53 protein-coding genes (2 of these 53 only partly in view) are annotated in these 57,671 nt (G+C 48.2%); 30 read left to right on the top strand and 23 right to left on the bottom strand.

All coding sequences use genetic code 11. The features are described from left to right. Positions 1-219, bottom strand: partial view of a ComEA family DNA-binding protein gene (locus OIK42_RS06305; protein ID WP_273639167.1) — the 5' portion only. The gene continues 102 nt to the left of window position 1, outside the view; only the first 219 of its 321 coding nucleotides appear in the window; its start codon is at positions 217-219; its stop codon lies off the left edge, out of view. Between the two features lie 394 nt (positions 220-613). On the opposite strand from OIK42_RS06305, the gene OIK42_RS06310 reads away from it, so the two are divergent. Continuing rightward, on the top strand, positions 614-2,278 hold the full coding sequence (locus OIK42_RS06310) for an ATP-binding protein (RefSeq protein WP_273639169.1): 1,665 nt from the start codon (positions 614-616) through the stop codon (positions 2,276-2,278). An 8-nt stretch (positions 2,279-2,286) separates the two neighbouring features. Continuing rightward, entirely contained in the window at positions 2,287-3,831 is a 1,545-nt protein-coding gene (locus OIK42_RS06315) for a DUF3369 domain-containing protein (RefSeq protein ID WP_273639172.1), read from the top strand. Positions 3,832-4,067: 236 nt separating this feature from the next. Here the strand turns inward: OIK42_RS06315 and OIK42_RS06320 are convergent, their stop codons facing one another. From OIK42_RS06320 to queF, 8 genes are all read right to left on the bottom strand, one after another. Beyond that, positions 4,068-4,490 (bottom strand): Dabb family protein, encoded by a 423-nt coding sequence (locus OIK42_RS06320; protein ID WP_273639174.1) that lies wholly within the window; start codon positions 4,488-4,490, stop codon positions 4,068-4,070. A 107-nt stretch (positions 4,491-4,597) separates the two neighbouring features. Beyond that, a complete protein-coding gene (locus OIK42_RS06325) occupies positions 4,598-4,804 on the bottom strand; it encodes a hypothetical protein (RefSeq protein ID WP_273639175.1) in 207 nt (68 codons plus the stop codon). A gap of 212 nt (positions 4,805-5,016) precedes the next feature. Beyond that, positions 5,017-6,024: an isocitrate dehydrogenase gene (locus OIK42_RS06330; protein ID WP_273639177.1), complete on the bottom strand. Its 1,008-nt coding sequence runs from the start codon at positions 6,022-6,024 to the stop codon at positions 5,017-5,019. 227 nt (positions 6,025-6,251) lie between these two features. Next, positions 6,252-7,868, bottom strand: a complete 1,617-nt coding sequence (locus OIK42_RS06335; RefSeq protein ID WP_273639178.1) for a hypothetical protein — start codon at positions 7,866-7,868, stop codon at positions 6,252-6,254. Between the two features lie 5 nt (positions 7,869-7,873). Continuing rightward, positions 7,874-8,248, bottom strand: coding sequence for a DUF3192 domain-containing protein (locus tag OIK42_RS06340; protein ID WP_273639180.1), 375 nt, complete (start codon positions 8,246-8,248; stop codon positions 7,874-7,876). Between the two features lie 126 nt (positions 8,249-8,374). Beyond that, positions 8,375-9,736 carry a nucleotide 5'-monophosphate nucleosidase PpnN gene (gene ppnN, locus OIK42_RS06345; protein WP_273639182.1) on the bottom strand — a complete coding sequence of 454 codons (1,362 nt, stop codon included), beginning with the start codon at positions 9,734-9,736 and terminating at the stop codon, positions 8,375-8,377. Beyond that, positions 9,733-11,244 carry a GGDEF domain-containing protein gene (locus OIK42_RS06350; protein WP_273639184.1) on the bottom strand — a complete coding sequence of 504 codons (1,512 nt, stop codon included), beginning with the start codon at positions 11,242-11,244 and terminating at the stop codon, positions 9,733-9,735. Before OIK42_RS06350 ends, ppnN begins: the two co-directional genes overlap by 4 nt. Positions 11,245-11,289: 45 nt before the next feature. Continuing rightward, positions 11,290-12,132: an NADPH-dependent 7-cyano-7-deazaguanine reductase QueF gene (queF, locus tag OIK42_RS06355; protein WP_273639186.1), complete on the bottom strand. Its 843-nt coding sequence runs from the start codon at positions 12,130-12,132 to the stop codon at positions 11,290-11,292. 126 nt (positions 12,133-12,258) lie between these two features. On the opposite strand from queF, the gene syd reads away from it, so the two are divergent. Beyond that, complete coding sequence (syd, locus tag OIK42_RS06360; protein WP_273639188.1) at positions 12,259-12,816, top strand: SecY-interacting protein; 558 nt, start codon at positions 12,259-12,261, stop codon at positions 12,814-12,816. Here syd and OIK42_RS06365 read toward each other — a convergent pair. Then, entirely contained in the window at positions 12,813-13,097 is a 285-nt protein-coding gene (locus OIK42_RS06365) for a Rossmann-fold NAD(P)-binding domain-containing protein (RefSeq protein ID WP_273639189.1), read from the bottom strand. The genes syd and OIK42_RS06365 overlap by 4 nt on opposite strands. Before the next feature lie 196 nt (positions 13,098-13,293). On the opposite strand from OIK42_RS06365, the gene OIK42_RS06370 reads away from it, so the two are divergent. After that, positions 13,294-13,656, top strand: a complete 363-nt coding sequence (locus OIK42_RS06370) for a DUF3192 domain-containing protein (protein ID WP_273639191.1) — start codon at positions 13,294-13,296, stop codon at positions 13,654-13,656. Positions 13,657-14,154: 498 nt separating this feature from the next. Further along, the gene (locus tag OIK42_RS06375; RefSeq protein ID WP_273639193.1) at positions 14,155-14,793 is read left to right on the top strand and encodes a GNAT family N-acetyltransferase; all 639 of its coding nucleotides are present in this window, start codon (positions 14,155-14,157) and stop codon (positions 14,791-14,793) included. 47 nt (positions 14,794-14,840) lie between these two features. Here OIK42_RS06375 and OIK42_RS06380 read toward each other — a convergent pair whose 3' ends face one another. From OIK42_RS06380 to OIK42_RS06400, 5 genes are all read right to left on the bottom strand, one after another. Then, positions 14,841-15,221, bottom strand: a complete 381-nt coding sequence (locus tag OIK42_RS06380) for a hypothetical protein (protein ID WP_273639194.1) — start codon at positions 15,219-15,221, stop codon at positions 14,841-14,843. A 1,033-nt stretch (positions 15,222-16,254) separates the two neighbouring features. Then, complete coding sequence (locus tag OIK42_RS06385; RefSeq protein WP_273639195.1) at positions 16,255-17,253, bottom strand: LLM class flavin-dependent oxidoreductase; 999 nt, start codon at positions 17,251-17,253, stop codon at positions 16,255-16,257. Positions 17,254-17,454: 201 nt separating this feature from the next. Next, positions 17,455-18,165, bottom strand: coding sequence for a metallophosphoesterase (locus OIK42_RS06390; protein ID WP_273639197.1), 711 nt, complete (start codon positions 18,163-18,165; stop codon positions 17,455-17,457). Positions 18,166-18,965: 800 nt separating this feature from the next. Further along, positions 18,966-19,280: a DUF3301 domain-containing protein gene (locus OIK42_RS06395; RefSeq protein WP_273639199.1), complete on the bottom strand. Its 315-nt coding sequence runs from the start codon at positions 19,278-19,280 to the stop codon at positions 18,966-18,968. Then, the gene (locus tag OIK42_RS06400) at positions 19,277-20,332 is read right to left on the bottom strand and encodes a DUF3549 family protein (protein WP_273639201.1); all 1,056 of its coding nucleotides are present in this window, start codon (positions 20,330-20,332) and stop codon (positions 19,277-19,279) included. The genes OIK42_RS06395 and OIK42_RS06400 overlap by 4 nt, the downstream gene beginning before the upstream one ends. Positions 20,333-20,392: 60 nt before the next feature. Between OIK42_RS06400 and OIK42_RS06405 the strand changes: the two genes are divergently transcribed. Genes OIK42_RS06405 through OIK42_RS06415 form a run of 3 tightly spaced genes read left to right on the top strand, consistent with a single transcriptional unit; the run spans position 20,393 to position 21,918 of the window. Continuing rightward, positions 20,393-20,725, top strand: coding sequence for a YqcC family protein (locus tag OIK42_RS06405; protein WP_273639203.1), 333 nt, complete (start codon positions 20,393-20,395; stop codon positions 20,723-20,725). Further along, entirely contained in the window at positions 20,715-21,458 is a 744-nt protein-coding gene (locus OIK42_RS06410) for a pseudouridine synthase (RefSeq protein WP_273639205.1), read from the top strand. The genes OIK42_RS06405 and OIK42_RS06410 overlap by 11 nt, the downstream gene beginning before the upstream one ends. A gap of 10 nt (positions 21,459-21,468) precedes the next feature. Beyond that, a complete protein-coding gene (locus tag OIK42_RS06415) occupies positions 21,469-21,918 on the top strand; it encodes a flavodoxin domain-containing protein (RefSeq protein ID WP_273639208.1) in 450 nt (149 codons plus the stop codon). Here the strand turns inward: OIK42_RS06415 and OIK42_RS06420 are convergent. Further along, on the bottom strand, positions 21,907-22,101 hold the full coding sequence (locus OIK42_RS06420) for a hypothetical protein (protein WP_273639211.1): 195 nt from the start codon (positions 22,099-22,101) through the stop codon (positions 21,907-21,909). The genes OIK42_RS06415 and OIK42_RS06420 overlap by 12 nt on opposite strands. Before the next feature lie 20 nt (positions 22,102-22,121). On the opposite strand from OIK42_RS06420, the gene OIK42_RS06425 reads away from it, so the two are divergent. Continuing rightward, positions 22,122-22,724, top strand: a complete 603-nt coding sequence (locus OIK42_RS06425; protein ID WP_273639213.1) for a mechanosensitive ion channel domain-containing protein — start codon at positions 22,122-22,124, stop codon at positions 22,722-22,724. Between the two features lie 251 nt (positions 22,725-22,975). On the opposite strand, the gene dapD is transcribed toward OIK42_RS06425, so the two are convergent. From dapD to map, 3 genes are all read right to left on the bottom strand, one after another. Next, positions 22,976-23,800, bottom strand: coding sequence for a 2,3,4,5-tetrahydropyridine-2,6-dicarboxylate N-succinyltransferase (gene dapD / locus OIK42_RS06430; protein WP_273639215.1), 825 nt, complete (start codon positions 23,798-23,800; stop codon positions 22,976-22,978). After that, a complete protein-coding gene (glnD, locus tag OIK42_RS06435; protein ID WP_273639217.1) occupies positions 23,797-26,439 on the bottom strand; it encodes a [protein-PII] uridylyltransferase in 2,643 nt (880 codons plus the stop codon). The genes dapD and glnD overlap by 4 nt, the downstream gene beginning before the upstream one ends. A 149-nt stretch (positions 26,440-26,588) precedes the next feature. Beyond that, positions 26,589-27,383 (bottom strand): type I methionyl aminopeptidase, encoded by a 795-nt coding sequence (gene map, locus OIK42_RS06440; RefSeq protein WP_273639218.1) that lies wholly within the window; start codon positions 27,381-27,383, stop codon positions 26,589-26,591. 470 nt (positions 27,384-27,853) lie between these two features. Between map and rpsB the strand changes: the two genes are divergently transcribed. The 17 genes from rpsB to tilS all read left to right on the top strand — a co-directional run bounded on the left by rpsB (position 27,854) and on the right by tilS (position 47,543). Beyond that, complete coding sequence (gene rpsB, locus OIK42_RS06445) at positions 27,854-28,582, top strand: 30S ribosomal protein S2 (RefSeq protein ID WP_273639220.1); 729 nt, start codon at positions 27,854-27,856, stop codon at positions 28,580-28,582. Positions 28,583-28,718: 136 nt separating this feature from the next. Beyond that, on the top strand, positions 28,719-29,591 hold the full coding sequence (tsf, locus tag OIK42_RS06450) for a translation elongation factor Ts (RefSeq protein WP_273639222.1): 873 nt from the start codon (positions 28,719-28,721) through the stop codon (positions 29,589-29,591). A 169-nt stretch (positions 29,592-29,760) separates the two neighbouring features. Next, positions 29,761-30,504, top strand: a complete 744-nt coding sequence (gene pyrH, locus OIK42_RS06455) for a UMP kinase (RefSeq protein ID WP_273639224.1) — start codon at positions 29,761-29,763, stop codon at positions 30,502-30,504. 18 nt (positions 30,505-30,522) lie between these two features. After that, entirely contained in the window at positions 30,523-31,080 is a 558-nt protein-coding gene (gene frr, locus OIK42_RS06460; RefSeq protein ID WP_273639226.1) for a ribosome recycling factor, read from the top strand. Between the two features lie 68 nt (positions 31,081-31,148). Next, positions 31,149-31,874, top strand: a complete 726-nt coding sequence (gene uppS / locus OIK42_RS06465) for a polyprenyl diphosphate synthase (RefSeq protein ID WP_374211863.1) — start codon at positions 31,149-31,151, stop codon at positions 31,872-31,874. Positions 31,875-31,920: 46 nt separating this feature from the next. Continuing rightward, a complete protein-coding gene (locus OIK42_RS06470; protein ID WP_273639230.1) occupies positions 31,921-32,784 on the top strand; it encodes a phosphatidate cytidylyltransferase in 864 nt (287 codons plus the stop codon). Continuing rightward, complete coding sequence (gene ispC, locus OIK42_RS06475; protein WP_273639232.1) at positions 32,784-33,962, top strand: 1-deoxy-D-xylulose-5-phosphate reductoisomerase; 1,179 nt, start codon at positions 32,784-32,786, stop codon at positions 33,960-33,962. The genes OIK42_RS06470 and ispC overlap by 1 nt, the downstream gene beginning before the upstream one ends. Before the next feature lie 3 nt (positions 33,963-33,965). Continuing rightward, positions 33,966-35,318 (top strand): sigma E protease regulator RseP, encoded by a 1,353-nt coding sequence (gene rseP, locus OIK42_RS06480; protein ID WP_273639233.1) that lies wholly within the window; start codon positions 33,966-33,968, stop codon positions 35,316-35,318. A gap of 54 nt (positions 35,319-35,372) precedes the next feature. Then, positions 35,373-37,850: an outer membrane protein assembly factor BamA gene (gene bamA / locus OIK42_RS06485; protein ID WP_273639235.1), complete on the top strand. Its 2,478-nt coding sequence runs from the start codon at positions 35,373-35,375 to the stop codon at positions 37,848-37,850. Between the two features lie 39 nt (positions 37,851-37,889). Next, a complete protein-coding gene (locus OIK42_RS06490; RefSeq protein ID WP_273639237.1) occupies positions 37,890-38,405 on the top strand; it encodes an OmpH family outer membrane protein in 516 nt (171 codons plus the stop codon). A 224-nt stretch (positions 38,406-38,629) separates the two neighbouring features. Continuing rightward, positions 38,630-39,079: a 3-hydroxyacyl-ACP dehydratase FabZ gene (fabZ, locus tag OIK42_RS06495; RefSeq protein ID WP_273639238.1), complete on the top strand. Its 450-nt coding sequence runs from the start codon at positions 38,630-38,632 to the stop codon at positions 39,077-39,079. A gap of 1 nt (position 39,080) precedes the next feature. Beyond that, entirely contained in the window at positions 39,081-39,851 is a 771-nt protein-coding gene (gene lpxA / locus OIK42_RS06500) for an acyl-ACP--UDP-N-acetylglucosamine O-acyltransferase (RefSeq protein WP_273639240.1), read from the top strand. Between the two features lie 3 nt (positions 39,852-39,854). Then, on the top strand, positions 39,855-41,009 hold the full coding sequence (lpxB, locus tag OIK42_RS06505; protein ID WP_273639242.1) for a lipid-A-disaccharide synthase: 1,155 nt from the start codon (positions 39,855-39,857) through the stop codon (positions 41,007-41,009). After that, complete coding sequence (gene rnhB / locus OIK42_RS06510; RefSeq protein ID WP_273639244.1) at positions 41,002-41,598, top strand: ribonuclease HII; 597 nt, start codon at positions 41,002-41,004, stop codon at positions 41,596-41,598. The genes lpxB and rnhB overlap by 8 nt, the downstream gene beginning before the upstream one ends. Before the next feature lie 8 nt (positions 41,599-41,606). Continuing rightward, complete coding sequence (gene dnaE / locus OIK42_RS06515; protein ID WP_273639246.1) at positions 41,607-45,071, top strand: DNA polymerase III subunit alpha; 3,465 nt, start codon at positions 41,607-41,609, stop codon at positions 45,069-45,071. 29 nt (positions 45,072-45,100) lie between these two features. Further along, complete coding sequence (accA, locus tag OIK42_RS06520; protein WP_273639248.1) at positions 45,101-46,057, top strand: acetyl-CoA carboxylase carboxyl transferase subunit alpha; 957 nt, start codon at positions 45,101-45,103, stop codon at positions 46,055-46,057. 85 nt (positions 46,058-46,142) lie between these two features. Beyond that, the gene (gene tilS / locus OIK42_RS06525; RefSeq protein WP_273639250.1) at positions 46,143-47,543 is read left to right on the top strand and encodes a tRNA lysidine(34) synthetase TilS; all 1,401 of its coding nucleotides are present in this window, start codon (positions 46,143-46,145) and stop codon (positions 47,541-47,543) included. 20 nt (positions 47,544-47,563) lie between these two features. Here the strand turns inward: tilS and OIK42_RS06530 are convergent, their stop codons facing one another. After that, on the bottom strand, positions 47,564-48,463 hold the full coding sequence (locus tag OIK42_RS06530) for a GGDEF domain-containing protein (protein ID WP_273639253.1): 900 nt from the start codon (positions 48,461-48,463) through the stop codon (positions 47,564-47,566). 177 nt (positions 48,464-48,640) lie between these two features. Here OIK42_RS06530 and OIK42_RS06535 point away from each other — a divergent pair, with 177 nt between their 5' ends. Further along, the gene (locus OIK42_RS06535; RefSeq protein ID WP_273641420.1) at positions 48,641-50,596 is read left to right on the top strand and encodes a cation:proton antiporter domain-containing protein; all 1,956 of its coding nucleotides are present in this window, start codon (positions 48,641-48,643) and stop codon (positions 50,594-50,596) included. Between the two features lie 73 nt (positions 50,597-50,669). Here OIK42_RS06535 and OIK42_RS06540 read toward each other — a convergent pair whose 3' ends face one another. Continuing rightward, a complete protein-coding gene (locus tag OIK42_RS06540; protein ID WP_273639255.1) occupies positions 50,670-50,906 on the bottom strand; it encodes a hypothetical protein in 237 nt (78 codons plus the stop codon). Positions 50,907-51,130: 224 nt separating this feature from the next. Here OIK42_RS06540 and tadA point away from each other — a divergent pair, with 224 nt between their 5' ends. Beyond that, the gene (gene tadA, locus OIK42_RS06545) at positions 51,131-51,625 is read left to right on the top strand and encodes a tRNA adenosine(34) deaminase TadA (protein ID WP_273639257.1); all 495 of its coding nucleotides are present in this window, start codon (positions 51,131-51,133) and stop codon (positions 51,623-51,625) included. A 229-nt stretch (positions 51,626-51,854) separates the two neighbouring features. Here the strand turns inward: tadA and OIK42_RS06550 are convergent, their stop codons facing one another. Then, positions 51,855-53,192, bottom strand: coding sequence for a transglycosylase SLT domain-containing protein (locus OIK42_RS06550; RefSeq protein ID WP_273639259.1), 1,338 nt, complete (start codon positions 53,190-53,192; stop codon positions 51,855-51,857). 222 nt (positions 53,193-53,414) lie between these two features. On the opposite strand from OIK42_RS06550, the gene purL reads away from it, so the two are divergent. Both purL and OIK42_RS06560 read left to right on the top strand, forming a co-directional pair. Next, positions 53,415-57,305, top strand: a complete 3,891-nt coding sequence (gene purL, locus OIK42_RS06555) for a phosphoribosylformylglycinamidine synthase (protein WP_273639261.1) — start codon at positions 53,415-53,417, stop codon at positions 57,303-57,305. 177 nt (positions 57,306-57,482) lie between these two features. After that, positions 57,483-57,620, top strand: coding sequence for a hypothetical protein (locus OIK42_RS06560; RefSeq protein ID WP_273639262.1), 138 nt, complete (start codon positions 57,483-57,485; stop codon positions 57,618-57,620). 47 nt (positions 57,621-57,667) lie between these two features. Here the strand turns inward: OIK42_RS06560 and smrA are convergent, their stop codons facing one another. Then, on the bottom strand, positions 57,668-57,671 hold the 3' portion of the coding sequence (smrA, locus tag OIK42_RS06565) for a DNA endonuclease SmrA (protein ID WP_273639264.1). 593 nt of this gene lie beyond the right edge of the window; 4 of the gene's 597 nt are visible here — the last part of the coding sequence; the start codon falls outside the window, past its right edge — the gene reads right to left on this strand; it ends in the stop codon at positions 57,668-57,670.

The raw sequence follows: 57,671 nt of genomic DNA on the forward strand, positions 1-57,671 counted from the left end.
ACGGTGACTAATAATCGCTGCGGCTTTGCTTTCACCAATACCTGGCAGGGTCATTAGCTGCTCAAGCGTTGCCGTATTAACGTTGATTCGCGATTCAGCGGTGGCAATCTGAGCGGTTTTATCAGCGGTTTTAACGACTGCTGCGCTAACGGATACAGCATTGAAACTGGCAATCCATGCCAGTGCTATTAAACATATTTTTACGATTAAGAATTTCATGGTAGTGCTCCTGGTAGTGTCGAATTATGAAATACATCAATTACACTTTAGCGACGATTTGTGGTGTGTGGCAGTACTGAAAATGGCCAGTTTTTGAATGTCGCCGGGCATTACTACAGATTTCTATGTAGTAGGAAGGTGGTTAGGCGTGGATAACAAAGTGCTGAATAACGCAGAACAGTGGCGGCCAGGGCGGCATTTGTATGCAAAAATGCCAGTTTACAAGCTCATTTAAAACCGTGACTCCCCCCTTACAACGAACAAATGCAATGAACCTCAATGTATTCGAGTAAACGGAGCGCTTGACGTCATTATTTTACGTAAAAATGCGTAACAGAATTGCTCTGAACGGCATTCTTCAACTATAGTTGATATAAAATCCAGGAAATTGTTGATGCCCGGTCAAATAGTGATGTACTTGTTGGGAGGCATTTTTGTTATCGCGATAACAATTCTGGGTACTTTGGTCAGTGAAAAGTTAATCAGGCAAGATCAGGTAGTCAGTTTTGAAGCCCCCATGAATGAGTTTATTCAGATATTGAGCCGGGAGCTTGAATACAATGCTTATGCGCTTCGTTCTTTGGCGCAGCTTTTCCGGTCCTCAGAGTCAGTTGAAGAGCATGAATTTGAAAGTTTTGCGGCTTTGTTGCTCAAACAATATGGCAATATATCGGCGCTGGCGTTTTTACCCGCACCAGTAAAACAAGACGCTATAAACGGCCCGGCGATAAATGCGCCAGTATACTGGAGAACCCGTAACAGTTATATCGGCAATAGCCCCACTGCCTTCTTGCCTCAAAAAACAGTCCGGCAGTTAATTGATCAGGCTATGAACAGCGAAAAAGCTGTCGCATCACCCATTGTAAAGGCCCCAGAAGGGGGGAGTTATTACGCCGTTGTGCTGCAAAAAGTCGCAGCCAATACAGGAATGGTTATGATGGTTATTGATGTATCGTTCACACTCGAACGTATATTCGATAATCAGGTGACCCAGGGCTATGCGCTTTTTGAAAGGGAAGCCAATCAATACCGACTGGCAGTAAGCACGGTTGCTGAGCAACCGCGGGATAGCCTGAATACCACAAGCGGCGACCACCAGGCGTCGGTAGTGTTTTTTGAGCGGAACTGGCAACTAGTGACGTTTCAAAACAGGGAGGTTAAGTATCAGTGGTTGTATATCGGCATACCGTTAGCTGCATTCGTACTGAGTATCCTGATTGTCTATTTGATTGCTTTTTCGGCACGGTTACGGGTTGCCAACAGAGAAAAAGAAAGGAATCTATCTGATCTACAGTTTGCCCAAAAAAAACTGGTGGAAGCCGAAAAAATTGCCGCAATGGGCGGAGTTGTCGCCGGGGTCGCCCACGAAGTAAATACCCCTTTGGGGATCGGCATTACCTGTATGTCTCACCTGCAGGAGAGCGTGCTGGAAATCAAGCGTGACTTTGATAACGGCAAATTAGACGCCACCGCGTTTGAAGCCTTTATGATATCGGCAGATGAGTTAGTCAGTCTGAGTATGAAGAATATGCGTAGGGCCGCATCGCTGCTGACAAAATTTAAAAAAGTGGATGTTATCGGCAGTGACTCTGAGACAGAATTAGAATTGGTAGTCATTGCTGATCTGATTGATAGCTTTGTAGTACGTTTTTATAACGATTACCCGGATAGCACTATAAAACTCACCACTCACATTGACCAGAGTATTACGCTGTATACTTATCCGGCGGTAATATTAGATATACTATCGTACCTTACCTCCAACGCCATGGTGCACGCATTTACCGCCGATCAGCAAGATTGCGAGATCAGTATTACATTTCCGCACGGCAGGAAGGGAACTACACTGTTATTTAAAGACAATGGAGCAGGTGTTGAAAAGTCGTTGCTAAAACGCATCGTAGACCCCTTTTTTACCACCCGTCGCGGTTCGGGCTTTGCAGGGCTTGGCTTAAGCGTGGTATATAATTTAGTAAGTAGTAAGCTAAACAGCGAATTAACCATTGAGGTTGATAACGGTTTGGCTTTGTCGTTCGATATAAAAGATTTGCACAAGTGAGGTAAAATGTGACGCTCAACCCCTTATTTGCATCACAAACGAATGCGGCTCCGTCAAACGATTCGCCCGAAACGGAGGAGGAGTACGGCTATAAAGTGCTTATTGTGGATGATGAAGTTGAAGTTCATAAGGTTACTGAGCTAATACTTAAGCGTTTTCGGTTCGATGGTAAACGTATTCAATACTTGCACGCTTATTCTGCTGAGGAAGCGCTGCAATGTTTTGAGGAAAATAAAGACATTGCGCTGGCGCTGGTTGACGTGGTGATGGAAACAGAGCACGCGGGGTTGGATTTAGTACACAAGGTACGTAACGATCTCAACAATCACCTGGTCAGGTTAGTGTTACGTACCGGGCAACCCGGTCAGGCGCCTGAGCATCAGGTTATCGAACGTTACGATATTAATGATTACAAAGAAAAAACCGAACTGACCAGCCAAAAGTTGAAAACGCTGATGTACAGTGGTTTGCGTTCTTACCGGGACATTCAAACGATTGATATGCACCGCAAGGGCCTGCGTCAGGTTATAGAAAGTACCAGCAAAGTGTTAAAGCCTGGTTCAATGAGTGAATTTGCCACGGCGGTGCTCAAAGAGATATTAAATTTGCTGCAAATCGGTTCAAGCGCGCTGTACTGTACTGCTTTTTCAGAAGCCGGAGGACCGGTTCAAAAGCAAGTACTCGCGGCGACAGGCTCACTGGCAAACGTGATTGCCGAAGCTGAATTAAACGGCTTACCGGCGGCTGTACGAGAGGCTTTTGACCACGCCATGCAAACCCGTAGTTCATTTTACTTTGAAAATGGTTACGTGTTTTATGCAGAGACCGACAGCGGTTATCAAAACCTCTTGTACGTCGATACCAATGGTGAGCTAACCAGCGGTCAGCGTGAGTTGTTGGACATTTATTGTTTCAATGTGGCGCTTACTTACGTTAATTTGCTCAGGGGGCAAGAAATCCTCGATACGCAGCGAGAGTTAGTCTATTTGTTGGGTGATGCGGTTGAAATGCGCAGTAAAGAGACTGGCGCTCATGTTAAGCGTGTATCGCTGGTTAGCTACCGTCTGGCGCAACTGTATGGTTTACCTGAAGCCACGTGTCTGCTCATAAAGCAAGCGTCGCCTCTCCATGATTTTGGCAAGGTCGCTATTCCGGACCAAATTTTACATAAACCGGGCAAACTTGATGAAGAAGAATGGGAGATAATGAAAACCCATGCGTCGGTGGGCTACGATATTCTCAGAAAGTCCAATAAACCGATTTTACAGGTTGCCGCGACGATTTGTTTAACCCATCACGAGCGTTGGAATGGCCAGGGCTATCCCACCGGAGCCAAGGAGCAAAGTATTCCCATTGCCGGGCGTATTACCGCACTCGCCGATGTCTTTGATGCGCTGGGCTCCAAACGCTGTTACAAAGAGCCTTGGGGCAGAGACAATGTCCAGCAAGAAATTAGTGCTCAGCGTGGTGAGCATTTTGATCCCGTATTAGTTGATTTATTGCTCGCTCATTTCGACGAGTTCTGGCAAATCCGTGAACGCTACCCCGATTAACATGTGTTGAATTTGTGACGGTCGATTACCAACCCAAACCGGAAAAGGGGCGTGCAGATGCAAGTAATTCGAGCCCCGAGGGCGCTATGCAGTGCCTCGGCAAGGTAGCCAGATGGCCCTTGCCAGATACCACGCATTCCTCATGTCCGGGGAATATGAAGCTATGCCCTGAGTTAACCACGGCATATCGATTCAGGTTTTAAGGGCGGGCACTTTCCTGCATAACCGCTTCTTAATTAAACCGCAAGCGAGTCGTACACCACGACTTTACGCCACAGGTGAGAGCAGTCAGCAACGAACTGTTGATGAATAGGATGAACCTGATATTGGTTTTGACCTTCGACATCATCAAATAAAAGCATTTCAGATACCTGAAAGCTGTTGTCGACCACATCACGCTTTTCAGTCGATGCCGGTACGCCAATTTGAATACCTTTAACACTGTCAATACGGGCCAGTGTCTTCAAACCTGCAATTAAGGCGGCAATGTCAGCTTCTGAGTCGGGGTTTTTAAGCCAGAAAAACACGCTGTGTCTGAGTTGCGGTAAGACGGGATGGTTGTTTTCGTCGCTCGGTTTTGCTTCGGCAGTAAGTGATACGGCGCCTGCGGCGGCAGCGCCAAGCAAAAATTGTCTTCGTGGTAAGGGTTGATTGTTCATAAGGCCAGTTCCGATAGAAGCTAATTTCTTATCATGGCATAAAAAACCTCTCGTTGGCTAGAAGGTATGGATTCACCCGGGGCTGTTGTGCTACTAACGCACAGTAATTATGGTTTTTCCGGGGCGTCTGAGATGATGTCTTGCACTTCGGTATTGCCACTTAACTTCGCCAGGTCGAACAAATAGTCTTTTTGCAGAGTACCGAGTTGCTGGTCTCCCAGTAACGCCTTGAGTTCGGTGGCATCGTTATTAGCAATAGCAGTTTGGATCCCTGCCATGTTGGCGATACTGCCTGGATCATTTGAGTGAGTCATAATGAACTCCTTTTGTCTGGTGAGTGTATGCTTACTAATGGTTTGTTCGTGTGAGGTCGCAATAAAGTTCATTACAGCTTAAAAAAGCCTGGTGATGAATTCAGGTGAATCGGCTGATGGTGCTTTTTTCAGGCATAAAAAAAGCAAGCGCTCAGGCTTGCTTTAGGTAACGAAAGGGCGTTTCAGACAACGCCCTTGTCAGTTTCGCATGTTTACAAGCGTTCCAGCATGGCCTGAGTAAACTCTGTTGTACCGTGCTGACCACCCAGATCGCGGGTAGTTCGGTCGCCACTCTCGATAACGTCTTTTAACGCTGAACGGATGGCTTCTGCTTTATCCGCCATATTCAGGTATTCAAGCATTTGCACAGAGGCCAGGATAACACTGGTAGGGTTCGCCAGGTTTTTGCCTGCGATGTCGGGGGCCGAACCATGAACGGCTTCGAAGATAGCACAATCGCCGCCAATATTAGCACCTGGTGCCATGCCTAAGCCACCGACTAAACCGGCACACAGATCTGACAAAATATCACCAAACAGGTTTGTGGTAACAATCACGTCAAACTGATGCGGATTCATGACTAACTGCATGCAAGCGTTATCCACGATCATTTCGGTGGACTCGATATCAGGGTATCTTTCAGCCACTTCACGGGCAACTTTAAGAAACAGCCCCGATGTAGATTTCAGAATATTCGCTTTGTGGACCGCAGTAACCTTTTTTCGTCCTTCGCGGCGGGCAAGTTCATAGGCGAACGTGACGATCTTCTCTGCGCCGTCGCGAGTAATTTTACTGCGAGCTTCTGCTTCGTTACCGTCTTCTGAAACGACCTGCCCGAGCCCGGAATACATACCCTGGGTATTTTCCCGCACAGTGATAATATCAATGTCTTCGTAACGAGCTTTGGTGCCTTTAAAAGACAATACCGGGCGAATATTGGCATACAGTTTAAAATGCTTGCGTAAACTTACGTTGATTGACGTAAAGCCCTCACCCACAGGCGTTGTCAGTGGGCCTTTCAAGGTGACCTTGTTTTTGGCGATAAGGTCGAGCGTGTCCTGCGGCAGGAGTTCACCGTGATTTTCCAGTGCCATTAAACCGGCATCGGCGTAATCATAGGCAAAATTACAGCCTGCTTTATCGAGAATTTGAATGGCAGCATCAATAATATCGGGACCGATACCATCTCCGCGGATGACAGTAATACGTTGTTGAGTCATCAAAAATCCTTAGTCACTTTTACTGATTCGTTAGGTCAATGGGTTTGGTAAAACTGCAGCGTAGTTGATTGTGCCTAAAGGCATGCTATCAGGCTGTCTTGTTATTTATGTGTAGGATATTACCTGTCATTTAACCGGCGTATATAACAGCGTAAGTGTATACGATTTACCACAAAATGAGTAGCTCGTTGGGTCATAGTGCGCATAAACGCTGTTTATGTTGGTGGTTAGATTAACGGGCAAATTAACAAATGTGCGACCTGCTGATAGAGCGACTCTTTGTGCGCTAACAACCCTGGGTAAGCCTTGTCAGTCTGACGCATAAAAAGTTGAGTTTGAGGACAAGGTTGTTGAGCTAACAGCCATTGCCGCGCCCAAATAATGCTTATACCAGTAATGCAATGGGTTAAACGAAGGCGCCCTGGTACATCGTCGGGCAACTTACCGCCGCAGGCGATTAACTGGCCCTGGGCTTTGTCTTGTTGCCAGGCGTTAGCGAGTGCCAGCAAGCGTTGACGGGTGGCACTGCTCAATGCGTCTGAGGTGTTTACCAGGGTAGAAACATCAAACAGTTTCGCTGAATCGGCTGCAATGTGCACAGCACTTTTCAGTTCATTGACAGTAAACAGTGGCGACAATGCAACGGTGGTGATGAGACCGGCGCTTTGTGGTGTAACGGCCCGGGTGGTGGCAGCCAGCTCACTGCTCAGTAACGTGGCTATCTGAGTAAGTTTGCTAAACCACAACAACAGCGGAAACCGATGCTGGGTAAGACGTTGATAGAGTGCGTACTGCACTAACATATTGCCGACGCGCTCAAGGCCGTAGGTAAGAATACTCTGTTTAAGATCGTTAACGGCCAGTTGCATACGGTTATCTTTAGATGCGGCGTCAGTTAAAAAGTGCGCAAACATCGGCTCTGCCGCCACTAAATCAACCACTTTCTGAATTGCCACGTCAGGATCGTTGAGCGCCTGCAGCAGCCGCCGTAACGAAGCTGGTGGCGACGATACCGGAAAACTCGCCGGTATAGCCCAATGCTGCGTGCTACTTGCCGTGAGTTGTTCCTGGTGTGGTGACGCTAAGAGTTGCCCGACACGTGCCAACCATTTCGTTACCGAACCGGTTTGTGACAGAGTCTGAGTCAGCCTGGCTTTGTCTACCTGTTCAAGTTGCGCCTCGTGAGGGAAATATACCATTGAGGTATCGGCCCGTTGGTGAATGACCATGCCGGTTTGCAACTGGTATTTTATTTGGCTCCCTTCTGGATTCAGGCCAGGATATGTCAGCAGCGGCGTGAGTTGCTCCAACCCTGCATTGGGTAAAGACAGAGCGAGCTTGTGAAGGATGGCAGACAACGGCATATCAGGTGTGTGGTCAATCCAGCGCTGCCACTGCCAGGCGATTTCAAAACAATCTTCAAAACGACACCGTTTTGCGTGTTTAGGCATAATGCACTGTGACCAATAGTGTTGGCCCTGCTGTTTTAATTGGCGGATAACCCTGCTGTAATGTTTTTTATCGGCGCCGGTAGCCTGCAACTGATAAAAGCTGAGTAACCCTGCTATGCCATGTTGCAACGTGTGGTGGTTAACCCGGTTACGTAAGCCGAGCAACACATATATACTGATGTGACGGGCCCACCGGTGTTGGCTTGGCTGGTCGCTGGTATATACATGACAGGCCATCACGGTCAACAGTGGCAGCTGTGATTCAGCAAAGTTTATCCATTGTCCGGCGGCCTGCAGATATTGGGATAGCTGAGACGTTCGGGTAGCGGGCAGGGCTGGCAGCGCTAAGCTGTCGCGGATAATCGCGTTTAACGCTGTGGTTAGCTCTGTCACACTATTTAGCTACTCAGATAGGTTTGATAAGCGCCATCACCCCAGGCAATCAGGGCTTCGTTTTCAAATAGTAATGGAGTGCACTCATCCTGTGTGGTCAGGCCATCCGCCCGGATGTGTTGAGTGCGGTAAAACATGACCTGGATTTCGCGGCTATCTTGCATTTTGGCTTCGGTAATGTCCGGCGCACCCAGTAAGGCCATGACTTCTGCCCGGGTAATGCCGAGTTTAAGCTTGGAAATTTGTACTTTGTTGTACTCTTCCCGATCCTGCCAGTCCATATTCTCCGGTTTGTCCGGATAAAAGGCAATTAACAAAAACGCCAGCACTGCATAAGACGCAACGCCAATCAATATGAGCCGTATCGCTTTACTATTCATTTATCTACGTGTTGTTCCATTAAACTATAATGATTGTGGCCGTATTATGACCGCGCTGTGAATATTTTTAACGGTTAGTCTATCCAAATAATCGGCCACTGTCAGCACTGAGAATGTTACTGAGTATTAATTGCGATTAATACTGTAACAGGGTTGGTACTCCGTCCCCGGCAGTTTCATGCGTTGTTGTGAGACGAATGATTTGAGCAGTGTGTCAATGCGTGCCATCAGATCTGCTTCGCCAGACAGGTTGAACGGGCCACAATCACGGATTTGTTTGATACCTTCGGCTTTAACATTGCCGGTGACAATGCCTGAAAAGGCCTTGCGTAAATTATTAGCCAGATCTGACAGTGGCTGATCGCGGTGTAAATTTAATGCAGCCATCGATTTGTGAGTGGGGATAAACGGCTGTTGAAAATCGTCTTCTATTTTTAACGACCAGTTAAAGTTAAAGGCATCCCCCATCGCAAGTCTGAATTGCTCGACTTTTTTAACGCCCTGACGCAGTACGAGCGCAACTTCGACGGGATCATCAATAATAATCTGGTAGCGATTTTGCGCGACGCTGCCCAACGTGGCACCAATGAATTCGTGAATGGCCTCAAAATAGCCTTCGCTACCTGCCGGACCGGTTAATACAACCGGGAATGGCTGTTGGGCGTTACGCTCGTGAATGAGGATACCCAGCAGATACAAGAGTTCTTCGGCAGTGCCGACCCCGCCCGGAAAAATAACAATACCGTGCCCAATACGCACAAATGCCTCAAGCCGCTTCTCGATATCAGGCATGATAACCAGTTCGTTTACAATTGCATTCGGCGGCTCGGCAGCAATAATGCTGGGCTCTGAAATACCAATATAACGACCCTGACGATAACGTTGCTTAGCGTGACCAATAGCGGCACCTTTCATGGGCCCTTTCATGGCGCCCGGACCGCAGCCCGTGCAGATATTCATTTCGCGCAAACCAAGTTGATAGCCAACTTCTTTGGTGTACTTATACTCTTTTAAACCAATCGAATGGCCCCCCCAGCACACTACTGTATTGAGATCGTTATTGCGTTCAATTAATTGTGCGTGGCGCAGCATATCGAACACCATGTCGGTAATAGTGCTGCCATCTTGCAAGGTGGTTTTATTGACCAGCGCGTATTTGTTACCCATGTAAAGCAGGTCGCGCAATACGGAAAATAAGTGCTCGTGAATACCTTTAACCAAGTGGTCATCAACAAAACCCACTTCCGGCGGGTTGATAAGTTCCAGTTTGACACCGCGCTCGCGCCTGACGAGCTTGATGTCGAATGACTCGTAGGGGGCAAAGAGCATTTCAGAGTCGTCTTCGTCAACACCACTGTTTAATACAGCAAGACAACAATTACGAAAAAGCCGGTAAAGATCGCTGTTGGTCGTATCTTCGAGTTTAGCCACTTCGAGCTGCGAAAGTTGGCTCATCCAGCCAACCGGGTTTAACTGCACTTTTTTCATATTTGGTCCTGTAAAACAATTTTATTCCGACCATCTGATTTAGCCTGGTACAAGCATTTATCTGCGCGTTCAAACGCACTGGCTAATGACTCGCCATGTTGGCAAAAAGCAACGCCTATCGATACGGTGACCGACAGTCGTTGGTGCTTAAATTTGAAGGGTAGTTCAGACAGTCCTTTTCGCAAATTGTCCAGCCGATTTTTGAGCTCGGGTGCATTAGCATGACTGTACCCGGGTAATAACATTACAAATTCCTCGCCTCCCCAACGGGCGAGGAGCTCGCTACTGGAAACCTGGCTTTTTAAATGCCGGGCGATGGCCTGTAAGGATTTATCACCAGCAGCGTGACCATATTGATCGTTGATACGTTTAAAGTGATCAACATCGAGGATCGCAATACATAACGGCACATCAGCACGTTGACAGCGTTGCCATTCTTTTTCGGCCTTTTCATTGTAAGCCATACGGTTAGGAATTTTGGTCAACGGATCGGTATACATATTTACCCGTTGTTCGATCAGCTTTTTTCGGTAAGAATCGGTCTGCCTTTGCAGTACTTTAAGCTGTTGTTGCATCGAAACCAGGGTGTTAACTAAACATTCCTGCTCGGTACGGTCTGCTTGCTCCCCGGCATTGAGCGAAGCAGCTAACTGGTCGAGATAGAGCTGTGTCTGCTGCTTGAGTTGGTCAACATCGCAATTGTTTGCAACGGCATCTTCCATTTTTGTAATAACAGCCTGTAACGTCAAATGCCGGTTCTGACGCGCATCAAAACTGTCGGTACTTTTAGCTATGCTGTTTTGAGCGTCGTCACTCACGTTATGAAGCGCATTACAGAGACGTTGAATGACGCGGCTGGCATTATTCGCCTCGGCAATGGTTTCGTGGGCCATAACTCGGATCAGGATCAGGCAACTACTGAGTAACTCCTCTTCGCTCAACCCTTTTCCCAGCCTTTCATGTAAAGAGGCCAGGTAATCGTCCTGTGGATTAATCAGCACATAGGTTTGCACCAGTTGTTCAAGTTCCTGCACCAGGTTTTGCTTTAACTGCAGTGCCTGAGAATCGTTGGCGGCGGGCCTTATGGCCGCGTCAGTGCTGGATAGGCCAACTTTATAACATTGCAGTACTTTCTCATACAGAGGCAAAATAGTCGTAATGGTAGCTGACGGCTGTTCGAGCGCTGCAGCAGTTTTGACAGCAAGTTCTCGTGCCGACTGATCAGTCACCAGGCGTTGAAACGTGTGAATGTCTTCGGTGAGTTGGCGTAACCAGTTTTGGGTAAGGGTTTTCACCGTTACCGGCTCCAGCATCAGTAGCTGGTTGAGTTTATTAATACTGATACTGGCGAGGGTATAGTCGGCTTTGGCACTTAAGTGATGACGTAATACACCCAGTTCCTTATCAATATCAACGGATATTCCTTCGTAATAGGTTGATAACCTGATTATAAATGCCGCCAGTTGTTCGCTGTGTGAACGCAGTGTCTGGATTTGTCTGGTATCCATTAGCCGGCATCTTCCTTGGTTGGTATCGGGGCTGCCATGTTGTTATTACTGTCTGGCCATCCGCTCGTTTACCACGTCTACCGCATAATTACTGCGCAGGGGGTTAATGTCGAGACCTCCCCGGCGGGTGTAACGGGCGTAAACGGCCAGTTTTTGCGGTTTACATCGCGCCATCAGGTCACAATAAATTCGTTCGATACATTGTTCATGAAACTCATTATGCTGGCGAAATGAGATGAGATAAGCCAGCAGTCCTTTGTGATCTATCTTCGCACCTTCATAGCGTATCTGGATGCTAGCCCAATCGGGTTGGCTGGTAATCAAACAATTTGACTTGAGTAAGTGACTTACCAGGTTTTCACTTACTGTCTCTTCAGATTCGCAAGTGAGTAACTCAGGTGTTGGCTGGTAATGCTTAACTTCAATATCGAGATCATCAATCACTACTCCTTCCAAGTCGTTAATATGAAGCGCTGAAAAGGCTTGTGGCGTTACCAGTTTAGCGTCGACGGCGGCGCCCGCACAGGCAGAAAGGTCGGCGGTAATATGCTCAAGCACGTCATCGGCAGAGCGAAAATGGCTTTGGTTGAAGCTATTCAGATACAGCTTAAAAGACTTGGATTCAATGAGGTTAGGTGACGAAATGGGCACATAACACTGCAATATGGCCACCTGTGGTTTCCCTTTCGGGTTGAGCCATGACAATTCATAACCGTTCCATATATCAATACCCTGAAAGGGTAAGGGGAAACTGACACCAATTTGTGAGCGGCTCAGCGCTCGCGGAACGGCTTGCAACAAAGACGGCGTATACTGTTCAATGTAATCTACCTTCTGACCTAAAGTGAGATCGGTAGGTAATGTTGAGGGAGACTGGTTGTTTGTCATGTGGCCTTATTGAGTTATTTTTTTAATATATTCAACGTGGAACACAGAATACACTGGTGGCTATGGTATTCTCTGTATTTCCATTTCTTTATTATAGTTCAATAGTATAACCAATATGGAAACGCAATGGAGAATATAGTACAAAAATCATTGCACAAGCTGATGCTTGAGCTTCAACAGGCGGCCGCTACGCAGCCTCAGTTAATGACGACTGAGTTTGATCCTGAATTGAATTCACCTTGTTATACAACTCATGTTGAAGCCGGTCAACCGTGTCAGTGGCAGCCCGTTCTGATGACAATAGAACAGAGCTTTGCCAATATTGAAAACGCCCTAGACATCACTCTCAACGAACAATTCTGCAAGTTTTTTACGACCTACTGGAGTTTTAATCTGCAGGTACGCGCTGAGCAGGGCGATTGTGAGTTATTGCAGGTCTGCAGTGAAGACGACTTTGCCCGGTTACAAGAAAACCTGATAGGGCACTTGTTAATGAAGCAGCGACTCAAGCAGCCGCCGACGCTGTTTTTTGGGCTGACTGACGAGGATGACTTTATTTTATCCGTCGACAACGCCTCCGGTGAAGTGGTTGTTGAGCAAGTAGGCAAAATCCCGCAACGATGCCTGGCGCCAGATTTAGCCAGCTTTCTGGACGGCCTCACACCACCTGTGCTGGTGTGTTAGGCTCCCCATTTAGCTAGCCGGCTCTCCATAACCACCAACGCATCTTCTAATTGCTTGACGCGTTTTTCCAACTGGCTGATTTTTTCTTTGTCGCTGATATCCGCAGGGGAAGGGGCGGCCTGATATTGTTGGTTAAAAGTTTTTATGGCTTCAATTGCATCCAGAACCGTCACTTTAAACGGGGCTTTGCTACGTAGCAGACCAACACCGGGTGTTTGCCCCTGAGCCGCGAGCGTGTGGCATAAGGTAACAAGTGTGGCTTGCTTTTCTGTTGCAGACATTATGGCGTCCTTAATAAAAGACCAGTTATCTTATGCTGGTCAAAAATACCAATACTTCGTTGAATATACCCATAATTAGTTGATGTGCCAAGTTTAAAATTCTCGTGTGTCTTTAAAATCAATAGCTTATAATTGGCCTCATTCTTGATTAACTCTTTATATAAATAATGAATAAACTTTGTTTCAAGGAAATATTATGAAAAAACTCATGCTTTGTACTGCACTGGTAGCCCCGCTTTTACTGTCCGGTTGTGTGATTTCTGTTGGTGGTGATGAGCGCGAGCAGTATCAGTCAGATTGGGAGCAACGTGAGTATAATAATCGAAAGCACATTGCGCGTTTGGAACTTGATACGCATTACGAAGATGTGACCCGTAAAATGGGCGTGGCTGATTTTAATGAGATGGTAGGCGGTGGTGATAATGTTTACCGTATTCTTTACTACCGCACTCAACGCACCGAAGATGATGGTGTGACGACCAAAGATGAGTGTACGCCACTGGTGTTCGAAAATAATCGTTTAATTGGCTGGGGTGAAGAGGCTCTGCGCAAAATATAGTTATTTAAGCACCAATTTAAACACTAAAAAGGTAGCCAGTCGGCTACCTTTTTAGTGTCTGCCAGGTCCTAAGCTGCGATTGTATAATTACAACCATATACCTAGTTTCCCCTATTTTTAAAAAAAGCTCCGGTGGTCAAACATCGTATAATTCATTGTCGCAACCAGCGTTAGCTATACTGTGATTGTCTCCAGCATTGGTAGTTATTCATCGCTCTACACGCCGGTTCTTTAACTTAACGCGATGGGAAAAATCCACCCTTTAACATTTTGTTTACAACGGCGCTGTTTTTCCGCTAAAGTGGGGATTGCCAGATTAAGTAGTGATGGTGAGTGGTTAGCGTAAACCCCCTATCGAGGTATGCACGGTTGGAATTTTTGCGGCCTAAAGTAGGCCGCCTTAATACAGTAATTAATAGTAACGTGTGAGCTTGATGATAGCTGGCGTTTACGGCGCCATATGCGACTAAAATCGGTCTAATTAGTAGGAAGCAGAAAATGGTACAAGCAGAATTACAACAAAATCTCGATAACATCAGAGCTGCCTATCTCTCTGCCGAAGATTTAAAGGTTGCGGCGTCGATTATCTATAATGCTTACCACGACGATCCAATATTCCTGGAGATTTTTCAAAGCGAAAAAGAAGGCTATGAGTCACGTTTACGCTCTGCTATTCGGGAAGAGCTCAGCGCGTTTTGGGAAGCTGACCAACCTATTATTGGTTTGTTTGATGAAGGGCGTCTACTTGCCGTTGCCTGTTTAACCGGGCCGGATAATGCTGCTGGTGCCGGGCGCTACTGGCATTGGCGGTTAAAGATGCTGCTTACAACCGGTTATTACGGCACACGGCAGATGCTAGAAAAAGAAGAAAAAATCCGTGCTGCCATGCCGGCACAAAAGTATCACCTGCTGTCATTTATCGCCGTGCATCCCGATCACCAGTCTCACGGCCTGGGGCATTTACTCATGCGTGCCATCGACAGTGTGTTGCTGGAACACAGAGGCTCAGAAGGCGTTGGCGTGTTTGTAACGGTACCTAAATACGAGAGCTTTTTCTCTGATGGGTTTTATCAGAAAGTGGCCCAGGTAGAAATTACCACCAAGCAGGGTCAGGTGATGTTCAGGCCGCGCCCGTAAGCGCCAGCCCGACAACCAGGTTTAAGTGTACCCGTCGCTCTGCAGTGTTAGCGAATGATTTCGATGTTTTGTAAATGCGACTGCAGGTGATGTTCAAACTTGCTCAGTCGATGAGCAGGAAACACGAATGCCGGACATTTACCCGGTGAGATCTGGTTATAAGGGAGCGAAAAATAGCAATCATCGTCTACTACCTCTAGCGCCACTTTGTTGATTTTTACCAATGGAATTGGGGTAGTCCCTACATGCATCATTTCAGCGTCAAACCGGACATAATCATTAGGCGTATCGACCCGGTCAGCGCTATGTTGCCGCAGTAGTTCGGGTAGCAAAAAAATATTCAGTAAGATACTCAAAAATAATAAGTTGAATGCATGTTCAGTGAGCAACACTGTCAGTGCGTAGACGCCCAGTATTGCGGCTAGCAAGCAAACTCGTTGACGCGGGGATAAAGCCGGCATTTTCGTAATATTTAAGAGTTTAGAAAAAGGCATAGTCGTGATTGCAGATACGTTGTATGGCGTTATTAAATAATAAAACGTGTATTTGAGCAACTGTCAGAGAGTACACGAACGTATTTTTCGTTTAGCCGGGATGAGGTGTACCTACCTGATTATTAAGCACATAAAGACACTCAAAGGCACTGCTATTTTTGCCATTCGCAGGCTCATATTGATTTGGTCAGAGACTTAAAACAACACTTTTGGCTACTACCGGGAGTCATCAATCTGGCGCATGACGTGAAACCGCGGTTATTTGCCGCGACATGAAGTTGCATCAGGCTGCTTTGTGAGTAACATAAAATGCAACCACGGTGTTTTATTCTAAAGTATAAGGTAAATCTGACCTGTCTTGTAAGATATGTCTTACAAAGCTGTGCGATATCGTGGTGGTGTTATGCCAGTATAATTGATAGATTATTCATAATTTACTGATAAATATTACTTTTATTTTTATTTGTGTCGCCGGTCCCGTTTTTTTTGTTCGTAAGGCAAATTAAACCATTAGTATTAATTCTTCACCGGCGTATTATGAATGTGTCACAAGGAAACACGACGAGTCAGGATGACACAGGGACGAATGAGGACGACTCAGGACGAGTAAAAGTGAGACATGATGTTTCACTAAGGAAGCAGGACAAAGCCAGGAGGCTTTCGGGACAACTTCAGGATGAAGAATGCTACAAGCAGGATGGGTAGCCAAACAGGGATTAAGGGAAAGGACCTGCTCAGGATGAGTTGCTCACACAGGATGCGGTGAGAAAAGAGGGAAAGGGGCGTATATGGATTTCAATCTGGATGATTTTAGTCGCAATGGAACGCTGAGAAGGAAGCTCAAAATTCAAAGAAAACGATGGCTCCGGCCATCGTTTTTTTATGCCCGATATAAAGCGCCATTCATGGCGCAGGCTGAGTTAGCGTTACAATGAAAACCCTCATTACCAACGGGAGATGCGGTTAGCTAAGCATAAATATGCATCGCGCCGGTTTGTTTAATGGCGGTCAGGCAAGTATCGTGGTCGTAAATCGGGAAGGACAAAATAAGTTCATCCAAATCAAATGCCTGCGCGAAGTTATTAAGATGTTGTTGCACCTGTGTGGTATCGCCTACCGCTGCATAACGAAGTGTGCTGTTAATCGTACGAATTTCCATTTCATTTAATACCAGACGAATATCCTCAACCGGGGAGGGCAGAGGGTTGTTCGCGCCACGCCGCAAATTAGCAAACTGCTGCTGAACAGAGCTAAACAATTGCTCAGCGTGCGCACTGGTATCGCCAACGACTGCCATCACTCCGGCCGATACATAAGGCTTACTGAGTTGCTCCGACGGCCTGAAATTTGCCCTGTAAATACTGATAGCATCCTGCAGCATATCCGGCGCAAAATGTGAGGCAAAAGAGAAGGGCAGACCCATGTGGGCGGCTAACTGCGCTGAATATAAACTGGATCCTAATAACCAAATTGGTACTTGTGTACCTGCACCCGGTACGGCAATCACCTGTTGGTTATCGGTCGGCTCAGCAAAAAACTGTTGTAGTTCGGTAATATCCTGCGGGTAACGTTCGGCATCGGCCTGGATGTTTCGCCGTAAAGCTTTGGCAGTCGCCAGATCTGTACCTGGCGCCCGGCCTAACCCTAACTCAACACGGCCAGGATAGAGTTCTGCCAGTGTGCCGAATTGCTCAGCAATCACCAGGGGGGCGTGGTTTGGCAGCATTATTCCGCCGGCACCAATACGAATATGAGAGGTTACTGCGCCTACTGAGGCCAATAATACCGCTGTCGCTGCGCTGGCAACAGCGCGCATGCCGTGGTGTTCAGCCAGCCAATAGCGTTTAAACCCTGCTTGTTCGGCGCAGATTGCATTTGCCTGGCTACGCAGCAGAGCATCGCGCACCGATGTGCCGCTGGCCACATGAGCAAGGTCAAGAATGGATAGCGTGATGGAATCTGTCATCGTGTGTACCTCAGTTATTTAGTACTCTTTATTGGGATATCATCACCACAACCAAGGTAGTCTTCGATAGATGGTGACTAGCAGACGACGAACATCGCCCGGCGCACTGAAGCGCATCGACTCGCACTCCGGCAGAAACGGGTTGCTACCAGGAAAGCAAATCGGTGGCGCACTGTGTAACCTGGGCTTAAAGGTCTGTCGCTATTGTGCAATATTGGCGCGAAACTGAGCTATGATGGTCGTTAAGTCAATAACCGTAGGCCTGCCATAAAAACTGGTATCGATATGCAGCGAATTGCTGATCCACCGAATTTGTTGCGTAGAGTTGTGCCCGTGTACCGAAAAGTCAACTCCGTGGTTGCTCACATGGCTGTTGCGGACAAATCTTTCCCGCTCCCATAGCAGGTTCCAGACTACGTCGCTTTGCCGATGCGGAAATTGGTTCCAGTCCCACTCTTCGGGCAGCGTATGAGAAATACCAATGGTTAAACCCTGATAGTGAAGTTTAAATGACAGGGGTTGTTGTACCAGCCATTTACACATTTTTAGCAGGTCAGGCAGTGATTCTGACTGGTGCCATGAGCCGCCGTTTTGTATCCATAAACGCATTGCCATAATGTCTCTGCCGAGTAAGGCTTCGAGCATCATATGTTCATGGTTACCCAGTACCATATGGGCGCCAATCTGTTGCAGGTAAGTAAGCAGCTTTATACTGTCTGGCCCACGGTCGATGACATCACCAAGACTAAATAAAACATCTTGTTCAGGGTTAAAATTTACTTTGTTTAGCTCGGCTTGTAGCCGGTCGAAGTGGGCATCAAGATCGCCCACTATGAATACTCTCGTTGCGTCGTCGATTGTGATTTCTTTACACACCGGCGCTTTATTAAGCGCATTGGCTTTAATCTTCATATTCACCGTATTAGCTGATAACCGTGCTGTAGCGGTGAATGCTACTCGATCCGATGCAGCAGTAAAAGTCCGGGAGCAAATTTTATTCCGGCACAAGGGCGTTAGCCTATCCGGTGACAAATTCGCCTGAACTTTAAGGCTCTGCCCGCACCGGCGAGCATACATTATGCACAGTCTTGTTTGCCTGGGAGCCTGTTCAACCTCTGCTGTGGGGACTTGCACAACCAATCTGGCAACGCCGTGTACGATATTTCTTACTCAGAGGTAAGATAAGACGCTTTCTGATACAGGCTAACATCTTATACTAAAGGTTAAGTGAATGATAAATAACGATTCATGTTTTTCGTACGGGTGATAAGCTTAAATTATCGGTAACTTTTAAAAAATAGCGGTAGCAACAATTTCTAATAGGCGTAACCTTATAAATGTCGCAAGGAGTTGCGGGATGTCAGGAAGACATCATGCTAAAGGAAACCGCAGTAGGGATAGTAGGAGCAGCTTAGGATGGGCTGGCTGGTAGGACACCAGAAAGGAAAGGGATGATAACAACCAGGATGGTTGCAAGGACAATTCCAGGATGGAACAGGCTTAACAGGATGTAGAGCTGTAGCAGGGAATGACGGAAAGGGATACGCTCAGGATGAGTGGCCTGCTGTGAAGCAGAATAAGAGGGAATTGCGTGCAGGGTTTAAGGCATGGCCTTATATCGCACTTACGCTGAGAGGGAGTCTCAAAATTCCATGAAAAACGGTGGCAGTTGCCACCGTTTTTTTTGTGCCCGAAAAGCCGCTTGTCAAGGGCTAATGGAAGCTGTTCATTCGGTGCGGGGGCAACTCGGTCTTCACCACGGTGCGACCATTCATCGTAATGAATCCCTGATAACAGTCGTCACCGGTAGCTGAAAACTCAAAAATAAAATCGCTTCGCCAGTCTAATTTACCGCGATACACCATGGGTTTAGTGGTTTTTCTGGCAACACTAATTAATTGCAGATTTTGCTGTTCACAATAGTGCTTTAAATACTGACTGGCATATTCGGATATGCTTCTAATCCGCCAAAAAAATGTGCCGGCAGCAAACAAGGCAACAAGTAGAACTACATCAAATAAATTCATTGTGCTGAACCTGCCTGGTTAAATAACGCGGCCACTGACTGTTGCATAACGGGATTGTGCTGGTGGGCTTTGGCCAGAGTGAGCATGGTCCTGCGTAATACGGGAATTTGCACCAGATCAGAGAACAAGCCAATGAACAGGGCGTGTTGATGCGCCCCGGCCTGATCGGCTTTAGCAGCGGCTTCTAAAAATCGTTGGGCGGTAAGGGTATCGAGCTGCGCATAGTGGCGGGCCGCAATGACGCTGAGTAAATGCATGTCCGGCTGCGCAACGATATCAAAAAGTTGATTAATACACGCATTAACCGGTGCTGAAAACACCGGTGAGCTGAGCGCGCGTAATAGTTCTGATACGCGTTGGTGTTGGCTATCTTCTCTAGCATGTTCGAGGGTCTGCTGAATAAAAAAATCACGCAGCTGACTATTTAACTCAACACTTTCCAGGCTACTCAACATGGTATCGATGAACGGCTCACTGAAATGCTCATAGTGGTTAACAATGTGCTCAGCCAACGTATCGTTCATCGCGATGAGCGTATCGGCAATGGCTTGAACAGGCAGCTTTTGCCAGTCAATCACTGCTGGGGTTTGCAAATATTGTTCTACCAAAGGGGCCGCATCGTTTTTAGGATCGCCCAAAGCCTGGCGGGTGATGGCCGAAAACTGGGCCATCTGTTGCTGCGTGGGCGTAAACGTATACGGGTTGTCAGGCAATTCGTCAGCCGCTTGATCGGCGGCTATCTGATGGCCCAACGCATCCACAATAATCTGTAAAAAATGGTTGCGCGCTGCTTGTACCAGCATCCCTTGTTCATCAACGGGAAACTTTACAAACCAGATGTAGCGCTGCGCCTTGGGGCGGGTTTGCCAAAACACCACCGCATACCAAACGTGCTGTTGCCTTGGACGAGGCGGGCAGACTTTACCGTTCTCAATATCGAGAAAATCTTGTGAACTAACCGGAAAAACGCCACGTCCCAGATCAAAAATGCGATAATCCGTGCCCGCATGTAAGAGAAACTCGCTCAGCGAGTGAATATTCTTTGAATTCATGCTGAAATTAATAAAAACAAAATTTACGCCTAGTGTAACAGGCATTGGAGATAGCGCGTAATGATTCGTGAATCGCACGAGATACAACACGGCTTGGCGTTGGTGCTAAAGCTTAAGTCGGCAATGACAGCGGCGGGTTTGTGGTCTGTACAGCCCCCAACGGCTGAAGCCCTGGCAAGTCAGCAGCCGTTTGCCTGCGACACCCTGAGCTTTGCGCAATGGTTGCAGTTTATATTTATACCTCGCCTGGATGCCCTGTTAAAAAGTGGTGACAGAGTTCCCCCGATGAGTGTCTTGCCGATGGCGCAGGTGAGCTGGGCAAACGCCCACCCAAACGTGCAGGCTGTGCTCGCTGAATTTGATGATTGGAGCGATACAGTGCATGACCAATGAAACACTGCCCATTATTTATCAGGATGAGTATCTGGTGGCCATTTATAAACCCGCCGGCCTGTTGGTTCATCGCAGCCCCATCGATAAGCATGAAACGCGCTTTGCGGTGCAAATACTGCGCGACCAACTCGGTCAGCATGTGTTTCCGCTGCATCGTTTAGACCGGCCAACAGCAGGGCTATTATTGTTTGCGCTCGACTCTGAGACAGCGGCAAAAATGAACCAGCAAATGATGGCAAATGGAATGCATAAATCCTATCGGACATTGGTGCGCGGGTATGTTAAAGCTCCGGGGATGATTGATTACGCACTTAAATACCGCTGGGACAAATACGCCGATGCCGACCGCACCCGCGATGTTGCCCCGCAAACGGCCCATTCCGATTACTGGCCGCTGGCCCATTATGAATTACCCTTTGCCGTAGGGCGCTATACGTCAGCCCGCTACAGCTGGTTGGGCATGCGCCCCCACACCGGCCGCAAACATCAGTTACGCCGTCATATCCAGCACCTTCGGCATCCCATTGTGGGTGATACCACCCACGGCGACGGTAAGCATAATGCGTTGATGCGCCAACAATTTCATAATCATCGATTAATGCTGGTATGCGTGTCGATGGGTTTTTATCACCCGGTCAGCGATGAATGGCTTACAATTAGCACCCAAGTCGATAGCGAAATAGCCGAGTTATTGGTAAGCTGGCAGCCGTTTTTAACCTGGAGTCAAAAGTAAAGGTAGGTTCATGGCAACCCTGAATATTATCGTTGGTTCGGTATACGGCAATGCAGAAAATGTCGCCGAAGAAGTACAGACGTTTTTAGAAGATAAAGGTATTGATTCAGAAATTTTTAAAGATCCTGATGTCAGTGATTTTACCGACCCCAAAGCACTGTTGGTAATCACCTCAACAACAGGGCAGGGCGATTTGCCGCCTAACCTGGAGTTTCCTATTGATGAACTGCGCACGCAGTTTCCATTACTGGAGCAAAAACCCTTTGCAGTGGCCGCGCTTGGCGACAGCAGCTATGGCGAATCGTTTTGCGGTGGTGGCAAAATTTGCCAGGAGTTATTAACCGAATTACAAGGCTTTCCTGTGGTGGATATGCTCGAAGTTGACGCCATGGAAACCCTGGAGCCGGAGCAGGATGTGCTGGAATGGTTTAAAGGCATTCAGCAAAAGTTACTGGGATAATTGCCGGCGCAGCATGTCAAAAGGCGCCACGTAGGCGTCTTTTTGCTTTTTAGACCGCTGACTCTTGCGGTCGGGCAGTGCCTCAACGTTCGACAAGCAATGCACTGGCCGGTGCTCGTCAGAGCGATGCAGCCAGTTTAAACGTAAGGGTATAGCGGCTATATTGGCGACTGCCTGAAACATGATTAAGGAACAACCATAAGATGAACGAAGTCTTTACCCGATTTACGGATTGGGCGATTCTTTATATTCCTAACCTGATATTAACGGCGTTAGTGCTGATCATATTTTTGCTCGTCAACAGGTTACTCTTACCCCGGGTGGAAAAGCTTGCAAAAAACAGCAAGTTAAATGAAGAGGCGCGCAAAAAGACCTATCATACCGCCCGACTCTTAGCAGGGATCTTAACCGTTGCGGTGCTACTGTTAGTCTGGGGTGTCGACTTTAGTGGACTCATTGTGCTTTCCACCTCTATTATCGCGTTAACCGGTGTTGCCCTGTTTGCCAGTTGGTCTTTATTGAGCAATATCACCTCTTATTTTGTGTTGTTGTTTCAAAAATCCTACAGCAAGGGAAATTTTATTCGCATAATGGATGGTGATAACTACATGGAAGGGTACATCACAGACATTAACCTGTTTGCTACGCGTTTATTAACCAAAGATAACGAAGAAATTGCCTATCCCAATAACCTGGTATTAACCCGGCCAATTATTATTAACCCGAAGCAGCACTGGCAGGGCATCGGTAAAACATCGGATAAAAACCAAACACCAGAGAACCAGGTTCAGAACCAAAAAAATTAACCGCGAAGTTTTAAAACTGATCAGGTTGCTGCTGGGGAATGCCTGTTGTTGCAGCCATCGATGTATGAGATGAAATACCGCCTTTTTAAGTACCTGTTGGTATGCCACACATTTATTACTGACAGCGCTTGCAGCGTAAAAAGTGCATCAGGCAAGCCAGATGAAGTCTGCTTTCCGGGTGGTTCTTTCAGCCACAACAAGTGACAAAAAAGGCGCCATCAGGCGCCTTTTCAGATACTAGCGAATAGTGCTTATTCTGCGCCACGCAAGAGGGCGTTAATGCCGACTTTTGCCCGGGTTTTGGCATCAACCTTTTTAACGATGATGGCTGCATACAAGCTGTAGGTGCCGTCTTTACCTGGCAGATTGCCGGGTACCACAACAGCGCCTGCCGGAACTCGTCCGTAGTGTATTTCGCCGGTTTCACGGTCATAAATGCGGGTACTTTGGCCAATATAAACGCCCATTGAGATCACCGCGCCTTCTTCGACAATAACGCCCTCAACAATCTCTGAACGGGCACCAATGAAACAGTTGTCTTCAATGATGGTGGGGTTAGCTTGTAACGGCTCTAATACACCGCCAATGCCCACACCGCCTGATAAGTGAACGTTTTTACCAATTTGCGCGCACGAGCCTACCGTTGCCCACGTATCCACCATACAACCTTCGTCTACATAAGCACCAATGTTTACGTAAGAAGGCATTACTACTACGTTCTTGCCAACATATGAGCCGGTGCGAACCGCTGCCGGTGGCACAATACGGACGCCATCAGCGGCAAACTGCTCTGCGCTATAGTCAGCATATTTAAGCGGAACCTTATCAAAGAAACGGCTTTCTGCACCTTCCATTACGTCATTGTTATGCAGACGGAAAAAAAGTAGTACCGCCTTTTTCAGCCATTGGTGGACAACCCATTCGCCGGCGATTTTCTCTGCAACGCGGGCTTCACCGCTATTTAGCATGGCTATGGCGTCGCTTACGGCTTGTTTTACTTCAGCCGGAGCGGCAGAAGGCGTAATACTGGCGCGGTCTTCGAAGGCCGCTTCAATAATGGCTTTTAATTCAGTCATGGTATGTTGATATCTTCAAGTTGATCGAGTTTAAACAATATACGCTTTTTCAGCGTTGTCTGTTCTTCTGGCGTCAGGGCTTTGCCTTGCTCATTCGACACAATAAACACGTCTTCCGCGCGTTCACCGATAGTGGCAATTTTGGCTAGTTTTAAAGTTAATTTGCAGTCTACGAAAGCGTGACCGACTTTAGCAAGAATTCCCGGCGCATCCAATGCTTCCAGCTCAATTAAAGTGGCATCGTCCTGAGAAGAGTAAAATCGCACTTTAACCGGCACATCGAGCTGTTTGTGTTTGCGCGACAGTTTACGGGTATTATTATGATTACGTCCGGGTTTGAGTAACTGATCTTCAATGGCTGATTCGATCGACCGTAAACGTGACTCGCCTTCTATTCGCGAACCATCGTTTTCTAAAATCAAAATGCTGTCAAATACATGGCCGTCACGGGTTACCGCAATGTGCGCGTCATGAATAGAGCAGTTACGGCTATCAAGTACCGAGGCAATTTGGGCGAACAGGGCAGGCCGATCGTCACCATAAAGCAGTAACTCGGTACCACCTTTGGCTAACTCATTATTGGTTTTAATGAGCATATCACCAGCCTTGCGGCGCTCTTCAAAGGCGAGAATTTCCCGCGAGTGCCAGCTAATTTGCTCCGGCTTAAAACGGGCGAAGTAATCGTCCTCAAAACGAGACCACAACGTCTCGAGTTTGTCGGCATCAGTGCCGTGTTGTTTGAGCAACTGAGTGGCTTTTTGTTTATGTGTGTCAACCCGTTCGCGCATCGTGGCGCCACACTGTAAACCATTGTCGAGGGCTTTTTGCGTCATGGAATAGAGTTCGCGCAATAGCGACGACTTCCAGTCGTTCCACAGGTTGTCGTTGGTGGCCCGAATATCGGCCAGAGTCAGTACATACAGCAAATTTAAATGGGTGTGGCTTCGCACTGCGGTGGCAAAATCGTTAACCACTTCAGGATCGTAAATGTCACGTCGCTGCGCAACCACCGACATTAACAGGTGGTTTTCGACCAGCCAGGCAATGAGCTCGGCATCGTTGCTGGCGATCCCGTGGCTGTCACAAAACAGCGCCACATCTTTGGCTCCGAGGGTTGAATGGTCGCCGTTGCGGCCTTTGGCGATATCGTGGAAGATAGCCGCGATATACAGCAGCTCTGGCTTGTCGAGGTTGCGCACAATGCGACCGCAGCGCGGAAACGCTTTATTGTCACGAGAAAAGTAGTGATTGACGTGCTTAACCAGCCGGTGCGTATGTTCATCAACAGTGTAGGCATGGAACAAATCAAACTGCATCATGCCAACGATATGATCCCATTCAGGCAGATAGGCCTGTAAAATACCGTACTGATGCATAATGTCCCAGGCAAAGTCGAAAAAATGCGGGTGTCTGAACAGCGCCATCAGTTTTATGCGACAGGCTTCACGTTTCACATAGTACGCCGACTGAAAACGTCGCCGGGCGTTACGCAGAGCACGAATACAGCTGGTATCGAGGCCTTTTATTTCGGGATGATCGGCAATGATTTTTAAAAAGTCGAGAATGTCCTCGGGGGTCGAAAACACGTCATCGTGAATGGGGGAAATATTGTCATCAAGTATGCAGTAGTCATCATTAATAACATGACGATGCTGCGTAGTCTGATTGAGCATGTCGTAGCGAAACCGCTGCAAAAGCATCTGGTTGAGTTCGCTTACACGGCGCACATTGCGGAAAAAAGCGCGCATCATTTTTTCAACGGACGTTTTGTTGTCGTCGCCATAACCCATCAGGGTGGCGACGTCCGGTTGGTAATCAAATAACAACCGGTTTTCACTGCGGCCAGCGACCAAATGTAATGCAAAGCGGATGCGCCAGAGCGCCATCCGGCATTCGACTAATTCATCGAGTTCTTCCTGGGTAAAATAACCATGCCCGACGAGGCCCTGGCCGTCGTATTCTTTAAAGTGCTTCTTGGCGACCCATCCGATGGACTGAATGTCTCGTAAACAGCCGGGGTTTTCTTTAACGTTCGGCTCGAGGTTATACGAGGTGCCATTAAACTTGGCATGTCGCGCCTTTTGTTCGTCATATTTGGCGGCAAAAAACGCCTGGCTGGTCCAGGTATCCTTTTCGTTCACCGCATGCCACAAATCCACGAAGGTCTGATCGCAGCCACACAACATGCGGCTTTCAACCAGGTTGGTGGCGATTGAAATATCCCCTTTGGCCAGTTTAACGGTTTCTTTTATGGTTCTGACCGACTGGCCAATATCCAGCTTTATATCCCAAAGCAGGGTAATGAACTGGCCTATTTTATCCTGAATGTCCCGGGGCAGCGTTTTTTTACTGACAATCAATAAATCTATATCAGAATATGGCTGCAAATGACCACGGCCATAACCGCCGACTGCACAAAGTGCCAGTCCTTTTAGTTCGGCTAAACCGTAAAGACGCCACAGGTGCTGCAGCAGTGTGTCGACAAAAACTGCGCGACCGGTAACCAACTCGTTAATCGGTTCTTCAGTAAAACTGGATCTAAGCCAGTCGTAGCTGTTGATAACCAACTGACGTATGGCTGCAACATTGTCGGTTGACTCAATCGCGGCTATTTCTTCACATAACGATTTTAATTTCAAAACTCACCCAATGTTTACGTCTTAGTTCGTATCGCCGCGCATTGTTTACATCAAAACGCTGGCGAATAGCGATCATCGATTGAATACAAAAAAACGGTTATTCCTTTATTCTGCCGGTAGCCGCTGTCAGGCTGTGTTCTGAAAGTCTGTTAGCTATGGCTGTAGGTTCGTTCGAGTTCTTCGTCGTCTCTTAGCGTCAATACTTCTACACCGTCTTCGGTTACTAGCAGCGTGTGCTCCCATTGCGCACTCAAGCTGCGGTCTTTGGTCACCACTGTCCACTGATCGGGTAAAACTTTAGAGTAGCGTTTACCCGCGTTTACCATCGGCTCTATGGTAAAACACATGCCGGGCAGCAGTTCTTCGCCGGTACCGGGTTTTCCGTAGTGCACAATTTGCGGCTCTTCGTGGAAGCCAGCCCCAATGCCGTGCCCGCAATACTCACGCACAATAGAATAGTTATGCGCTTCAGCATGGGTTTGGCATATATGACCAATATCGCCTAAGCGCATACCCGGTTTGACCTGCTGAATAGCCTTGTATAAACATTCCTGGGTCACTCTTATCAGGCGGTCGGCCAGAATACTAGGTTTGCCCACTACAAACATCTTGGATGTATCGCCGTGGTAACCATCTTTAATCACGGTTACGTCGATGTTGACGATGTCGCCATCCTTGAGTTTCTTATCGGCCGGTATGCCATGACAGATAACATGGTTAACCGATGTACATACTGATTTTGGAAATGGCGGATGACCATAGTTTAATGGGGCTGGGATCGCCTGCTGCTCATTAACAATATAGTCATGGCAAAGCGTATTGAGTTCTTCGGTAGTGACACCTTTTTTAACATAGTCGCCTATCATCATCAGTACGTCAGCAGCAAGCCTGCCTGCGACACGCATTTTCTCGATTTCTTCAGCGGTTTTTATTATTGCAGCCACCCGAATCCTCTTTTTATTTGTTCGTTAAGGCACAGCATGGTGTCTGTTTGAGCGTTGTTCTGGGTAAACAAACAGAGCAGCTATGCATCATTTAATTGGCAGTATGTTATCGAATACCGCTGCGCCTGTATAGTTACCTGTGTGGTTAAGTCTGCCCGCAACGGGCTTCTGCAGGGCCTGGCACGGCAATAAAAACCAATTTTACCTTGAGTATAATGGCTCTGCATGGTATAAAGCGCGCGCTTTTTGAAATATCCGAATTACCAGGCTTTTACTGTTACCTGACGTCTGCGAATACGCCTGGCTGATTGTAACAATGTAAATGCTTTGGTATCTGGTTTCATAAAGTACACAAACTTAAATTAAAACACACATACACTGTGACTGCGTATCGGGGTGTCTAGCTTAGTAATAAGTGCGGATCGATACAAAGGGTGTATGGAGGCCTAACCCCAATTGAGGAAAATATAATGGCAAACGTTTCTATGCGTGACATGCTGAAAGCCGGTGTGCATTTCGGTCACCAAACCCGTTACTGGAACCCTAAGATGAAACCTTACATCTTTGGCGCTCGTAACAAAGTTCATATCATCAATCTGGAAAAAACCGTTCCTTTATTTAACGAAGCACTTAACTTCCTGTCTGGTGTGTCGTCGAAAAAAGGTAAAGTGTTGTTCGTTGGTACTAAACGTGCAGCCGGTGATGCGGTTAAAGAAGCAGCACAGAAATGTGACCAGTTTTATGTGAACAAGCGTTGGTTAGGCGGTATGCTGACTAACTGGAAGACCGTTCGTCAGTCAATTAAGCGTCTGAAAGATCTTGAGCAACAAAGCCAGGACGGTACTTTCGAAAAGCTGACCAAAAAAGAAGCGCTGATGCTTCAGCGTGAAATGGACAAGCTGGAAAACAGCCTGGGTGGTATTAAAGACATGGGCGGTTTGCCAGATGTATTGTTTGTTATCGATGCCGATCACGAACACATCGCTGTTACTGAAGCCCGCAACCTGGGTATCCCGGTTGTGTCTGTTGTAGATACTAACTCTAACCCGGACGGTGTTGATTACATCATTCCTGGTAATGACGATGCGATTCGTGCAATTCAATTGTACTTAAACGCCGCTGCTGACGCAGTGAGTGCAGGTCGCAACAACAACCTGGAAGTACAGGCTGAAGACGATTTCGTTGAAGCAGCTGAGTAATCCGCGTTATTAGTCTGAGGCTCGAACGGGCCTCAGATTAATTTGTACCGATCGATTCAAGATCGAAACCTAAGAATTAATTAGAAGGGGCTGCTGCCCCTTTTACTGTAAATTATTATTTGCTGAGGAATTGAAAATGGCAGTGACTGCAGCACTCGTAAAAGAATTGCGTGAGCGTACTGGCGCCGGCATGCTGGATTGCAAAAAAGCGTTAGTTGAGACCGATGGTGATATCGAACTGGCCATCGAAAACATGCGTAAGTCAGGTCAGGCGAAAGCCGCTAAGAAAGCAGGCCGTATCGCTGCAGAAGGCGTTATCCTGACTAAAGTTGAAGGTGGTAAGGCTACCATGCTTGAACTGAACTGCGAAACTGACTTTGTTGCTCGCGACGAAGGCTTTTTAGCATTTGGTAACAAACTGCTTACCGTTGCATTTGACAAAGGTCTTAACGACATCGAAGAACTGAACGCGTCTGAAATTGACGGCGGCGTAGTCAGCGATGTGCGTGATGCATTGGTTGCTAAAATTGGTGAAAACATCTCTCCGCGTCGCGTACTGACTGTTGAAGGTGAAACTCTTGGTGCATACGTTCATGGCGGCCGTATCGGCGTTGTGTCTATCCTGACCAGTGGTGATGAAGAGCTGGCGAAAGACGTTGCTATGCACGTTGCCGCTTCGAGCCCACAGTTTGTTAAGCCTGAGCAGGTACCAGCTGAGGTAGTAGAGAAAGAGAAAGCCATTCAGATCGAGATTGCTATGCAATCTGGTAAGCCTGCAGACATCGCAGAGAAAATGGTTGCTGGCCGTATGAAGAAATTCACCGGCGAAATCAGCCTGACTGGTCAGCCTTTCGTAAAAGATCCATCTGTCTCTGTTGGTGAGCTGTTGAAGTCAAACGGTGCTGACGTGGTTAACTTTGTTCGCTTTGAAGTGGGCGAAGGTATCGAGAAAAAGAGTGAAGATTTTGCTGCCGAAGTAGCAGCGCAAATGGCAGCTGCTAAGAAATAATTAGCGGTTTGACTTTTGCATTCGGCCAATGTCGGATACACTACCAAGCACCTCTTCGGGGGTGCTTTTTTATGTACGAAAGATCTAAAATAAAAGCCGATTAAGTCGGTTTGGCTCATAGTTTGTCAGCGAAATATGACCCAAGCCGAATCAAGAGGAAACAATAACAATGAGCATCGCACCAAAATCAGCCTACCGACGCATCCTGCTTAAGCTAAGTGGTGAAGCGCTTATGGGGAATGAAGGCTTTGGCATTGATCCTAAAGTACTGGACCGAATGGCCCAGGAGATCAAAGAACTGGTAGAGTTAGGTGTTCAGGTGGGACTGGTTATCGGTGGTGGTAATCTGTTCCGTGGTGAAGGACTCGCCAAAGCTGGTATGAACCGTGTTGTGGGTGACCACATGGGTATGCTGGCAACAGTTATGAATGGCCTTGCCATGCGTGATGCACTGCATCGTGCCTTTGTAAACGCCCGCATGATGTCTGCTATTCCCCTGAATGGCGTGTGTGATGCCTACAACTGGGCCGAAGCTATCAGCCTTCTTAAGTCTGGACGAGTGGTGATCTTCTCAGCCGGAACCGGTAATCCTTTCTTTACTACAGACTCTGCGGCCTGTTTACGCGGTATTGAAATCGAAGCGGATGCCGTGTTAAAAGCCACTAAAGTCGATGGCGTATACAGTGACGACCCGGTCAAAAACCCCGAGGCTAAATTGTATTCGCAGTTGTCATATGAAGACGTATTGGAAAAAGAATTAAAAGTAATGGATCTGTCGGCGTTTACGCTGGCGCGGGACCATAGCTTGCCAATTCGCGTATTTAACATGAATAAGCCCGGTTGTTTAAAGCGGGTGGTAATGGGAGAGCCAGAAGGTACTCTTATTGACCATGTTGAAAGTGTGAACGAGTAAAAATACAGGAAATAAAACGTGATCGATGAAATAGAATTAGATGCGCGTGAGCGTATGGAAAAAAGTGTAAGTGCGTTAAAGAGCCAGTTCAGTAAAATTCGTACCGGACGAGCGCACCCAAGTTTGTTAGATGGTGTCCAGGTGTCGTATTACGGGTCAGACACGCCCTTACGTCAGGTGGCAAACGTCATTGCTGAAGACAGCCGTACCCTGGCACTGACCGTGTTTGATAAAAGCGCTATTCAGGCAGTTGAAAAAGCTATCATGCAGGCTGATTTGGGCTTAAATCCGATGAGTGCAGGCACGACGATTCGCATCCCGTTGCCCCCGCTTACAGAAGAGCGTCGCAAAGATCTGATCCGCGTGGTTCGTAACGAAGCAGAGCAGGGCCGGGTAGCTATTCGTAACATCCGACGCGATGCTAACAGCGATATTAAAGAACTTCTGAAAGAAAAAGAAATCAGCGAAGATGAGAGCCGCGCTGGTGAAGAGAATGTGCAATCACTGACCAATGAATTTATTAAAAAAGTCGACAATATGTTGACTGATAAAGAAACCGAGTTAATGGAAGTATAGAAAAGCTCATGGCGCAATTGCAGTCTGATACCGACACAACGCTGGCTGAAAAGTCAGCGTTGTTAAACATGCCCAAGCACGTAGCTATTATTATGGATGGCAATGGCCGGTGGGCAAAAAAGAAAGGGAAAATTCGTACGTTTGGTCATCGGGCTGGTGTTGAATCCGTGCGGGCAGCAGTACGCTATGCGCGTAAAAACGCAATTCAATCGCTGACATTATTTGCGTTTAGCAGTGAAAACTGGAAGCGCCCGGACGAAGAAGTCTCTGTTTTGATGGACTTGTTTAACCTGGTGCTTAACAGCGAAGCAAAACGATTAAATAAAAACGGTGTGCGGTTGAAGGTGCTAGGCGACGTCTCGCGGTTTGACCGCAAGCTGGTTGATAAAATCAAACGTGCCGAAGAAATGACCGCTTCAAATCAGGATTTAGTGCTCAATATCGCGGCTAACTACGGCGGCCGCTGGGATATTGTCAACGCGGCCAAACAGCTGATGAGTAAGGTGTCGGAAGGTGAGTTGGACATTGCCGCCGTCGATGAAACTGAATTCGATAAATATATGTCCACGCAGGGGTTACCGGAGCTTGATTTGCTTATTCGTACCGGAGGCGAGCACCGCATTAGTAATTTCTTGTTGTGGCAATGTGCTTATGCAGAACTGTATTTTACCGATGTGTTGTGGCCGGATTTCGATGAACAGGCGTTTGCATTAGCGGTAAAAGATTTTAATGTACGTCAGCGCCGCTTCGGCCTCATCGGTGAGCAAGTCGAAACAGCTGAGATTGAAAGCTGATGTTATTCTCATCAATGCCGCCATCTTTTTATAAAAGACCCTGCACATGTTAAAACAACGAATCATTACGGCGATCATTCTGGCGCCGCTGGCTATTCTGGCTATTCTATTTTTACCCATTACCATGTTCCAGTATGTGATAGCCGGCGTTGTTGCGCTCGGTGGTTACGAGTGGGCGAATATGTCTGGTTTGTCGTCGCGGCCTGTCAAGGTAGTGTTTGGACTTGCACTACTGGCAGTCTGTCTTGGGTTAATTGCCTTGGTAGACGTTGAGCTGATTTGGTTTCAGGGGTCACTCAATGCGCTTTACCACTGGATTTTGTCACTGGCGGCACTGTGGTGGCTGGCATCCTTGTTCATGATTATTGCCTATCCACGCTATTCTGCTTTTTGGCAGCAAAGCTGGATTATTCGTTGTCTGTTTGGCGTGATTACGCTGATTCCCACCTGGGTAGCCGTGGTGGCCCTGCGTTCAAGCCTTTACGATGTGGACACGTTTTACGGTGCATCGCTTATTTTTTATGTGTTAGGTATTGTGTGGGCGGCGGATATTGGTGCGTTTTTCGTAGGTGTAAAGTTTGGCCGGCATAAACTAAGGCCTAACGTATCGCCGGGTAAGACCTTCGAGGGTTTATTTGGTGGTGTGATGGCGTCGTTTGCTATCATCGCCTTTGCCGCCTTACATTATCAGGTTGAAAGTTCGCGTATATGGTTACATCTGCTGATTGGTGGCTTAACTGTTGCCGTGTCGGCGCTGGGCGATTTAAACGAAAGTATGTTTAAACGCTGTGCCGGAATAAAAGACAGCGGCCGCATCCTGCCTGGCCACGGTGGTCTGATGGACCGAATCGATAGCCTGACAGCGGCATTCCCTGTGTTCGCGTATTGTTACGTCACCTGGATGGCCTGATGCTGACAATCACCATTTTAGGCGCAACCGGTTCAATCGGGCAAAGTACGCTGGACGTAATAAGCCGGCATCCGGATGACTTTCGTGTATTTGCCATCACCGGTCACAAACAGGTTGAACTGCTCGTCAGACAGGCTAAAGCCTGTAATGCACGGTATATCGTGGTGGCCGATGACGCCGACTATGCCCAAGCATCCCTGTTGGTTAATCAGTATCAGTTAACCTCCGAAGTCCTCAGTGGTCAACGGGCTCTTGAAGAAGTCGCCTCGGCACCTGAGGTTGATGCTGTCATGGCTGCAATTGTTGGCGCGGCAGGACTGGAGCCTACTCTGGCAGCAGTAAGAGCTGGTAAACGGGTATTGTTAGCCAATAAAGAGTCACTGGTGATGTCGGGGGCATTGTTTATGGATGCTGCCAAACAATCAAAAGCCGAAATACTACCTATTGATAGCGAACACAATGCCATTTTTCAGTGCTTGCCAGAAAACTTTGAGTACGGCAATTTAGTGGCGTCGGGGATCAGTAAAATCCTTTTAACCGGCTCAGGCGGGCCATTTCGCGAACGGGACGTAACGACTTTTGATTCCATTACGCCAGACGAGGCATGTAGCCATCCTAACTGGGATATGGGGCGTAAAATCTCGGTAGATTCGGCAACCATGATGAATAAAGGCCTGGAATTTATAGAGGCCTGTTGGTTGTTTGGGCTGACACCAGACAACATTCAGGTGGTATTGCATCCGCAAAGTACGGTTCACTCGATGGTGCAATACATTGATGGCTCTGTGGTCGCGCAGATGGGCAATCCGGATATGCGAACACCGATTGCCTATGGCCTGGGTTACCCGCAGCGTATTAATGCCGGTGTTGCGCCATTAGATTTTGCAACCCTGGCCGATTTATCATTTAGCACCCCGGATCCGGCGCGTTTCCCCAATCTGTATCTGGCCATTGACGCCTGCCGTTCGGGTCAGTCAGCCACGACAAGGCTTAACGCCGCCAATGAGATAGCCGTGGAGGCTTTTTTAGCAAAGCGCATTAATTTTAACCGAATCGCACAAATTAACAGCGAAGTGTTAAATCGTTTTGAACCAACTGAGGTTTCGTCTATCCAACAGGTTCTGGAATTAGACCGGCAGGCAAGACTTGCCGCATTAACATTGGTTGAGGAAGGTTAGGGCGTGTTTGAATTTTTACGTAACGCCGGAGCGTTTATCATTGCACTAGGCATACTGGTCGCCGTGCATGAGTGGGGGCATTATTATGTCGCGCGGCGCTGTGGTGTGTTTGTAAAACGTTTCTCGATAGGTTTTGGTAAACCTATCTGGAGTAAGACCGACCGCCATGGTACCGAATTCGCGTTGGCAGCCATTCCTTTGGGGGGTTACGTCCGCATGCTCGATGAACGCATTGATGAGGTGCCGCCGGAGCTTTCCTCACAGGCGTTTAACCGCAAATCGGTAGGCCAGCGCATGGCCATTATTGCCGCCGGGCCTGGGGTTAACTTTATCTTTGCCGCTATCGCGCTCTACGTGATGTATCTGATTGGTATAAGCACAGTGAAACCTGTCATTGGTGACGTCGCACCGCAGAGTATCGCTGCGCAGGCCGGCCTCACAGAGCAAATGGAAATTACCCATATTGGCGAGCGTGAAACCCCGGATTGGGAAGCGGTTAACTTTGAATTAATGTCGCACATTGGTCAGTCGTCAATGGAGATGACGGTGGTTAATCCCAGAGGTGTGTCACAACAGCGGACGCTAAACATCACAGCATGGAACTTTGACGAAGAATCGGAGTCTCCTTTACGCAGTATGGGAATAACCGAGTTCAGACCTGAAGCAACATTAAACGTTGCTTATGTGGCAGAGACTTCGGCGGCCGCTAAAGCGGGGTTAGAAAAAGGCGATCTGATTACTGCACTCAACGGTGAGTCGGTGGAGTCATGGCAGGCTCTGGTAGAAGAAATTCAGGCCAAACCGGGCGAAGAAGTGGTGATAAGTGTAAACAGGGCTGGTCAAACCTATGACCTTTCTGCCACAATTGGTCGCCGTGATACGCCAGATGGCCAAAGTGGCTACCTGGGTGTGAGTCCATATGCCGAGCCGTGGCCAGATGGTTATGTGTTTACTCACCAGTATGGGATACTGGAGGCTATTGGCAAAGCCGTAGATAAGACTTGGCGCTTAATGACGTTAAGCGTTGAGATGATTGGTAAGTTAGTCACCGGTGATGTATCGGTGAAAAACCTGAGTGGTCCTATTGCGATTGCTCAGGGTGCCGGAAATAGTGCAGGGTATGGGTTGGTTTACTTTCTGAGTTTTCTGGCCCTCATCAGTGTTAACCTGGGTATCGTAAATTTGCTGCCCCTACCAATGCTTGATGGCGGTCACCTGATGTACTTCACCATTGAGTGGATAACCGGTAAGCCGGTTCCTGAGGAAGTTCAGGAATGGGGCTTTAGAATCGGAGCAATGTTGTTGTTTACAATTATGAGCATTGCCATATTTAATGATATTACGCGTTTGTCGTGAGTTTTTATAAACGCGAGCAAGAACAAGCCAACGCAGCAGGAAGAAAAAGAATAGATGAAGTTTAATCAGTTAGTAGTAGCCGGAATTCTCTACTCCAGTGCTAGCTTAGCCAACGCTGCATCAGACAACAGTGAGTTTGTCGTTGAAGATATTCGGGTTGAAGGGTTACAACGGGTTGCCTTAGGCGCGGCGTTGACGTACATACCAGTTCAGCGTGGCGATGAAGTTAATACATTCCGCATCACTCAGTTGATCCGTTCACTATACTCATCCACGCACTTTGAGGACATTGAAGTGCTTCGTGATGGTAACACGCTGGTTATCAAAGTTGCTGAGCGACCTACCATCAGTAACATCATTTTTGAGGGTAACGACGACATCAAAGACGAACAGTTGCAGGAAAGCCTGGATGGCAGCAACATTCGTATTGGTGAGCCGCTGGACAAAACCGTTCTGACCTCGATTGAGAATGGCCTGAAGGACTTTTTCTACAGTATCGGTAAATATAATGCTGACGTGACGGCAATCATTACGCCGTTGCCGCGTAACCGGGTTGATTTGAAACTGTTGTTCGAAGAAGGCGACGCCGCCAGCATTAAACAGATTAACATCGTTGGTAATGAGCTGTTCAGTGACGAGGAGTTACTGGAAGATTTTGAGTTACAGTTTAATACCGCCTGGTGGGATTTCTTATCTGAAACCCGTTATCAGCAGCAAACGCTGCAAGGTGATATGGAAACCCTGCGTAACTTTTACATGGACCGCGGTTATTTGCGGTTTAACGTAGACTCTACCCAGGTCGCCATGACGCCCGAGAAAGATGCGATTTATATCAGCATGAACGTAACGGAAGGCGAACAATATGAAATCTCTGAAGTTGAGCTGGTCGGTGAACTGCTAGGCCACGAAAACTACATAGAGCAAGTGTTGCCACTGACACCGGGTGAGCTGTATAACCAGGCAGAAGTGACTTATACCGAAGAATTTATCAGTAAATACCTGGGCCGGTTTGGCTATGCTTATCCTACCGTCACCACGGTACCGGAAATCAACGACGAAGATAAAACGGTTAAGTTAACGCTGCGCGTTGATCCGGGTAAACGTATTTATGTCCGCCGTATTAACTTTACCGGCAATACCGTAACCGCCGACGAAGTATTGCGTCAGAACGTGGTGCAAATGGAAGGTACCTGGTTATCCAACTCTATGCTGGAAACATCCAAAAACAGCATGTCGCGCTTAACCTATATGGAAGAAGTCGAGTTTGAAACGGTGCGTATTCCCGGTAAAGAAGATCAGGTTGACGTGGAATTTAGTGTAAAAGAACAGCCTTCCGGCTCGTTTAATGCTGGTATCAGCTACGGCGACCGCACCAAACTTGGCCTACAGGCCGGTATTCAACAGGATAACTTCCTTGGTACCGGTAAGCGCGTTGGTATTAACGTTAGCACGGTGTCTTATCAAAAGTCAGCGCAGCTATCCTATACGGACCCGTTCTTTACCATTGACGGCATCAGTTTAGGTGGCACGGTTGCCTACAGCGAATTTGACGGTTCGAGCTTTAACGTTATTTCTTACAATCAAAAACGTTGGTCTGTGGGCGGCACCATTGGTTACCCCATTGATGAGTTTAACCGTATCAGCTTTGGTCTGACTTATTCTGATATAGAATTGTCAAATCGCGGTAACTACATACAAACAAACCGGTTTTACAGTCAGTTTACTGACGAACTTAATCCGGACGCGCCAATATCTTATACCAGCTTAGAAAGTTCAGTTTCATGGAGTCGCAGCACCATCAACCGGGGCTTATTCCCCACTGCGGGGTCGACTCAGCGCGCGTCATTTAATATCACCACGCCAAACTCTGACGTTAATTACTTTAAATCCATCTACGATGCGAAATTCTATTTTCCGCTTACCCGTAACCAAAAATGGTCGGTGTTAACCAAATTAAGAGTCGGGTATGGTAATGGTTATGGCGACGTTAACGGTAACGATCAAATACTGCCGTTTACCCAGAACTTCACCGCGGGTGGTGCCGATACCCTGCGTGGTTTCGAAAATAATACGGTAGGGCCCCGTGGTATTTTCCGCACAGCAGGCGGAAATACAATAACATTGCCTGACGGTACGAAAATTCCGGGTGACCCATCAGGTGACAGTTACCAGTTATCGCGCCGCAGTTTGGGCGGCAACGCGATGATATTGGGTGGGGTAGAGCTTATTACACCTACGCCATTCATCGAAGACGATGCCTCAAATTCTGTAAGAACCAGCGTATTTATTGATGTTGGTAACGTGTGGGATACTGAATTTGATTACGACGAGTATAAAGAGCTGAATAATTTAAACAGTTCAGAGCAATTGCTGGATTATTCAGATTGGAGTTTGTTTCGCAGTTCTGCCGGTATTTCTGTACAATGGATTTCGCCAATGGGCCCTATGGTCTTTAGTTTCTCCAAAGCATTGCAAGAACGCGAAGGGGATGATGCGAGATTCTTTACATTTAATATTGGTCAAACATTTTAATTTAAGCTGGCTCAGACCAGAAAATAAGAGGAGTTCCTTTTGAAAAAATTGGCAACATACGCAATTGCATCGGCAATGTTAGGAAGTGCGATGTTTAGTTCGGCTGCGATAGCGCAGCAGAAAATTGGCGTCGTAAATGTACAAGGTATTTATCAGGCTCTTCCACAGGCGGCGGAAATTCAGAATGCCATCTCGATGGAATTTAAAGAGCAGGTTGATGAAGTCAATATGCTACAACGTGACGGTCAACTGTACGCTGAAAAGTTACAACGTGACGCGGCCACGATGAGTGCTCAGGAAAAGTCAGAACTGGAAGAGAAAATCCTTTCTGTACGTGAGCAACTTTCGCAAAAAGTACAACCTCTGCAACAAAATATTCAGCGTCGTCAGAACGAAGAACGTAACAAGCTGCTGGCGCTGATCAAGCAGGCCATTGACTCGGTTGCTGCCGAAGGCGAATACGATCTTGTACTGGATGCACCAGCAGTTGTTTATGCTGACGAAAGCCATGACCTGTCTCAACAGGTATTGGATCAGATGGGTAAGCTTAACTAAGCACTACCGGTCCTGTTTAAAGCCGCAGGCTATATTTGTGTAGCGTTTACGGCCCGCTGCACAGCAACAAGTATCTTAATCGTATTTAATCAGACCAGCGCATTGTGTTGGTCTGATTTGTTTTTATGTGATTAACGCGTAAGGTTGCGGCCCATATGAAATTGTAGCGGCAAAGTCACCACCCAGGGAGCTGTCTGCTTGTATTGCGTCGAAGGAGATAATTTTTGGCCAACTCACTAAATACCATCGAAATCCGTGAAATCATGGATTTACTACCTCACAGGTATCCATTTCTGTTAATCGACAGAGTCACAGACTATGAGCTGGGTGTAAGTATAAAAGCCTACAAAAACATCACATTTAACGAGCCGTGTTTTACCGGACATTTCCCTGATTATCCTATTTTTCCGGGGGTCCTTATCCTTGAGGCTATGGCTCAGGCAGCCGGCGTGTTAGGTTTCAAAACCATCGAAAAAAACGATAAGCTATACTTGTATGCAGGGATTGACAATGCACGTTTTAAACGACCGGTAACGCCCGGTGACAGACTCGACTTTGATGTATGTCTGGTTAAAGAACGTCGCGGTATCTGGAAATTTAAAGGTGTAGCCAGTGTTGATGGCGAAGAAGCCTGTAACGCTGAATTTATGTGTGCAATGAGAGAGAAAGAATAACGTGATCCATGAATCAGCGGTGATTTCGCCAAACGCCACTATTGGTGAAAATGTCACCGTCGGCCCCTTTTCAATTGTTGGCGACAACGTCGTCATAGGCGACAACTGTCGACTTGAGTCGCATGTTGTTGTGAAGGGCCCCACGCGTATTGGCAGTGGTAACCATTTTTATCAGTTCACATCCATCGGCGAGGACTGCCAGGATAAGAAATATGCCGGTGAACTCACCGAACTTGTCATTGGCGATAACAATGTCTTTCGTGAGGGGGTTACTGTGCACCGTGGTACCGTTCAGGATCAGGGTATCACGCGCATTGGCTCAGGTAATTTACTGATGGTAAATGCCCACGTCGCCCACGATTGTGTGATTGGTGATAACACCATTCTGGCGAACAATGTGGCGGTTGCCGGGCATGTTGAAATTGGCGATCACGCCATATTAGGCGGCACTACCGCCGTGCATCAGTTCTGTAAAATCGGTAAGCATGCCTTTACCGGTGGCGGCGCTATTGTATTGCGCGATATTCCGCCTTTTGTCATGGTCAGTGGTACCAAGCACGTGCCACAGGGGATTAACTCAGAAGGGTTACGTCGCCGCGGTTATAGCAAAGAGACCATCATGGCGATTAAACGTGCCTATAAAGTCATTTACCGCGACAACAACACCATTGGTGAAGCTGTCACAAAGCTCAAAGATATGGCGACAGAGCATGATGAAATCGCGTTACTGGTTAATTTTCTTACCGGCTCTGAACGCGGTATAGTCCGTTAAGGCATGCCAAATAAACCTCTACGTATCGCGGTCGTTGCCGGAGAAGCCTCCGGTGACGTGCTTGCAGCAGGATTAATAAAAGCACTGCGTCAACGTCACCCGGATGCGATTTTTGAAGGCATCGCCGGGCCACAAATGCAAGCTGCCGGGTGCACCAGTCTTTTTGATATTGAAATCTTGTCGGTGATGGGGCTGGTTGAAGTCTTGTCGAGTATTCGGCCCATCCTGAAAGTTAAAAATGCCCTTATTGATCACTTTATTCAACAACCACCTGATGTGTATATTGGTGTCGACGCGCCTGATTTTAACTTACGCGTTGAAACGGTATTAAAACAACAGGGCATCAAAACCATTCATTATGTCAGTCCGACAGTATGGGCGTGGCGTGAAAAGCGCATACATAAAATTGCCAGAGCGACTCACAGGGTGTTGGGGATTTTCCCATTCGAACAGCAGGTTTATGAGCAATATCAGGTGCCCTATACCTTTGTAGGCCATACCATGGCCGATATCATCGCCATTGAGCCTGATCAGGTGGCAGCGCGTAAGACACTGACATTAAACAACAACACCCCATGCCTTGCGATGTTACCCGGGAGTCGGGGGGGCGAAGTAGCCAGGCTGCTGCCGGTATTTTGTGCCACGGTAGAGCGCCTGTGGCAACATAAACCCCAGTGTCAGATTGTTATTCCGGCGGCTAATCATCGCCGTTACCAGCAGATTCAGTCATATTTAGACGTACACTTTTCGCATTGGCAAAACGACCAACGGGTGACGCTTGTTGAAGGGCACTCCCGCGACGCCATGATAGCCAGCGACGTGATATTGCTGGCCTCCGGCACGGCAACCCTCGAAGCGATGCTGTGTAAGCGGCCCATGGTGGCGGCGTATCTATTGTCCTGGCTCACCCACAAATTGATGATGAAAATGTACAAGCCCGATTACTTTGCCTTGCCGAATATCCTCGCCAACGAGCAACTGGTGCCAGAACTGTTACAAGACGCGGTGAATCCCGACAGGCTGTGCGCAGAATTACTGGCATTGTTTGATGCTGATAATCGCCAACTCACGGAGCGTTTTGTAACGCTGCATAAAACGTTGAAGCGAAATGCCGATGAACAAGCGGCAGCGGCGGTGCTGGAGGTTATCAATGAATAGGTTGACAGCGGGGGTCGACGAAGTAGGTCGTGGGCCACTGGTTGGAGACGTAGTGACCGCCGCGGTTATCCTGGATCCCAGCAAGCCCATCGCCGGCCTTACTGACTCCAAAAAACTCAGCGAAAAAAAGCGTATTGCCTTGTCGGCGGAAATTAAAAAAAATGCGTTGGCCTGGGCAATCGGGCGAGCTACCCCAACAGAGATAGACCAGCTTAATATATTGCATGCCACCATGTTGGCCATGACTCGCGCTGTGGATGCCCTGCTACTGACACCTGATTACGTGTTGGTAGATGGCAATCGTTTACCTAAGTGGGCGTATGCGGCTGAGGCAGTGGTAAAAGGCGACAGCTTACACCCAGAAATTTCCGCGGCATCGATTATCGCCAAAGTAGAACGCGATAACGATATGCTTGAGCTCGACAAACGCTATCCAGCGTATGGGTTTGCCGCGCACAAGGGCTACCCCACTAAAGCCCATTTTGCAGCACTGGCCGACAACGGTGTATTATCCTGTTATCGAAAAAGCTTTAAGCCTGTCCAGGCCCTGCTTACGGCCCAGGGGTCGATGGCAACCACAAAAGGTTAAGTACCAACATGTCAGCAAATTTCGTTCATCTGCGGGTGCACAGTGACTATTCCATGATGGATGGCCTTAATAAGGTCAAGCCCATACTTGCCAAAGTTGAAGAACTTGGCATGCCAGCGGTGGCCATTACCGATCAGATGAATATGTGTGGCCTGGTAAAGTATTATTCCGAAGCCCACGCACGCGGTATTAAGCCCATTATCGGCTGTGACTTTTGGGTGCTGAGCGAAGATTTTGATGACGCCCCTTTCCGTTTAACCCTGTTAGCCATGGACAACGAGGGATATAAAAACATCACCTTGTTGATTTCTAAAGCCTATTTGCGTGGTCATGTGGGTCACCGGGCGGTGATCGACAGAGAGTGGCTGGCAGAGCATTCCCAGGGCGTTATTGTGCTCTCCGGCGGTATGAAAGGGGATATAGGCCAACTGCTCATTAAAAATAACCCTCGTTTGCTGCAAGACAATCTGGCGTTTTATCAGCAGCATTTTGCCGACCGCTATTATCTGGAGTTGGTGCGCACTGGCCGGCGCGGTGAAGAAGATTACATTCATGCGGCTTTTGCGTTAGCTGAACAAAATGGTTTACCGGTGGTGGCCACCAACGAAGTCTGTTTTATTGATCGTGATAAGTTTGAAGCGCATGAAATCCGGGTGGCCATTCATGATGGCTACACGCTGGATGACAAACGCCGGCCCAAAAACTACAGCGAACAGCAGTATCTGCGCACCGCAGAAGAAATGGCCGCGCTGTTCGAAGATATTCCCGAGGCGCTGGAAAATACCGTTGAGATAGCCAAGCGATGTAACGTAACAGTACGTTTGGGTGAGTATTTCCTGCCGCAGTTTCCTACCGGCGGCATGACTACCGAAGACTTTTTAGTCAAAGTCTCTGAAGAAGGCCTTGAAGAACGCCTTGAGTTCTTGTTTCCTGATGAAGCCGAGCGGGCCGAAAAACGGCCGCCTTATGATGAACGCTTAAACATAGAGCTGGGCGTTATTAACCAAATGGGCTTTCCCGGCTACTTCCTGATTGTTATGGAGTTCATACAGTGGAGTAAGGATAACGGCATTCCGGTAGGGCCGGGGCGGGGTTCCGGCGCCGGGTCGTTAGTGGCTTATGCACTTAAAATCACAGATCTTGATCCCCTTGAGTTTGACTTGCTTTTCGAACGCTTTTTGAACCCGGAACGGGTGTCCATGCCCGACTTCGACGTTGACTTTTGTATGGACAGACGGGATGAGGTTATCGATCACGTGGCCGAGTTGTACGGCCGTGGCGCAGTGTCCCAAATCATAACCTTTGGCACCATGGCAGCTAAAGCGGTGGTGCGTGACGTGGGCAGGGTGCTCGGTCACCCCTATGGGTTTGTTGATCGCATTTCAAAGTTAATTCCACCTGATCCGGGCATGACGCTGAGCAAAGCCTTCGAGGCTGAACCGCGTTTACCCGAGCTTTATGATCAGGACGAAGAAGTACGCGATCTCATAGATATGGCGCGTATTCTTGAGGGCGTTACCCGTAATGCCGGTAAGCACGCCGGTGGAGTGGTGATTGCGCCGACCACCATTACAGACTTCGCGCCGCTTTATTGCGACGATGAAGGTAAAAACCCGGTTACCCAATTTGACAAAAACGATGTGGAAACGGCCGGGCTGGTTAAGTTTGACTTCTTGGGTCTGCGGACCCTGACTATTATCCAGTGGGCGCTGGATATGGTGAAAGAAGGGCAGGGCAAAGACATTGATATCTCGGCCATTCCACTGGAGGATAAAAAAAGCTTTCGCTCTTTGCAAGCGGCCGAAACGACTGCCGTATTCCAGCTTGAATCCCGCGGTATGAAAGAGCTTATCAAACGCCTTAAGCCTGACTGCTTTGAAGATATTATCGCCTTGGTGGCGTTATTCCGCCCCGGTCCGCTGCAATCGGGCATGGTAGATAACTTTATCGACCGTAAACACGGTCGCGAGGCGATTTCTTACCCGGATGAAAATTACCAGCACGAGTGCCTGCAGGAAATCCTTGAGCCCACTTATGGCATTATTCTGTACCAGGAGCAGGTAATGCAAATTGCTCAGGAGATGGCTGGGTATTCTCTGGGCGGCGCCGACTTGCTGCGCCGGGCAATGGGTAAGAAAAAGCCCGAAGAAATGGAAAAGCAGCGGGCGGTATTTGCTGAAGGCTCGAAAAACAACAATATCGACCCTGATCTGGCAATGAAAATCTTTGATCTGGTTGAAAAGTTTGCCGGCTATGGTTTTAACAAATCACACTCGGCGGCCTATGCCCTGGTGTCCTATCAAACCCTTTGGCTAAAGGTACATTATCCGGCTGAGTTTATGGCGGCCGTCATGTCGGCGGATATGGATAACACCGACAAAATCGTCACCCTGGTAGATGAATGTGCCCGCATGGGACTGGAAATACTGCCACCTGATCTGAATATCGGCCGCTACAAGTTCACCGTCGACCCCCAGGGGCGCATTGTCTACGGTATTGGTGCCATCAAAGGGGTCGGTGAAGGCCCGATTGAAGCCATTATCGAAGCGCGGGAAACCCAGGGGGCGTTTTCAGACTTATTTGATTTTTGTGCCAAGGTCGACCTTAAGCGGGTTAATAAGCGGGTGCTGGAAAAACTGGTCCTGTCGGGCGCTATGGATAACCTTGGGCCTTATCGTGCGGCGTTAATGGCGACATTGCCTGAGGCAATTGCCGCCGCCGATCAACATGCTAAGGCCGAATCCTTTGGGCAGTCTGATATGTTTGGCTTACTGACTACCGAGCCAGAACAGGTGCGCCAGGCCTTTGCTGAAGTGCCGCCGTGGCCTGAGAAAGTCTGGCTTGAGGGCGAAAAAGATACCCTGGGGCTTTATCTGACGGGTCATCCGATCAATCAATATGCCGAAGAGGTACGCCACTATGTAGATGGTCGTCTGGTTGATTTGCGCCCCACCAACAAGGATCAGATGGCCACGGCTGTCGGACTGGTGCTCGGAGTGCGGGTGATGACCAATAAAAAAGGACGGCGCTGGGCTATTGTTACACTGGATGATAAAAGTGCTAGAATGGACGTCAGATTTTTCCCCGAGATGTACGAGCAATTTGAATCTATTCTGGAATCTGACCGTATATTAGTGGTTAAGGGACAGGTCAGCTTTGATGATTACTCAGGTGGCAATACAATCACCGTCCGGGACGCAATGGACATTGTGCAGGCCAGAGAGAAAAATGCACGTTCTCTGGCATTGCAAGTTGATACTCAATGGTGTAAACCTGATAAGTTATCGTCATTGCAGTCGATTTTGCGAAATTATGCGGGCGGCAGTTGCCCGGTTCAGTTAGATATTTTACATCCGGATGTTGCAGTTTCATTAAAATGCGATGCACATTGGTTTATTACACCCGAAGATCAGTTATTGCACGAATTAAAGCAATGTCTGGGTGAGCAGTCGGTTAAGTTAACCTTCCATTAGCTTGCCGGGGAGTAAAAGTAGGACACGTAATGAGTATACAATTTTTGGATTTTGAACAGCCCATAGCAGAACTAGAAGCAAAAATAGAAGAGCTACGGTTGGTAAATCAGGGTGGTGAGTTTGATGTGGGGATCGAAGAAGAGATCACCCGTCTGCGTACCAAAAGTGCCGATTTAACCGGCAAGATATTTTCTAATTTGGGCGCCTGGCAGATATCCCAACTGGCTCGTCATCCCATGCGTCCGTACACCCATGACTATATTGGTCGTACGTTTACCGAATTTGACGAACTGGCTGGCGACCGTGCATTTGCTGACGATAAAGCCATCGTCGGCGGCCTGGCGAAGTTAGACGACCAGCCGGTTATGCTGATTGGTCATCAAAAAGGGCGCGATGTACCCGAAAAAATAAAACGTAACTTTGGTATGCCAAAGCCTGAAGGTTATCGTAAGGCACTGCGCTTAATGAAATTGGCGGAGCAATTTAAGTTGCCCATCATTACCTTAATTGACACGCCGGGAGCCTATCCGGGGGTGGGTGCTGAAGAGCGCGGCCAGAGTGAAGCCATTGCGCGTAATTTGAAAGAAATGGCGGAGCTGACGGTACCAATTATTTGTACGGTCATCGGCGAAGGGGGGTCCGGCGGAGCGCTGGCAATTGGTGTGGGCGATCGCGTCAACATGTTGCAATACAGCACTTACTCGGTTATCTCGCCGGAAGGTTGTGCGTCGATTCTTTGGAAAAGTGCTGATAAAGCGCCTCAGGCTGCCGAAGCCATGGGCGTAAGTGCGCAGCAAATCAAAGAGTTAGGCTTAATTAATGCCATTATTGATGAGCCTCTTGGCGGCGCGCACCGCGATCATGAGAGCATGTCAGCAAATTTAAAAGCGACGTTGAAACAACAACTCAGCCAGTTACAATCGTTACCGCTGGATAAGTTAATGGAAGAACGCTACGAGCGTTTGATGTCATTCGGTTACTGTTAAACGCGAGCATAAACACGCGTTAACTTGTTTTTAAAGGGCCGCTTGCGGCCCTTTTTTATCACCCAAATAAGGTCTTTTTTGCGCCATGGACGTTATCTGTCATCAGCTTAAACCGGCACTTACTGCGTTGCAGTCTGGTTATCAGCCTGAAACCCTGGTGGTAGGGTTAAGCGGTGGCATCGACTCTGTTGTGCTGCTTCATGCGTTAGTCACACTGAGACAACATTCAGACGCCGACATTAAAGCCCTGCAAGCGGTATACGTAAATCATGGGATCAGCGCCAATGCCATGCAGTGGCAGACCTTTTGTCAGCATTATTGTGAGCAGCTTGATGTCCCTTTTTATGCTCGCCCGGTGAACGTGTTGGCTGGTCCCCGTGAAAGCCTCGAGGCCGTTGCACGCAACGCTCGCTATAACGTATTGCTGACGCAGGCGCAGCAAAGTGGTGGGGCCCTATTAACGGCCCACCATCAGGATGATCAGTTAGAAACTGTGCTGCTACAGTTAAAGCGCGGTGCCGGCCCAAAAGGGTTATCAGGGATGGCCAGCATCAGTGAAACGGGCGGCATTGCCATCGCCCGTCCCATGCTCGGGGTGAGTCGCCAACAAATCGAGGACTATGCCAGGGCCCATGGACTTTCGTGGGTAGACGATGAGTCTAACGCGGATGTGCAATACGATCGTAATTTCTTACGCCATGCCATATTGCCTTTACTGACAGAGCGTTGGCCTGCGATGGCTCAAACTGTATCGCGCAGCGCCGCCCTGTGTGGCGAACAGCAGTTATTAATGGATGAAGTCTGCGATGAACGCCTGGCGAGCATGACGTGTGCATCCAATGAGCGGATTTCAGTGACGGCGCTGAAGCAGGTTTCGCCGCACTGGCAGCGCGCGCTGATAAGGCGTTGGCTGGCGCAACATAACCTGTTAATGCCCAGTGCCAAACAACTTGAGCAACTGACATCAATGCTCTGTGCTAATCCCGACAGCCAGCCGCTGGTGAAACTTAAGGCCGGCGAAATCCGCCGTTTCAAAGATGAGCTTTACTATCTGCATAACGTCAGTGAGGCCGTCACGCTTATGCCTCAGGCTATTGCTCCTGAGACCGATCTGCAGTTAGATGCCCAGGGTATCATTCTGCGTCTGGACGTTGGTCTGCAAGGGGAACAATCTGGCCATACCGGATCAGCGCCTACAGGCACGCCATTAACTTTGGTTAGCCAGGACAAGGACATTAACACGGTGGCAACGCCAGCGCTCAGTATCAAAGTGAAACCAACAGGAAAGGCCCACCACAAACCGCTCAAGCAATGGTTAAAAGAGTGGCATATCCCGCCCTGGGAAAGAGGTAAAATTTTACTGGTAGCGAGCAAAAATGAACCAGTTGCCCTGATTGTTAACGGCAATGTGCTGGCGCTGGATAATCACGGCGACGTGCCTGGTATACTGAGCGTCAGGCATAATAACCATAATAACGCCAATTAGCGGGGCAAATTGTTGCCGGGTTAAGCGGCCTGATACGTATCCTTGCCGTCTTCTTTTGCCTCATACATGGCTTTGTCGGCGCGGCTGAAAAGTGCATTTATAGAGTCATCACTGCGTAAGAGCGAACCCCCAATACTGCAGGTTACCTTGTGCCGGCTGAGCAATGGGTGCTTGTGCATAGCCCGGTGAATACGTCTGGCAATTGCCGATAATTCCCGCTCTGACTTTACATCCACTAAACAACAAAATTCGTCGCCACCAAACCGATAGGCTTCTTCGTGCCCACGAATTGACTCACCAACAATGCGCGCGGCCGTCAGCAAGACTTCATCGCCCTGTTGATGGCCATGCTTATCGTTGACCTGCTTAAAGTTGTCTAAATCGACCACCAATAAACCAAACATCTCGCCGCTCCGGGCATGGCGGTTAATTAAGCGCTGCGCCGCATCATTAAAGCCATTGCGGTTGCCCAGTCCGGTGAGCGGGTCTTTGGTAGCCATAAGGCGCATCCGTCGAAATTCTAAGGCATGCATCAGGGGTTTGGTAAACAACTGGTGAAGAGAGCCGAGTATGCGTCGCAGGTTAGGTGACAGTGGCTCATCGAAATAATAGCGAATAAATGCCGCATGTTTACCAAAGTCCAGGCTACAGGCAGGCACCTGCATGGTAACAGATACATCACCCTGGCAATTCTCTATTTTTAAAGACGGGTCCAATTCTGACATGTCGATACCGGTTAACGGTAAGAACTTGTCTAACTGCGAAAAATACAGCGAGGCTAATGTGGCAAGATCAATGGTTGATGTCAGTTGATTCAATACCACGTTAATCTGTTCACTACTAAGCAACTCAGACTCAACCGTAGTGAGAAAACTACTTTCTACCGTTATATTGTCATGCTGAAAAATTGAAATATCCAAAGTTGCCCCTGTCTTCATATTACGAGTTAGCATCCACGAATTGCTGACAAAAAAATGTCGTTTATTGGCAAAATGTGTGCTTTGATTACACTTACTGAATGAATTTGCAAAACACATGCCTAAGTTGCGTTGGGGGGTCAAGTGTTAGAAAACGGCTTTATTCAAATTGTTGTGTTGATGTTGATAGCGGTTGTCAGCGTAGCAGTGTTTAAACGTATTCATTTGCCGCCTGTACTCGCTTATTTATTTGCCGGCGTTGTGGCCGGGCCCAGTGGTATCGTGCTTTTCAGCCATCCCGAAGACATGCACCTGACCGCTGAAGTTGGCATTGTCTTTTTACTTTTTTCCCTTGGTCTGGAGTTTTCTTTTCCCAAATTACTGGCGATGAGATCGCTGGTGTTTGGTGCCGGCTTAATGCAAATGATGTTAACAACCGTACTGGGCTGTGCCGTGGTGTGGCTGTTATTTGATACATCTGTGGCGGCAGCCATCGTGATTGGCGGAATGTTGGCACTAAGTTCTACCGCCATCGTAATCAAGCAAGTCACGGAAATGGGCATACTCAATAACGTCAGAACCCAACTGGCGGTGAGTATTTTACTGTTTCAGGATCTGGCCGTGGTGCCTTTCTTAATCGTGATCCCTTTATTATCCGGTCAGGATCAAACCAGCCTTGCTATGGCGCTGACACTGGCTTTGATAAAAGGCGTGGTGGTGGTGGCCGTGTTGATGTCGGCAGGAAAATGGCTGCTACCCTGGGTGTTCAGGGAGGTGGCCCGCACCAGAACCGATGAACTCTTTGTGCTGACGACCATTTTGGTGGCGCTGCTGGCCGGGGGGCTGACCTATGCCTTCGGTTTATCAATGGCACTTGGCGCCTTTTTAGCCGGTATGATGCTCGGTGAGAGTCAGTATAAATATCAGCTCGAAGCGGATATAAGGCCTTTTCGCGATATTCTGATGGGCTTATTCTTTGTTACCGTGGGGATGCAACTCGATCTTGATGTACTGATGGATTACGGTCACTGGATTGTGCTGGGTGTCTTCATTTTGATGGCAATCAAAGTCATTCTGGTCAGGGTTGCTGCCAGCATGTTTTCTATTTCTTCGGTGGATGGCTGGTCCGCCGGCCTTAAATTATGCCAGGTAGGGGAATTCAGTTTCGTTATTGCATCGTTAGCCAGTAGCCACTCAGTGATTACCGCTACGCAGTCCTCGATACTGATTTCGATGGGCGTTATTAGCATGGCGCTCACGCCCTGGCTGGTTGAGCATAGCCTGGAACTGGCGCATAAATTCAGCGCTAAAGATAGCATCATAGAGCCTGAGGTCGCTGTTGTTGATGTGGCAGACGTGCGCGAACATGTGATCATTTGTGGCTTTGGTCGGGTTGGGCAGTCGGTGGCCAGAATGCTGAAAATGGAAAACGTGCCTTACCTGGTCATTGATGTTGATCCGATCCGGGTTTATGAAAGCCGCAGTGCCGGCGAACAGGTGATATATGGTGACGCAACCCAAAAAGACCTGCTCCACAGCGCAAGAATAGACGATGCCAGGCTAGTGCTGATTACTTTTGCCGAAGCAGATAAGGCAAAGCAGGTGATCAATGCGGCAAAACAACTCAAACCCAACGCCGAAATTATGGTCAGGACACCGCGCGATGCCGATCTCGAAGATTTATATAATGCCGGGGCGACTCAGGTAGTGCCAGAGCTGCAGGAAGGGAGTCTGATGTTAATTTCGCAGGTAATGCATTGTGCGGGTATTCCCATGTCGCGTATTCTCAAAAGAGTGCGGCAGGAGCGTAAAGGCCGCTATGATCACTTACACGGCTTTTATCCCGGTGAAACCACTGAAATCAGTTATAACACGGCCGACAAGTTAGAGTTTATTCATGCTATCGCACTGGGTACCGACGCTTTCGCTACCGGCAAAACGCTACAGGAATTAGCAGCGATACATAATAAAGTAAAAATAAAGTCTATTCGTCGTAACGGTGAAGACTGTAAGGTCGAGGATTGGCAAGGTGAGTTGCTTGCCGGTGATGTGTTGGTGATAGCGGGTAAGCCGCGTCGTATTGAGCGTGCCGAACGTTATTTACTGGAAGGGTTTGTGACGCGTCGCCAGTCATAGTTACCGGCGCAGCGCCAATCGTGTCTGTGTGCGTTACCAGCAGACAATTAATAAAGCTGCAGCGCCATTATCACTAGGCAACCCTGTCATCTTCCAAATCCTTAAACTGCTTTTTTAAATCGTAACTGGGATCGGTAACAATTTTTTCCAGTGTCACAATCCGCGCCTTGAGCGCTTCAACTTGTTTCTCAAGTTCGTCAGTTCTGGCATTTGTTGCCGGATCGTCTTTTTTGGCTTTGTGCTTTGCTGTTGACATTATTGTGCCTGCAACAATCGCGACCATTACCACCATAGCAGTCCAAAAACCCATAATATTTTCCCTTCGGTTTGACAGTTTCGTATAATTACATGAGGAAGCGGTATCGACTGCGATAATGGTATGTTCAGTCGTTACCGATTCAGTATGACAAATAGTATAGCAAGTTGTCAGCCAAATTATTTAAAGTATTAAAAAACAAATAGTTACGCGTGTTTGATGACAGTTCACAAAATTGCTATTCGCGCTTCTGACGACATTATTAGGTTTTTTAACCAATGAATGAGCAAAATAGTCAAGACGAGTTCTGGATGCGCCATGCCTTAGCGTTGGCCCAAAAAGCAGAACAAATGAACGAAATCCCCGTCGGCGCAGTGATAGTGAGTGATGATACGATTATCGGTGAGGGCTGGAATACACCCATTACAGATCACGATCCTTCGGCACATGCAGAGATGAAGGCGCTCAGGCTGGCGGCCCGACAGCGGGAGAATTACCGGGTCATCGATGCGACCCTGTATGTCACGCTGGAGCCGTGCCCGATGTGCGCCGGGGCGCTCGTGCATGGCCGCATTACTCGGTTGGTGTTTGGTGCGTTTGATGAAAAAACCGGTGCTGCGGGCAGCGTTATGCAACTCTGTCGCCACGAGGCGCTTAATCATCAGATTGAGGTAACGGGCGGTGTACTGGCAGAGTCTTGTGGCGCTGTTATTTCAAATTTTTTTAAACGGCGGCGTGCAGAAAAAAAGCAGCTAAAGCGCGGGATTAGTTAGCTTTGGCGGTGTTAATGATATCAAAATTCAGAAACTGACGACGGCGCTGAAATATTTTCTGGCTGGTTTTACGCATCATAGTGCGTCTGCGATTTGTGTTTTTCATAATAAACCTCTTTATTATTAGATGGTTGAATTAAATAAAAGACTCAACCCCTGGTTGATTGTTTATACTCTAACGTCCTTATATGAAGGTGATGTGACAAAAGATCAAGTCGCTTTCAGGTAATTAACGTGCGTTATCGGCTTGTTCGCCGCTATTCATAACCTGCAGGCTGTCGGCAAAGAGCCTCACGGTATCGACAAACTGCAGTGTTTGTTTGCCGTTGGTATAGCCATACTGTGACTGGTGATAATAGGCAGGCAATGACAGCCTGGATAGTTGTTGCTTAATGTTTATCCACAAATCAGGGTTTGAACCGGCCTGCATTGTCAGCTGTCTGGCGTCTTCAATATGCGCAAGTCCACAGTGATATGCTGCAATCAGTAGCCAGTCTCTGTCGACACCGGTGATTCGCGCCGGTAACTGCTGATTGAGTTCTTCGAGTTGCCGGTTGATGACGGTAATGCGCTGCTGCCTTTGCGGCCCTGTTTCAGCGCTCGTGAGTGTTTTATCGTTACGCCATTGAGACTCAATATAGTCGATAGCGACGATTACCTGCCAGGGCAACACGGTTGTCTCATGCTTAAACTCCTCGTGTAGGTGTGACAGTTTATTTTCAACCGCCATAACAAAATCACTGACACTGCTGCTATCAGGTTTGTGTGGTTCGTGTTGGCTGGTGTCTGGCTTATTACTGATAGCGTAATGCTGACGGTTTAAGTGAGTGTATTCAAATAGACTGCTGCGCAACGCCACATCCTGTGGCAGCAGTAACCAACGCTTAGTCATTGTTACCGTGCCCGAGGGCGCAGTCTCGCTTGCCGTGTCAGGTAAAGGCGTCGTTGTTAACGTTGGATAGTCCTTCGATACTTCATTGAAAAAAGCTTTTGGTAGTAGTGTGCACTCACTTTTATTGTTGGTAATGGCATCCAGCAACGCCGGAGTATCCACCATGCTGCTGCTATGCCAGTCAAGTTGGGTGGTGGCCCGGGCCGTTGGCACCAAAGCCTGTTTTATCAGCCGTTGTTGCGGCGGAGCATTCAAACAGCCTTTTTGACTGTCGCGCCGATGAACGATCGCTAAAGGAGACGAAAAAAACGCCGGGCCCGCAACTACCGCCTCATCATCGGCGAGGCCGCTGAAACGGGGCGCAGCAATATGGATCCTGCCTTGCGCGAGTGCCTGCATAAGCGCCTGCTCGGTGTAAAACGGCACAATGGTTAGCTTAACACCTAAATAATCGGCAAACCCCCTGGCCAGTGATGCATCAGTACCGGCATGGCCGCTTTTTAAAAACCGATGATGGTGTTCGTCATTAATCACACCGACATTCAGGGCCGCGCTGTCTATAATAGAGTGAAGATCGGCGTGAACGTGAAAACATACAGTGAGCATTAGCAGGGCGCTACAACGCAACATGTAAGGGCGCAGCACAGATAAAATTACAAAAAAATAGTTACGCATTATTATTCTTATGGTTAGTGATGATTTTGTTGTAAACAGCTTCTGACACCAAATGGCATAACAGACGACTTACTGGCTAAAAAAAGTTTCAGTTGAATACCCCTGACAGGTTATCAAGGCGTCGCTTTTCCACTATAATCCGCGCCACACAAGTTCACAACCAGGACTGACAGTTGAGCAACGAATTGAAACTGGCAGTTCTCACAATTTAGGTAGCATACTATGTTGGTCCTTCGTGGCGCTCCTGCGTTATCTGACTTTCGCGCAGCTAAGTTAATTCAGCGATTACAGCAATCTGGCATCGAGGTAAAACGTCTCTACAGTGAGTTCGTACATTTGGTCGATACCGACGCAACGCTGACCGAAGCACAGCAAGGTGTGCTGGCTAAGCTGTTAACTTACGGTCCCAAGCAGTCGCAAGAAGCGGTCAACGGTGAGTGTTTCTTTGTCACCCCACGTCCGGGCACGATCTCGCCGTGGTCAAGTAAAGCGACCAATATTGCCCATAACTGTGGCCTGAACGTGATTCAACGCATAGAGCGCGGTTGTGCTTATTATGTGGAAACCGCTGCAACGCTGACGGATGCGCAGCGCGCTCAGATTGCCGCGGTATTGCACGATCGTATGACCGAGAGTGTATTTTCAGCGCCTCAGGCTGCCAGCGTATTGTTTGAAAAACACCAGCCACGCGAATTTACCTCTGTCGACATCATCGGACTGGGGAAAGAAGCATTAGTTAACGCTAACCAAAAACTGGGTCTGGCCCTGGCCGACGACGAAATCGATTATCTGTACGACAATTTTAGTAAATTGGGCCGTAATCCCAACGATATTGAATTGTACATGTTTGCCCAGGCTAACTCTGAGCATTGTCGGCATAAAATCTTCAACGCTGACTGGACCATCGATGGTGAGGTGCAGCCTAAGTCACTCTTTAAAATGATTAAAAATACGTATGAGCTGCATCCTGAATACGTGTTTTCCGCTTATAAAGATAATGCAGCGGTAATGGAAGGCTGGCAGGCGGGGCGTTTCTTCCCGGAGCCGCAGTCTCACGAATACACCTATCATCACGAAGATATAGCCATCTTAATGAAGGTAGAAACCCACAATCATCCAACGGCCATCTCACCGTTTCCGGGCGCAGCCACGGGCTCTGGTGGTGAAATTCGCGACGAAGGTGCCACTGGCCGCGGTTCCAAGCCAAAAGCTGGTTTGGTCGGGTTTACGGTATCTAACCTCAAGTTGCCCAATGCCGTCCGGCCGTGGGAAATTGACTATGGTAAGCCGGCGCGTATCGTCAGTGCGCTGGATATTATGATTGAGGGGCCATTAGGCGGCGCAGCCTTTAACAACGAGTTTGGCCGGCCTAATCTGCTCGGTTATTTTCGAACCTATGAGCAGGAAGTCAGCAGTTTTAATGGTACCGAAATTCGCGGTTACCATAAGCCGATTATGCTTGCCGGCGGGTTAGGCAACATCCGCCTGAACCAGGTCGAAAAAGGCGAAATTACCGTAGGTGCTAAATTAGTCGTGCTGGGTGGCCCGGCGATGAATATCGGCTTAGGCGGCGGTGCAGCCTCTTCTATGGCGTCTGGTCAGTCGAGTGAAGATTTGGACTTTGCGTCGGTTCAACGGGATAACCCGGAAATGGAACGCCGTTGTCAGGAAGTCATAGATGCATGTTGGCAACTTGGCGAAGACAACCCCATTCAGTTTATTCATGATGTGGGGGCTGGTGGCCTTTCTAATGCCATGCCGGAACTGGTTAACGACGGTGGTCGCGGCGGCCGCTTTGAACTGCGAAATGTTCTCAGCGACGAGCCAGGTATGTCACCGCTGGAGATTTGGTGTAACGAATCCCAGGAACGTTATGTCATGTCGGTTGCGCCGGAAAAACTGGCCGTATTTGAAGCCATTTGTCGTCGTGAACGCGCGCCTTTTGCCGTGATTGGTGAGGCCACAGAAGAGCAGCATTTATTACTGAACGATGCCCATTTCGACAATCAGCCTATCGATCTGCCGTTGGAAGTGTTACTCGGTAAAGCACCCAGGATGCACCGTGATGTAAGCCGTGCACAGCATGCCTCTAGCGAACTCGATGATACTGATATTACCCTGGCAGACGCCGCTGAACGTTTGCTCAGGTTGCCAGCGATTGCAGAGAAAACATTCCTTATCACCATTGGTGATCGCAGCGTTACCGGATTGGTAAGTCGCGATCAAATGGTTGGCCCCTGGCAGATCCCCGTCGCTGATGTGGCGGTCACGGCATCGGCATTTGATACCTATCATGGCGAGGCGATGGCACTGGGTGAACGTACCCCGGTGGCACTGCTTGATTATGCTGCGTCAGCGCGTTTGGCGGTGGGTGAGTCGATTACCAATATCGCGGCCGCCCATATTGGCGATATCAAACGCATTAAACTGTCGGCAAACTGGATGGCTGCGGCTGGTCACCCCGGTGAAGATGCCGGTTTATATGAAGCAGTAAAAGCCGTTGGTGAAGAGTTTTGTCCGGCGTTGGGATTAACGATCCCGGTAGGTAAAGACTCTATGTCTATGAAAACGGCCTGGCAGGAAAACGGCGAAGACAAAGCCGTTACATCACCACTGTCCCTGGTCATTACCGCATTCGGAGCCGTTACTGATATTCGCAAAACAGTAACCCCGGAGTTACGCACCGATAAAGGCGATACAACGCTACTACTGATTGATTTAGGGTTGGGTAAAAATCGTCTCGGCGCGAGCTGCCTGGCGCAGGTTTACAACCAGTTAGGTAAAACGCCGGTTGACTTAGACAAGCCGGAACTGTTGCTGAATTTCTTTAACGCCACGCAGGCGTTACTGGCCGATAATAAGATACTTGCTTACCATGACCGTTCAGACGGTGGTCTGTTTGTCACGGTTGCAGAAATGGCTTTTGCCGGTAAAACCGGTGTCAGTGTTGCACTGGATTCACTGGGTGCTGACGATGTAGCGGCGCTCTTCAGTGAAGAACTCGGCGCTGTCATTCAGGTTCGAAGCAACGAGCTTGATGAAGTTAAGGCATTACTGGCCAGTCACGGGCTGGGTGATGAGTGCGTGCATAATATCGGTGGATTAAACAGCAGCGATACCATTGAGTTTACCCGTGATGGTAGCGCGGTGCTCACTGAATCCCGTTCTGTATATCGCGGCATCTGGGCCGAAACCACCCACGCGATGCAGCGCTTGCGGGATAACCCACAATGCGCCGATGAAGAAAATAACGCCAAACAGGATGCGGCAGATCCGGGACTACACGCCAAACTCAGTTTCGATATTAACGATGACATTGCAGCGCCGTATATTGCTAAAGGTGTTAAACCTCGCGTGGCAATATTGCGTGAGCAGGGCGTGAATTCACATCTTGAAATGGCGGCTGCATTTACCCGTGCCGGGTTTACTGCCATTGATGTGCATATGAGTGATGTGTTGTCCGGCGCGGTAGAGTTGGATAACTTTGCTGGTTTAGCAGCCTGTGGCGGCTTTTCCTACGGTGACGTATTAGGTGCCGGTGAAGGCTGGGCCAAGTCCATTTTATTTAACCCACGGGCCCGTGATCAGTTTGAACGCTTCTTCCACCGCGACGATACCTTTAGTCTGGGCGTCTGTAACGGGTGTCAGATGTTGTCGAACCTAAAGAGCCTGATCCCCGGCACAGCGCACTGGCCACACTTTGTCACCAACCAGTCTGAACGGTTTGAAGCCCGGGTTGCAATGGTTGAAGTCGGCCAGTCTAATTCGGTACTACTGGCGGATATGGCCGGCTCAAGAATGCCGATTGCTGTTTCTCATGGTGAAGGACGTGCAGAATTTGCCAGCGACCAGGCCCTGGCGGCTATTCAAAACAATGTCGCGCTGCGGTATGTTAATAACTACGGCGAGATTGCCAGCCATTACCCGGCTAATCCGAATGGTTCGCCACAAGGCATTACCGGTCTGACGACTGACGATGGCCGCTGTACTATTATGATGCCGCACCCTGAACGGGTATTCCGTGCAGTGGCAAATTCGTGGCGCGCTGATGACTGGCAGGAAGATTCCCCCTGGATGCGAATTTTCCGTAACGCACGGCGTTTTGTTGGATAATTTCAGAAAAATGACAGCAAGGCGTCAAAAATTTGTCTGGACGCCTTGCAAGCGCTCTACAGGTGCTTTACAGTAGGTAAATCAGTAAGGAATGCTGTTTGGTTACAGGGACTTGTAGGGGTAGGGTAGGATCGCTATGCGATTGCATTAGTGGTCATGAAATAATAAGAGACGAATATGAATCGTTCTTCAAAAGGCTTCGGCTTAGCCGGTGTAGCTATTGCAGTGTTGCTAATGATTGCAACGGCAGCATTCAGTACTTCAGCCCAATCAGCCGAGACATCTGCTCAAGCAGAACTAATCAATTCTAAATAAAAGTAATAAAATCAATAATTAACGATAACCATGTCAATGTTGGCAGGTTAT

The sequence above is a fragment of the Alteromonas gilva genome (assembly GCF_028595265.1).
GTDB lineage: Bacteria > Pseudomonadota > Gammaproteobacteria > Enterobacterales > Alteromonadaceae > Alteromonas > Alteromonas gilva.

Bases quoted from the DNA above. Each gene is read 5' to 3' on its own strand.
- OIK42_RS06310 (WP_273639169.1), top strand. From the start codon at position 614: ATGCCCGGTCAAATAGTGATGTACTTGTTGGGAGGCATTTTTGTTATC.
- OIK42_RS06320 (WP_273639174.1), bottom strand. From the start codon at position 4,490: ATGAACAATCAACCCTTACCACGAAGACAATTTTTGCTTGGCGCTGCC.
- OIK42_RS06325 (WP_273639175.1), bottom strand. From the start codon at position 4,804: ATGACTCACTCAAATGATCCAGGCAGTATCGCCAACATGGCAGGGATC.
- OIK42_RS06330 (WP_273639177.1), bottom strand. From the start codon at position 6,024: ATGACTCAACAACGTATTACTGTCATCCGCGGAGATGGTATCGGTCCC.
- OIK42_RS06340 (WP_273639180.1), bottom strand. From the start codon at position 8,248: ATGAATAGTAAAGCGATACGGCTCATATTGATTGGCGTTGCGTCTTAT.
- ppnN (WP_273639182.1), bottom strand. From the start codon at position 9,736: ATGAAAAAAGTGCAGTTAAACCCGGTTGGCTGGATGAGCCAACTTTCG.
- OIK42_RS06350 (WP_273639184.1), bottom strand. From the start codon at position 11,244: ATGGATACCAGACAAATCCAGACACTGCGTTCACACAGCGAACAACTG.
- queF (WP_273639186.1), bottom strand. From the start codon at position 12,132: ATGACAAACAACCAGTCTCCCTCAACATTACCTACCGATCTCACTTTA.
- syd (WP_273639188.1), top strand. From the start codon at position 12,259: ATGGAGAATATAGTACAAAAATCATTGCACAAGCTGATGCTTGAGCTT.
- OIK42_RS06365 (WP_273639189.1), bottom strand. From the start codon at position 13,097: ATGTCTGCAACAGAAAAGCAAGCCACACTTGTTACCTTATGCCACACG.
- OIK42_RS06370 (WP_273639191.1), top strand. From the start codon at position 13,294: ATGAAAAAACTCATGCTTTGTACTGCACTGGTAGCCCCGCTTTTACTG.
- OIK42_RS06375 (WP_273639193.1), top strand. From the start codon at position 14,155: ATGGTACAAGCAGAATTACAACAAAATCTCGATAACATCAGAGCTGCC.
- OIK42_RS06385 (WP_273639195.1), bottom strand. From the start codon at position 17,253: ATGACAGATTCCATCACGCTATCCATTCTTGACCTTGCTCATGTGGCC.
- OIK42_RS06390 (WP_273639197.1), bottom strand. From the start codon at position 18,165: ATGAAGATTAAAGCCAATGCGCTTAATAAAGCGCCGGTGTGTAAAGAA.
- OIK42_RS06395 (WP_273639199.1), bottom strand. From the start codon at position 19,280: ATGAATTTATTTGATGTAGTTCTACTTGTTGCCTTGTTTGCTGCCGGC.
- OIK42_RS06400 (WP_273639201.1), bottom strand. From the start codon at position 20,332: ATGAATTCAAAGAATATTCACTCGCTGAGCGAGTTTCTCTTACATGCG.
- OIK42_RS06405 (WP_273639203.1), top strand. From the start codon at position 20,393: ATGATTCGTGAATCGCACGAGATACAACACGGCTTGGCGTTGGTGCTA.
- OIK42_RS06410 (WP_273639205.1), top strand. From the start codon at position 20,715: ATGACCAATGAAACACTGCCCATTATTTATCAGGATGAGTATCTGGTG.
- OIK42_RS06415 (WP_273639208.1), top strand. From the start codon at position 21,469: ATGGCAACCCTGAATATTATCGTTGGTTCGGTATACGGCAATGCAGAA.
- OIK42_RS06420 (WP_273639211.1), bottom strand. From the start codon at position 22,101: ATGTTTCAGGCAGTCGCCAATATAGCCGCTATACCCTTACGTTTAAAC.
- OIK42_RS06425 (WP_273639213.1), top strand. From the start codon at position 22,122: ATGAACGAAGTCTTTACCCGATTTACGGATTGGGCGATTCTTTATATT.
- dapD (WP_273639215.1), bottom strand. From the start codon at position 23,800: ATGACTGAATTAAAAGCCATTATTGAAGCGGCCTTCGAAGACCGCGCC.
- rpsB (WP_273639220.1), top strand. From the start codon at position 27,854: ATGGCAAACGTTTCTATGCGTGACATGCTGAAAGCCGGTGTGCATTTC.
- tsf (WP_273639222.1), top strand. From the start codon at position 28,719: ATGGCAGTGACTGCAGCACTCGTAAAAGAATTGCGTGAGCGTACTGGC.
- pyrH (WP_273639224.1), top strand. From the start codon at position 29,761: ATGAGCATCGCACCAAAATCAGCCTACCGACGCATCCTGCTTAAGCTA.
- uppS (WP_374211863.1), top strand. From the start codon at position 31,149: ATGCCCAAGCACGTAGCTATTATTATGGATGGCAATGGCCGGTGGGCA.
- OIK42_RS06470 (WP_273639230.1), top strand. From the start codon at position 31,921: ATGTTAAAACAACGAATCATTACGGCGATCATTCTGGCGCCGCTGGCT.
- ispC (WP_273639232.1), top strand. From the start codon at position 32,784: ATGCTGACAATCACCATTTTAGGCGCAACCGGTTCAATCGGGCAAAGT.
- bamA (WP_273639235.1), top strand. From the start codon at position 35,373: ATGAAGTTTAATCAGTTAGTAGTAGCCGGAATTCTCTACTCCAGTGCT.
- lpxB (WP_273639242.1), top strand. From the start codon at position 39,855: ATGCCAAATAAACCTCTACGTATCGCGGTCGTTGCCGGAGAAGCCTCC.
- rnhB (WP_273639244.1), top strand. From the start codon at position 41,002: ATGAATAGGTTGACAGCGGGGGTCGACGAAGTAGGTCGTGGGCCACTG.
- dnaE (WP_273639246.1), top strand. From the start codon at position 41,607: ATGTCAGCAAATTTCGTTCATCTGCGGGTGCACAGTGACTATTCCATG.
- accA (WP_273639248.1), top strand. From the start codon at position 45,101: ATGAGTATACAATTTTTGGATTTTGAACAGCCCATAGCAGAACTAGAA.
- tilS (WP_273639250.1), top strand. From the start codon at position 46,143: ATGGACGTTATCTGTCATCAGCTTAAACCGGCACTTACTGCGTTGCAG.
- OIK42_RS06535 (WP_273641420.1), top strand. From the start codon at position 48,641: ATGTTGATAGCGGTTGTCAGCGTAGCAGTGTTTAAACGTATTCATTTG.
- OIK42_RS06540 (WP_273639255.1), bottom strand. From the start codon at position 50,906: ATGGGTTTTTGGACTGCTATGGTGGTAATGGTCGCGATTGTTGCAGGC.
- tadA (WP_273639257.1), top strand. From the start codon at position 51,131: ATGAATGAGCAAAATAGTCAAGACGAGTTCTGGATGCGCCATGCCTTA.
- OIK42_RS06550 (WP_273639259.1), bottom strand. From the start codon at position 53,192: ATGCGTAACTATTTTTTTGTAATTTTATCTGTGCTGCGCCCTTACATG.
- purL (WP_273639261.1), top strand. From the start codon at position 53,415: ATGTTGGTCCTTCGTGGCGCTCCTGCGTTATCTGACTTTCGCGCAGCT.
- OIK42_RS06560 (WP_273639262.1), top strand. From the start codon at position 57,483: ATGAATCGTTCTTCAAAAGGCTTCGGCTTAGCCGGTGTAGCTATTGCA.